Source organism: Phaeovulum veldkampii DSM 11550 (genome assembly GCF_003034995.1).
In the GTDB taxonomy this organism is placed as follows: Bacteria; Pseudomonadota; Alphaproteobacteria; order Rhodobacterales; family Rhodobacteraceae; genus Phaeovulum; species Phaeovulum veldkampii.
In genome coordinates this window covers 1-46,827 of sequence record NZ_PZKF01000023.1, presented here as the reverse complement: position 1 = coordinate 46,827, position 46,827 = coordinate 1, and the positions used below count along the sequence as shown (strand labels likewise).

Sequence of the window (46,827 nt, the reverse complement as noted above, 5' to 3'; positions counted from 1 at the left end):
GCGACGCCACATTTTTCACTCATACCTCTGTTTATAAAAGACAATTAAATCCGCCCAGCCAACCGGAGGGACGCTCGCGATCACCGTTGCGCAAGAATGTTTCGCAAATCACCTCGCCTGATTTCCGAAGATTTCCACCGCTCGCCTTTTGCCGGCTTGCTGACGCTGCGGAACCTGTGTCAGCGTCGCAGTCGCAGCGCCAACAGCCCCAGAATCGCCGCCAGCCAGATCAGCGGCTCGGTCACATCGGCTTTGGTCTGCCACAGATAATGCACCCCCGCCGCGATGGCGGCCGGATAGGCCAGACGATGCAGCTTCCGCCAGCCCTGCCCCAGCCAACGCACCGAGGCGTCGTTTGAGGTCAGCGCCAGCGGCAAAAGCAGTGCCAGCGCGGCCATACCCGCGGTCAGATAGGGGCGCTTGAGGATGTCTTTGGCCGCCTGTTCCCACAGCAACCGCATATCCAGCCCCAGCCAGACTGCCGCATGAAGCGCCACATAAAAAAATGCCAGCAGCCCCAGCGCCCGGCGCTGCCGCAGCAGGCTGAGGCCGGTCTGGCGCCGCAGCGGCGTGATCGCCAAACCCGCCACCAGAAACCACAGCCCGATCTTGCCCAGACGATGCTCGATCTCTTTGACAGGGTCGATACCCAGCCCGCCGGTCGCCCCCAGCCAGACCACCCAGGCCAGCGGCAGCGCCCCCGCCAGATAAACCGCCCAAGGCGGAACCCCGCGCAGGACGCAGTTCATCTTTGCGATCTGCATCAATAAAACTTTGCCAGATCCATCCCGGCATAGAGGCTGGCCACCTCTGCGGCGTAGCCATTAAACATCTGAGTCGGCTCGCGCGGCGCAAAGATGCCGCCGCCGATTCGGCGCTCGGTCGCCTGGCTCCAGCGGGGGTGGTCCACCTCGGGGTTCACATTGGCGTAAAACCCGTATTCCTGTGACTGCATTGCATTCCATGTGCAGACCGGCTCGCGCTCGGTCAGGGTGATCCGCACAATGCTTTTGATGCTTTTGAACCCGTATTTCCACGGCACCACCAGCCGGATCGGGGCGCCGTTCTGGGCGGGCATCTCTTCGCCGTAAAGCCCGGTGGCCAGAATCGTCAGCGGGTGCATCGCCTCATCCAGCCGCAGCCCCTCGCGATAGGGCCAATCCAGAATCGCGCGGCGCTGGCCAGGCATTTCGTCGGGGCGCACGAGCGTTTCAAAACCCACATATTTCGCGCCGGGCTGCACCCCCACACGCGCCAGCAACTGGTTCAGTTCGAACCCGACCCACGGGACCACCATCGACCACGCCTCGACGCAGCGCAGTCGGTAGATGCGCTCTTCCATCTGCGCCCCCGACAGGATGTCTTCCAACCCGTAACTGCCGGGCCGGTCAACCAGACCGTCGATCTGCACGGCCCAGGGCTTCAGCGTCAGCAGGCGCGCGTTCTTGCGCGGGTCGGCCTTGTCGGTGCCCAGTTCGTAGAAGTTGTTATAGCCGGTGATTTCCTCACGCGTGTTCGGCGTCTGGGCAGTGGAATAGCGCGAGGGCGCGGCCACGATCTGCCCCAGCGCCGGGCCTGCCAGCCCTGCGGCGGCGGCCGAGGCGATCAGCGCGCGCCGGGTCATGTAATCAGCCCGCGGCGTCACATCCGACCAGCCCAGTGTTTTGCCCCTGCTCATCTTCGCCTCCATTTGATTGAATTACTATAGCCCCGCCCCCGCAGACGCCCTCTCACAAGTGCTTGACTTGGCTGTGCGAAGCCCCTTCCCCAACGGCATTTTCCGCGCCACAGTTGTGGTGCCGAAGGGCAGCAAGGGAGAGATCATGCGCAGATTGTTCATCGCGGCGCTTGCCGCAGGGTTGGCTGGCCCAGTCGCGGCGGCAGCCGAGGCAATTACCTACGAAGTCGAAGACAGCTTTGAAAACGTCGCCTTCGCGCTGGAAAGCGCGATCATCGGGCGCGGGCTGGTGGTTGATCACCTCAGCCATGTCGGCGAGATGCTGGAACGCACCAAGGCCGATGTGGGCGCCACCAAAACCGTGTTCACCGGCGCCGATGTGTTCAGCTTCTGCTCGGCCACCACCTCGCGCAGCGTGATGGAGGTTGATCCGGCCAATGTGCAATTCTGCCCTTATGGCATCTTTGCCTACGAAACCCCCGAAAAGCCCGGCGTCGTCATCGTAGGCCACCGCGATTACCCCGACGGCGCGATGCAAGAGGTCGAAGATCTGCTGGCAGGCATCGTGGCCGAAGCATTGATGCTGGAGGAATAGGCTCTCCGCGCTCTCGCTGCTTCACATTGGATCACAAGATTTTCAGTAGAAACCCCCAAGCCCCGCGGCTTGGGGCAAGACCCGTCAGGGTCAAGCCCGGTTCACGGCAATTTGGCGTGCATCCGGTTGGCCACCCCAGCCGTAACCCTTGCGATGCCACAGGGACGGCATCCATACCCAAGGGAGACAACCGATGATCCGCAGAACCTTTCTCGCGCTGACCACCGCCGCCGCCACCGCGCTGGCCGCCCCTGCCTTCGCCGCCGACATGGACATTGTCGATACCGCGGTGGGTGCGGGCAACTTCACCACGCTGGTTGCCGCCGTTCAGGCCGCCGGTCTGGTCGAAACGCTGAAAGGCGAAGGCCCCTTCACCGTCTTTGCCCCCACGGACGCCGCCTTTGCCGCGCTGCCCGCGGGCACCGTCGAAGACCTGTTGAAACCTGAGAACAAAGACAAGCTGACCGCGATCCTGACCTATCACGTCGTGCCGGGCAAGGTGATGTCGGGCGATCTGTCCGACGGCATGAAGGCTGCCACCGTGCAGGGCGGCGAGGTGACGATTACCACGATGGGCGGCGCCAAGGTCGATGGCGCCACGATCAGCACTGCCGATATCGAGGCTACCAACGGCGTGATCCATGTGATCGACGCGGTGATCCTGCCCGCGATGTAAGCGAACCAGCGCAACGCCGGCCTGGCCTGGCGTTGCGCTTGCCGCACCGAATGCCTATGGAAAGGAAGGCGCAGCGCGTGCCATCCAAACATGAGGTTTCCGGTGACGGTTCATCTGCACAGACACGATCTGCCCGACGGGCTGACGCTTGGCCCGGTGGTTGCGGTCGATACCGAAACGATGGGTCTTGACCCGCGCCGCGACCGACTGTGTCTGGTGCAGCTTTCGTCCGGCAATGGCGATGCCCATCTGGTGCAGATTGCCCGTGGCCAGACCCAGGCGCCGAACCTTTGCGCGATGCTGGCCGATCCGGGCACCATCAAACTGTTCCATTTCGCCCGCTTTGACATTGCTGCGATCTACGCGGCGTTTGGCGTGGTCACGCAGCCCGTCTGGTGCACCAAGATCGCCTCCAGAATGGTGCGCACCTTTACCGACCGGCACGGGCTGAAATACCTGTTGCAAGACATGGTTGGTGTCGATGTGTCCAAGCAGCAGCAAACATCGGACTGGGGCGCACCTGACCTGACCCCGGCGCAGATGGATTATGCCGCCTCTGACGTGCTGTATCTGCACCGGCTGAAGGCGGAACTGGAAAAGCGGCTGGCGCGCGAAGGCCGCACCGATCTGGCGCAGGCCTGTTTCGATTTCCTGCCCACCCGCGCCCGGCTGGACCTGATGGGATGGGAAGAACCCAATGACATCTTCCACCACTGACTTTCTGGAAACCGCCCGCCGCGTGATCGGGATCGAGGCCGCGGGGCTGGTGGCCTTGGCCGACAGCCTTGACGGCAGCTTTGGCGAAGCCGTGGGCCTGATCCTGAAGGCCCGGGGGCGGGTGATCGTCTCGGGCATGGGCAAGTCGGGCCATATCGGGCGCAAGATCGTGGCGACGCTGGCCAGCACCGGCACGCCCGCGCAATTCGTCCACCCCGCCGAGGCGAGCCATGGCGACCTGGGCATGGTCACGCCTGATGACGTGGCGCTGGTGCTGTCGAACTCGGGCGAAACACCCGAACTGTCAGACATCATCGCCCATACCCGGCGCTTTTCCATTCCGCTGATCGGCGTGGCCTCCCGCCCCGGCTCGACGCTTTTGCGCCAGTCTGATGTGGCCATCGTGCTGCCGCAGGCGGCCGAGGCCTGCGGGTCGGGCATCGTGCCCACCACCTCCACCACCATGACGCTTGCGCTGGGTGATGCGCTGGCGGTGGCCCTGATGGAACATCGTCGCTTTACCCCCGACCATTTCCGCACCTTCCACCCCGGTGGCAAGCTGGGCGCGCGGCTGGCGCGCGTGGCCGACCTGATGCACACCGACATGCCGCTGGTGCCCGAGGCCGCGCCGATGAGCGAGGCGATCCTGACCATCAGCCAAAAGGGCTTTGGCGTGGTGGGCGTCACCGATGCGGCAGGGCGGCTCGCGGGCATCGTCACCGACGGCGACCTGCGGCGGCACATGGAGGGTCTTTTGACCCATACCGCCGCCGAGGTGATGACACGCGCCCCCCGCACCATCGACCCCGAGGCGCTGGCCGAACGCGCGGTGGCGGTGATGAACGACAAAAAGATCACCTGCCTCTTTGCGGTCTCTCCCGAGGGCGACGGCCGCCCCGCAGGCATCTTGCACATTCACGACTGCCTGCGCGCCGGGGTGGTGTGATGGGGCGGGCCTATGACAACGCCCATTCCCGGCTTGTCGCGGGCCTGAAAATCGCGCTGCCGCTGGCGGCTCTGGTGCTACTGTCCACGCTGTTTCTGTTTTCGGGCCGGATCGACCCTTCAGACCCCATTCCCTATGCCGAGGTCGATGTCGAGGAGCTGGCGCGCGAGCCGCGCCTGACAGCCCCCGACTATGCCGGAATGACCGAAGATGGCGGCAGCCTGACCGTCACCGCACAAACCGCCCGCCCCAACCCGGCGGGCGGCGGCGCCAGCGCCACCGACTTGCACGCCCGGCTGGACACCGCCGGGGGCCTTGGCACCGACATTCGCGCAGGCACCGGGCGGATCGACCCGACGGCGGGGCTGCTGGCGCTATCGGGTGGGGTCGATGTCGCCACCACCACCGGCTACACCTTGCACACCGACCTGCTGGAGGCCGCCACCGACCGCTCGCGCCTGGCAGCCCCCGGCCCGGTTGCGGGCAGCGCACCCTTTGGCGCGATCAGCGCAGGCGCCATGTTGCTGGAGGCCACCGGCACCGCCAAAGACCATGTTCTGGTTTTCAACGGCGGCGTGAAGCTGATATACCGGCCTCAGGATTGAGGACATCATGCATTCGCTTTGCCGCCCGCTTGCCCTATGCGCCCTGCTTGCCCTGCCCATCGCGGCGTCGGCCCAGACGGTCGCCTTCGGCGGCATCCGCACCGATGCCTCGGCCCCGGTCGAGGTGACGGCCGACAGCCTGTCGGTCAACCAGACCGATGGCTCTGCCGTCTTCACCGGCAATGTCGTGATCATTCAGGGCCAGATGCGGCTGGCCGCAGCCGAGGTGCGGGTGGACTATGCCGAGGGCGACCAGACCCGGATCGAGCGGCTGCACGCCACCGGCGGCGTCACGCTGGTTTCTGCCACCGAGGCCGCCGAGGCGCGCGAGGCGGTCTATAGCATCGACGCGGGCAATGTCGTGCTGACCGGCGACGTGGTGCTGACGCAGGGCAGCAACGTGCTGTCGGGGCAAAAGCTGACGGTCGATCTGAAATCGGGCACCGGCTCGATGGAGGGGCGCGTACGCACCCTGCTGCAGCCGGGGGGCAATTGATGTCTGCACCCGACCCGGCGACCGGGCTGCATGTCACCGGCCTGCGCAAAAGCTACAAGCGCCGCCCGGTGTTGCGCGATGTCTCGCTTGATCTGGGCCGCGGCGAGGTCGTGGCGCTGCTGGGTCCGAACGGCTCGGGCAAGACCACCTGCTTTTACAACATCGCGGGCCTGATCACCCCCGACGCGGGCGCGGTGGTGATCGATGGGCGCGATGTCACCGCGCTGCCGATGTATCGGCGCGCACGGCTGGGTATCGGCTATCTGCCGCAGGAAGCCTCGATCTTTCGCGGCCTGTCGGTCGAGGACAACATCCTTGCCGTGCTGGAGATCGTGGAGCGCGACCCGCACCGCCGCCGGGAGCGGCTGGAGGAGCTTTTGGGCGATTTCTCGATCGGGCATCTGCGCGGCGCGCCCGCGCTGGCGCTGTCGGGCGGCGAACGGCGCCGGGTCGAGATTGCCCGCTGCCTTGCCGCCGACCCGAAATACCTGCTGCTTGACGAACCCTTCGCCGGGGTGGACCCGATCGCGGTGGGCGAAATCAGAACCCTTGTGCAAGAGCTGAGGGCCCGTGGTATCGGCGTGCTGATCACAGATCACAACGTGCGCGAAACGCTGGAAATCGTTGACCGCGCCTATATCCTGCACGATGGCCGTGTTCTGATGAGCGGCACCGCCGCCGAGGTCGTGCGCGATGAAAACGTCCGCCGCGTCTATCTGGGCGAAAGTTTCCGCATCTCGTAACCTCTTGCAGGGCGCCCTCGCGGCCCCCACGTCACATAGTAAGGCGTTGACATCGCCGATCAGAGAGGCGCCAATTGTATCAAATGAGTGACCATCGCCCCCCCGCTCGCGCCCCGTCGCCGGAAGCCTTCCGATCTGTTCCGGCTTGCACAGGGCCAGCGCCGCGCGAAGTTCCCCCTTCCCGAAATTCAACCGCACCGAACCCCGCAAAGCATAATGACGGGCAAGGTCAAGACACCTGAAGGAGAAGCCATGCGGTACCAGATCAGCGGCAAACAGATCGACGTTGGCGATGCGCTGCAGACCCATGTGAAAACCGAGCTGGGCGAGACCGTCGAGAAATATTCGCAAAGTCCGACCGACGCCACCGTCGTGTTCTCGCGCAACAACGCCTATGAATACATCTGCGAAGCAACGGTCCACCTCTCGACCGGGCTGACCGCCGCCGCCGCGGGACACGCGACCGAGATCTATGCCGCATTCGAAGCCTGCCGCGAAAAGATGGACAAGCAGCTGCGCCGCTACAAGCGCCGCCTGAAAGACCATCACCGCGACCGCCCGGCCCCGGTTGAATTCGCTGATGCCGGCGTGTATGTGCTCGCTTCGGATGAGCATACGGCGGAAGCCGAACCCGATACGCTCAACCCGATCATCGTGGCCGAGATGGAAACCAAGGTTCCCACGCTTTCGGTTGGCGAGGCGGTGATGCAGATGGAACTTGCCGGCGCGCCGCTTTTGGTGTTCCGCAACGAAAAACATGGCGGTGTGAACGTCGTTCATCGCCGCGAAGATGGCAATGTGGGCTGGATCGACCCGCGTAACAGCAAGTAAGACGACCCGGATGGGGCGCGAAACAGAGGGAACGATGCAGCTTTCGAACCTGCTTCAACCGGGTGCCGTAAAAGTATTGGCTCATGTCACCTCGAAAAAGCGCCTGTTTCAGGATCTCGGTGAAATCGCGCATTCAGCCTACGGGCTGAATGCGGCCCAAACGGTCGATGCGTTGCAGGAACGCGAAAGTCTGGGCCCCACGGGCGTGGGCCATGGCGTGGCGCTGCCGCATGCCCGGTTGCACGGGCTTGACCATGTGGTCGGCGTGTTTCTGCGCCTTGAACGGCCGCTGGAATTCGACGCGGTAGACCGGCAGCCGGTCGATCTGATCTTTGCGCTGTTTGCGCCCAAGGATTCCGGGGTGGAACATCTCAAGGCGCTGGCGCTGGTGTCGCGGACGATGCGCAACACCGAAGTCTGCGCCAAGCTGCGTGCCAACACCGCCCCCGCCGCGCTGCATGCCGTGCTGACCGAAGCGCATGGCGCCCAGGCCGCCTAACCCCGCGCCGACCAGCCCCCGAACCCAAAGTTGACCATGTCGCGCGCATAGGCGACCTGCGCGGCCTCCTCCAGTTCGGCATCGTGAATTTCGGCCAGCGGCACCGGGCCAGGGTCGGCAGGGGGCGCGGGCAATGACGGCATCGGCTGGCCAACGGCGGCGGCCAGACAGGCCAGATCTTCGTCCAGCCGCTCCTCGCGGCAGATCATGTCGGGCGGTGCAAACTGGCAAAAGCCCTGAATCACCGCGCTCTGACTGGCCCAAAGCGGGTCAACCCGGATCGGGGTCTGGCCATCGAGGTTGGCCTTCACAAAGCGCAAAAAGCCCAGAAACGCCGCCCGCACATCGGCCGGGGTCATCGCGCCCACCCCTTCAACCGGGGGCAGGGAAAGGCCGTGGCGTTTGCACAGCGCGGCGCGAATTTCGGCATAGCGGCCGGGCAGGATCGCCTCGCAAAACGCGGCCCAGGCGCGCGGCAGGGGGTGACGCAGCACGGTGAAACTGCGGTGGCCGGGATGGGTGCGTTTCCACTGGCGCAGGGTTTTCTGCGTGAAGGCCTCGGTCAGGCCGCCGCCGAAGCCCGCAAGCCAGCCGCGCAACTGCGCCTCGGGCCCGCCACGGATCGGCAGCAACACCAGCGGCGCCCCCCCGGCGACCACGAACCCCGGCACATTCGGCCCCCGCCGCGGTTCAAAATTCGGCGTGCGCGCCAGGGCGAAACTGTCAATCCGCGCCAGCGCCTCCGCCATCTCGGCCGGGTTGGACAGCTTGTCGGCCAGATCGCCGGGGTTTTGCGGCAAAAGCCCCCCCGGCAGGGACGCAAGCCGCCCCTCCAGCCCCAGAAACGCAGCCAGCCCGTTCAGCACATCCAGCTCGCGAACATCGTCATAATCCAGATAGAATGCGGTCTGCCCACCGGTCTGCAACCCATGCAGCAACTGCCGCTGAAACGCCTGCAAATCGGCCAGATGCGTGTCGAATTCGGCGGCATCAAAGGCCACCTGCGCCGTCTTGCGCTGACGCAGATCGCCCAGCTTCCACTGCCCCGTGGCGCGCGCAATCTTGAGGCTGACATAACTGTGCAGAGGGTTACGGGTCAGAATGATCTTGGCGCAGCGCGGATCGGCCAGAACCGGCGCAAGAACGCGCGGATCATGGTCATGAAAATACCGAAATCCGTTCAACCCCGGCGCAGCCTTGATCCGGGCCAACAGCGGCATCGGGTCAGCGCAGCGGTCGGCAAGGGTTACGCCCAGCACCGTCTCGCGGTCAGGAAAGCCGATCAGATGCGGATTGAAAGCCTCGCCGTGGCAGGTAATGCCCTCGATCCCGTTCAGCGCCGCCTCCAGCAGGTTCGAGCCGGTGCGCATTTCCGCAAAGATCACAAAACTGTCAAAGCGCGAGACCATCGGGCGGCTGCCTTACGTCGTCAGACGGATATGGTCTTGCCGCGGATCGGTGCGGTGCGGATGATCCCCTACCGGAAATTCACCCATCAGGCGGGGTTGCATCCCCTCGTTCCGCAACCGTTGCAGGAACGCGCCAAACCCGGTCAGATCGACCATCCGCGGCGTCTCGATCAGCCGGTTAGGCCGACGCGGGCCGATCTGCTCGACCAGCGATTGCAGCGGCTCTACCGGGTTTTCGATGAAATCGGCGATCGTCCAGATCCGCACCCGCGCCTTGACATACATCGAGCGCAGAATGCCCAGATGCGCCAGTTCGATCTTTTGCAGTCGAGCCCCTCGCGCCGCAGATCGGCAAAATCGCGGTTGGAACGAAACAGCGGCACCGCCCACGCCCCTGTGATAACCGCAATCTGCGCATTCGGGTCAGTTGCCATGAACCAGTTGCAGGCCTGCGTGTCGCGTGGGCCGAACTGAAACGCCTGCGTCTCGCCGCGCGCGTTCCACAGAAGATTGGTCAGGAAGGCCTGCGGGTTGTAATCGCGCAGTGCAGCGCTGTCAGACAAACAGCCGGGCTGAAGCACCGCACCGCCCGCAAACTCGACCCGTTCGGGGGCAAACAGATGGCCATGCACACGCGCCGCCAGATGTTTGGTGGCCCAAGGCTCGAATTCCTCGATCACCTCGGCAAATCCGTGAAACACCGCGTAGGGCGCCGGGGTCTTGCCATTTTCATGGTCACGCCGGGGAAACCGGCTTTGCATGTAAAGCCCGGCGCGCCCCTTGGTGCGCCGCTCTGTTGCGGCGGCAAACAGGCGATCAACCCGCACCGGATCGGGGTCTGCACCCGCGGCGGCGGGGATCTTTTGATCCAGAAATCTGCGGTAGAGCAGATTGGCCCGCGGCCAGACCTTGCGCGCCACAAAACAATCCGACTGGCGCAACAGGTCCAGATGATCATCGTAAAAGACATGCGGCTTGCCGTACACATCAAATTTCGACAGCGTCAGCGACCGGCTTTCGATGCTGCGGGAATGACGCCGCACCAGCGTCTGGAAATAGCTTTCATCAGGGATCCAGACGCCGCGGAAATAGCGTTCCTGCCGCGCGCGGTCGGGGTCTTGCAGGATCGCGGTCAGCGTTCGGCGGGTCAGGCACCACCACTGGCTGCCCAGATGCGGCTCCAGCCCCGCGGGCACCGGACGGCGATAGTTCAGGCGGCGCTGCAGGCGCACATACCGGTCAAACAACCAGCGTTGCCTGCGCCACGAAAACGGGAAATGCAGCGTAAAGCGTTCGTCATGCAGCCCGCCTGCCGTCCAGTCGACATCGGCGGCGGTCACGCTTTCGATAAAATCGGTCTGCGGTCTGGCAGCCAGATAGGCGGTCAATTCGGCCAGTGGCCGCAGCGGCAGACAGGCGCCGGAGGCCAGAAAAACATGGCCGACCTGGGGGTGGCGGTCCAGCATCTGCTGCGCGCCCGCCTGAGCCGCGGCCACCAGCGACCAGGTGCCCCATTCACAGTTGAAACGGCGCGAAAAGCTGACGTTGTCCAGATCGGACAGCCCATGGGCAAAGGCGTCGAACGCAGGCTGGCCCACCTTGCCATCGACATGCACCACCACCGGCGCCCCCGCCTTGGCCCAGAACCGCGCAACCTGCGCCGCGCGCCCCAGCTCGGTGTGGCACATCATCACAAAACCGGCTGTCACTACCGCCTCACGCCCAATTACCCTTTGACATCAGCCCCAGATCTTCAAGCTGACGCCAATTCCTGTAGTCTACAGAGTGTTTGCACCACATATCTGGGCCGGTTTCCAGCGCTTCCGAATAAGCGATATATTCGCGGCTTCCGATGTAGTGCTCCCGCCGGACAAGTTCTTCCTGAACCTTTGATGTCATTGTGGACAGAAACTTGGCATGAAGAAGGCAGCCAGAAATCTTTTCGCCGCCCTGCGCGTCATACACCCGGTTCAGGCCGCGCGGCAGCAGCATATGGGTCGAGCTGGCATAAACATAGCCGCGGCGCCACTTCACCAGCGGGATCTTGTTCAGCGCCGGGGCATTCCGGGGCGCGTCGGCAAACATCAGCCGCGCCCTTGGCCCGCCCTGAATCCACAGGTTCTGAAGGTCGTCGTTCTTGGTGATGGTGTAGTTGCCACTGTCGAACCAGCGCGCAATCTCAAACGGGTTCTGCCCCTCTTGGTAGGGTACGGCATCGACCGGGCCCTTGGGATACATGTCAAGGAGCATCGCCGGAAAGCTGCGCGCCTCGCAACTGTCAAGCCAGTCGGTCAGGGCGCGGATCGGGCGGGTATCGTAGAACGGATAGACGAGAAACTCATCCAGATCGACCGTCAGCGTCCAGTGCCCCCGACCGTAGCGCCGCAAGAGCCAGTTGATCCAGTCCATGCCGAACCGCGCGCGTTTGTAGCTGGCCGTCGTGGTCCAGACCGAGACGTCGGGCTGCGCGGCCAGATAGTCGCGGCTGCCATCGTCCGAGCCATTGTCAACGAACAGGAAATGCCCAATGCCCAGATCGCGGTAGTATTGCAGGAAATAGGGCAGCCGGATACGTTCGTTGCGCAGGGTGGCAAACAGCAAGACATCGCGCCGCCGGATCTGCCCGGTGCGGTTCGCAACCGGTTTCAGCGCAAGCGCCTTGCGCAAAGCCCGGATCAACAGGCGCTTGCGCCGCAGCCGCAGGCGATATTGTTCCCAAAGACCCAAAGGCTGACCTTTCACCACGCGCGGCTGCCGATACCGACCGTGTCAGACAAGCCTTAAGACGATGTTGAAATGATCTGTCCACGACGGAATGGCGGGGCCTTGAAAATACCCCACCACCGACGCCATCGCGCCACGCTCCGCGCCGGCCAGCGCCATGATCGCCTCGGCCCAGGCCCCAGGGTCGTCGGGCGGCAGAAACCGGGCCGCCTGCCCCATCACCTCGTGCGCGGCGGGGGTGGGGGTGGCCAACACCGGCACGCCCAGCGCCGCAGCCTCCAGCATCGGCAGGCCAAATCCCTCGGCATGCGAGGGCATCAACAGGCCCCGCGCTCCGGCCAGAAGTGCCGCCACCGCGCCATCGGGCAGGCCCGGCAATTCCACCACGCCCTGCGGTCGGACATCCAGCCGCGCAAAGGTTTCCGCATTGCGCCAGCCACGGCGCCCGACAATCATCAGTTGCGGCACCTGCGCCTCGGGCCAGCGCCGCGCGATATGGTCCCACGCATCCAGCAGCAGCGCGTGGTTCTTGCGCGGCTCGATCGTGCCGAGGCAGACAAACCACGGCCGTGTCAGATCAAGCCACGGCGGCAAGGCGGCCGGGTCGGGCTGCGGCAGATCGATTCCCAGATGCGCAACCGCGCAGGCTGGCCGGCGCCCCGCCCCGGCATGGCGAAAGACATCGGCACGCGTGGCCGCCGAATTGCACAAAATCAGATTGGCATGGGCAAATACCGCCGCCAGCTTCGCGGCAAAGCGGACAGACCCGCCCTCGCGGCAAAACTCGGGGTGGTCCAGCGGAATGGTGTCGTGGATCATGACTGCAACCGTCAACCCCGGCACCCCGGCCAGCGCGCCAAGGGTTGCCCCGGTCAAATTCGAATGCCCAAGGTTCAGATAGCTGCCCCCCGTCGGCAGCGCCTGCGCCACCATGCGGCCAAGGCTGCGATGCGGGCCACGCGCCTCGGCCAGCCGCCGCAGCCCGGCCTCGGCGCGGGCCTGCGGCCCGGTGCGGCGGCGCAGCCGGTCCAGCAGATCGGGCGATGGCAGGGTTTCGGGTGCGGTCAGCCAATGCCGCAGCGCCCCCCCCGCCGCGCCGGGCAACAGCAAGAACCCATAGGGCGTTCGGCACAACAGGCGCGTATCGGGCCTGGGGCCAAGCCACGCCAGATAGGCCGCCTCGACCCGGTCCACCCCGGTCAGGGGGCCACGGCCGATACGCGACACCAGCCGTGTCACATCCAGCAGCCGCGGCCTATCGTTCATAATTCCCGGTCTGATGCCAGCGCCAGGCATCGCCGATCATCTGCGCCATGGTCGAACGCGTGGGCCGCCAGCCCAGTTCGGCCACCGCCCGATCAGACCCCGACACCAGCGCCACCGCATCGCCCGCCCGGCGCGGCCCCTCGACGATCGGCACCGCCCGGTTCGTGACCGAACCGGAGGCCGCCACCACCTCGCGCACCGAAAAGCCGGTACCGGTGCCCAGACAAAACACCGTGCTGCCCCGCCCCGCCTCCAGCCATTTCAGGCCCAGAACATGCGCCTCGACCAGATCCATCACATGCACATAGTCGCGAATGCAGGTGCCGTCAGGCGTGGGGTAATCGGTGCCAAACAGCGTCAGCGCCGGGCGCTTGCCGTCGATCGCATCCAGCATCAGCGGGATCAGATGCGTCTCGGGGCGGTGAAACTCGCCCACCTCGCCCTCCGGGTCGGCACCGGCCACGTTGAAATAGCGAAAGATCACGCTGCGCAGGCCATGCGCGGCGCCGAAATCGCGCAGCATGTCCTCGATCGCGCGTTTGCTGGCGCCATAGGAATTGATCGGCGCCTGCGGGCTGTCCTCATTCAGCACCACCCCATCCTGATCGCCATAGGTCGCACAGGTGGAGGAAAAGACGAAATCGAGACAGCCGGCCGCCACCGCCGCCTCGATCAGGTTGAGCGAGGCGCAGACATTGCCGCGCCAGTATTTGCCCGGCTGCGCCATCGCTTCACCAACCTGGCTGAGGGCGGCAAAATGCATCACCGCCGCCGGGCGCCATTTGGCAAACACCTCATCCAGCCGCGCCCGGTCCATCAGGCAGCCCTGTTCCAGCGGCCCGAACTTGACCGCGTCGCGCCAGCCGGTCACCAGGCTGTCGAAGGTCACGGGCAGATAGCCCGCCCGTACCAGCGCCTTGCAGGCATGCGACCCGATATAGCCCGCCCCCCCGGTGACCAGAACCGGCGTCATCGCTTACTCGGCCGCCTTGCGCATCGCCATGACATCGCCCAGGTAGCAGCCGAATTCGTCGCGCAGATCGTCGCGCGCAAGGCCAAAGGCCACGGTCGCCTGCAAGAACCCCGCCTTGGAGCCGCAATCATAGCGCTGCCCCTTGAAGCGGTAGCCGTAAACCGGATTACCCGCCGCAATCTCCTCGGCAATTGCATCGGTCAACTGAATCTCGCCGCCCGCGCCGGCCTTTTGCCGGTTCAGGTTCACCATCACCTGCGGCGTCAGAATATAGCGACCGATCACCGCAAGGTTTGACGGCGCCTCTTCGGCCTTCGGCTTTTCGACCATGCCCTTGACGCGGACCAGATCGCCCATATCCTTGGCCACATCCAGCACGCCATAGGCCGAGGCCTTTTCGGGCGCCACCTCCATCGTCGCCACCATGCAGCCGCCGGTTTCGGCATAGGCTTCTATCATCTGTTTGAGGCAGGGCGTGTCGGCGGCGATCACGTCATCGGTCAGGATCACCGCGAAGGGATCATCCCCCACCATCCGCCGCCCGCACCAGACCGCATGACCCAGCCCCATCGGCCGGTTCTGCCGCACATAGGCAATCGCCCCCGAGGGCATATTGGTGGTCTGAAGCATTTCCAGCAGCGCGGTCTTGCCGGAATTGCGCAGCGAGCTTTCCAGTTCGGGCGCATCGTCAAAGTAATCTTCCAGCGCAGACTTGCCCCGCGAGGTGACAAAGATGAATTCTTCGATCCCGGCGGCGCGGGCCTCGTCGATCGCGTATTGGATCAGCGGGCGGTCCACCAGCGTCATGATTTCCTTGGGAATGGATTTGGTGGCGGGCAAAAACCGCGTCCCCAGACCTGCTACCGGAAAAATCGCCTTCGTTACCTTACGCTTCATGATGCCTGTTCCTGTCTTCGCTGCGCACCGCCCGGCCTGCCCGAGTCTGGCGTTTGTCAGCCGCTATATCGCTTTTAATGATGAATTTGAAAAGAAAGCGTTTATTTCGACCTGGGGCAGAGCGGCGGAAAACAGCCTGCCGCAAGGGTCGGAAGGGGGCCGTGGTGTTCTTTCTGGGGGTGGACGGGGGCGGCAGCGGCTGCCGCGCGGTGCTGACCGATGCCGAGGGCCTTGTGCTGGGCCGCGGGCAGGCGGGGCCAGCCAATATCGTCTCGGCGCCCGAGGTGGCCTTGGCCAACATTCTGGCTGCGGCCACGCAGGCAATGGCGGGGCAATGCGCCCCCGATCAGGTCTGGGCGGGGCTGGGGCTTGCCGGGGCAAACCTGCCCGAGGCGGTGGCCCGCATCGCGCCGCACCTGCCCTTTGCCCGCGCGCGGGTGGAAAGCGATGGGCTGACCACGCTGAAAGGCGCGCTGGGCGCGGCTGACGGGATCGTCGCCGCAATCGGCACAGGGTCGGTGTTCATAAGCCAGCGCGGCGGCGTGCTGCGCCAGATCGGCGGCTGGGGTCTGACGCTGGGCGATGAAGGCTCCGGCGCCTGGATCGGGCGGGCGTTCTGCGCGCGGGCACTGCGGGCGCTTGACGGCTTTGTGCCGCAATCGGCGTTGACGCAGGCGCTTCTGGCCGAACAGAGCGGAGGGCCGGGTCTGGTGGCCTTCGCGCAACGCGCGCAGCCTGCCGATTTCGCAGCCCTCGTGCCGCGCCTGCTGGCCATGCCTGACGACAGCGCCGCCGCCGCCGTTCTGGCCGCCGCCAGGGCCGAGGTGGGGGCTGCCATTGCCCTGCTGCAACAGGGCGGTCCGGCGCTGCCGGTTGTTTGCCTTGGCGGGCTGGGCCCGGCCTTTGCGCCCGCACTGGCCGAACTGTGGGCGGTCATCCCCGCGCAGGGCACGGCGCTTGACGGGGCGCTGTGGCTGGCCCGGCACGCCGGATAGGGCGCGCGTCAGCCCGCTGCTGCCATCTCGCGCAGGCGGTTGCGGATGATCTTGCCGGTGGTGGTCATCGGCATAGCGTCGATGAAATAAACCCGGCGCGGGTATTCATGCGCCGCCAGCCGCGCCTTGACATGCTGCGCGATCTCATCGGCCAGCGCATCCGAGGGCGCAAAGCCCTCGGCCAGCGTGACAAAGGCCACCACCACCGCGCCCCGGATCGGGTCCGGCGCGCCGACCACGCCTGCCAGCCGCACGGCGGGGTGGCGCAGCAGGCAATCCTCGACCTCGGCGGGGCCGATCCGGTAGCCGGCCGAGCCGATCACATCATCATCGCGCCCGATAAAGCGCAGCCGCCCGTCAGGTTCCATCTGCCCACGGTCGCCGGTCAACAGCCAGCGCCCCTCGGGGCCGGTGACAAATTTCGCCTCGGTCGCCACGGGGTCGTTCAGATAGCCCAGAAACATCACCGGATCGGGGGCCAGCACGGCAATCGTTCCCTCTTGCCCCGACGCCAGCACTGCGCCCGTGGCAGGCTCGATCACCGCAACCCGATGCCCCGGCACCGGGCGACCCATCACGCCGGGGGCCGGCTCCTCCAGCGCGGCGCAGGCCGAAACGATCATGTTGCATTCGGTCTGGCCGTAAAACTCGTTGATCGTGGCGCCCAGCACGCGGCGGCCCCAGTCGATCAACTCGCCCCCCTGCGTCTCGCCCCCCGATCCGACCGAGCGCAGGTTCAGTGGCCCCAGGTCGGCGTCGGCACGCATGATCTTCAGCGCAGTGGGCGGCAGAAACACGTTGCGGATACCCTCAGCCCGGATCAGATCGGCGGCGGCGCGACCGGTGAATTTGGCAAAGCGACAGGCCACGACCGGCACGCCATGGTGCAGCGCGGGCATCAGCACATCCAGCAGCCCGCCGATCCAGGCCCAGTCGGCGGGCGTCCAGATCCGGTCGCCGGGCTGGGGCAGGAAATCGTGGCTGATCTCGACCCCCGGCAGATGTCCCGGCAGCACCCGGTGCGCATGCAGCGCGCCCTTGGGGTTGCCGGTGGTGCCCGAGGTGTAGATCAGGATCGCCGGGTCTTCGGCCAAGGTATCGGCGGCGGTGAAATCGGCGCTGGCCGCCGCGCACAGATCGGCCAGGCCCAGCACCCCCAGCCCCGCCCCCTCGACCGAAATCACATGCGCCAAATCGGGCAGCCCCGCCCGCAGCGGCGCCAGCTTTGCCGCGCCCGCAGCATCGGTGATGACGACCCTTGCCCCCGAATTGCCCAGCCGATGCGCCAGCGCCTCGGGGCCGAAGAGCGTGAACAGCGGGATCGAGATGCAGCCCATCTTGGTCACCGCGATATGGGCCAGCGCCGTTTCCACCCGCTGCGGCAGCAGCACCCCCACCCGGTCGGGCAAGCCCCCGCCACCGCGCGACACCCCCAATGCGGCCAGTGCATTGGCCAGCCGGTCAGACGCCTCCTTCAGCGCGCCAAAGGTGTATTCGGCCCGCGTGCCCGCGTTCCCCGCCCCCTCGGTCACGTCGATCAGTGCCAGCCGGTCGGGGTCTGCCGCAGCCCAGCGGTCGCAGATATCCACCCCGATGTTGTAGCGCGCGGGAATATCCCAGCGAAACCCCGCCACTGTGCTTGTGTAATCCTGCCCCTTGGTCAGCATCCATCCCTCCTCGGCCCGCGGCGCGATGGTGCCTGATCGCCGCGCGCCGCGCTAGCCAAGATAGGCCGCCAGCGCCGGCGGCGGGTTGGCCAGAAGCGGCGCGGTGGGCTGCGGCGGATGCGCCCGACCGTCCGCCACCAGCACCGACAGCGGCGCGAAGGCCAGCGCATCAGCCGGGTCGTGGCTGACCATCAGGACCGTGGTGCCCTGTTCTCCGGCAATCTCGGACAGCACCTCCAGCATCTCGGCCTTCAGCGCGGGGCCCAGCGCCGCGAACGGCTCATCCAGCAACAGCAGGGGCCTTGCCCGCAACAGCGCGCGGGCCAGCGCCACCCGGCTTTGCTGCCCGCCCGAAAGCTGCGCGGGCTTGCGCGCGCCCAGCCCCTCCAGCCCCATCCGGTCCAGCGCCTCGGCAATCCGCGCGCGGTCGGCCGCGGTCAGTCGCAGCGACGGCGAGATGCCAAGGCCAAGGTTCTGGTCCACCGTCAGGTGCGGAAACAGGTTCTGGTCCTGAAACAGGATCGACAGTGGCCGCTGCCCCGGCGGCAGCGGTGCCAGATCGGCGCCTTCCCACAGAACCCGGCCCGAGGTCAGCGGCACAAAGCCCGCAATCGCGCCCAGAAGCGTGGACTTGCCCGACCCCGATGGCCCGATCACCGCCACCCGCGCCCCGCGCGGCAGGCTGAAATCGGCCTCCAGCCGGAAATCGTCTTGCACGATGGTCAGCGCCTCAAGCGTCAGCATGGCGGCTTGCCCGGTCAAAGGCCCAGAAGAGCGCAAAGGAAAGGATCATCAAAAGACTGGCCACCGCAGCCGCATCGGCCATGCGATAGGAACCCATCAGATTGTAAAGGTAAAGCGGCAAGGTCGCCGTGCCGGGGGCGGAAAACAACGCGATCACTCCCAGATCGCCCATCGAGAAGGCCGCCGAAAGCCCGGCCGAAAAACCCAGCGGGCGCGCCAGCCGCGGCAGCGTCACAAACCGCAGACGCGCAAGGCCCGACAGGCCCAGCGACGCGGCCAGCCGGTCATAATCGGCCGCCAGCGTGCGCGCCTCGGGCAACAGCGCGCGCAGCGCGAAGGGCAGGCTGAGGGCGGCGTTGACAGCCACCGTCACCGGCAGCGCCAGCCCCCCCGGCAAGGCCCAGGGCCGCAAGATCAGATACAGCCCGGTGCCCAGCACCAGCGACGATGCGACCGTGGGCAGCATCCCCGCCACCTCGACCCAGCCCCCGCGCGGGCGGACCGCCGCCAGCGCCATCGGCAGCGCAAGGCCCAGCACCAGCACGCTCGAGGCCAGCGCCACGGCCAACGACCGGCCCGCCGCGGCCCAGGCCTCGGGCGGCAGCGCGGCCAGCCCCGGCACCCCGCGCCACAGCACCGCCGCAATCGGCGTCAGCAAGAACACCGCCGCCAGCGCGATCACCACGGCATCCTGCACCCGCAACCAGCCCGCAGGCCCCGGCAGATGCGCGCCCCGGTCAAGCCCCGCACCAAAGGCCGCGGGCAGCGAAACCAGCCCGGCCAGCGCCAGCGCGACAAGGCACAGCGCCACCTGCACCAGCCCCAGCGCCGCCGCCCGCCCCAGATCGACATCGAAGCGGAACGCCTGATAGATTGCCAGTTCCACCGTCGTGGCCCGCGGCCCGCCGCCCAGCGTCAGCGCCACGACAAACGAGGTGAGACAGACCAGAAAGATCGCCACCCACGCCCCCGGCAGCACCTCGCGCAGCATCGGCCATTCCAGATGACGCAGACTGTCGGCCGGGGCAAAGCCCAGCGCGGCCGCCAGCCGCAACCGCTCGGCCGGGATCGCCTGCCAGCCTTGCAGGATCAGCCGCGTGGCCAGCGGCAGATTGAAGAACACATGCGCCAGGATCACGCCCTGCGGCCCGTAAATGCGCACCCCCGGCAACCCCAGCATCGACAGCAGATCGTTCACCACCCCTGCCCGGCCAAAAATGGCGATGATCCCCATGACCGCCACGATCACGGGCAACAGGAACGGCGCCCCCAGCGCCGTGATCAGCGCCCCCCGGCCCGCAAAGCGCCGTCGATGCAGCGCGCGCGCCACCGGCACCGCCAAAATCACCGACAGCGTGGCCGACACCACGGCCTGCGCCAGGGTAAAGCGCACCGCCAGCCAGTCACCGGGGCCAAGCGCCGACAGGCCACCGGCAAAGCCCGCCACCGCCGCCAGAGTGCCCAGAACAAGCGCGGCGACGATCAGCGCCGCCGCGCCGCCCCAGACGGTTACCGGAACGCCGCGAGCCATTCGTCCAGCGCGGGCTGGCGCAACGCCTCGGCCTCATCCTCGGTGTAAAACAGGGTCCTGGCCGGGCGCGGCAGGGCCGCAAAACCCTCGGGCAGGTCTTCGGGTGCAAATCGCGCCGGGTAAGACCAGTTTGCGGTTGCGATCATGTCCTGAAACGCATCCGACAGAACATAATCCATGAACGCCTGCCCCAGTTCGGGCTGATCCGACCCGGCCAGCCGCGCCGCGGTTTCGGTCAGGAAATAATGCCCCTCGGGAAAGATCGCCGCTTTCTTGGTCGTGTCGCCCTCGGCGATGATGTGATAGGCGGGCGAGGTGGTGAAGGACAGCACCATATCGGCCTCGCCATCGGTGAACAGCCCATAAGCCTCGGACCAGCCCTTGGTCACGGTCAACACCTTGGGCGCCAGCCTGGCCCATGCCTCGCCCGCCTTGTCACCGTAAACCGCCTTGACCCACAGCATCAGCGCCAACCCCGAGATCGAGCTGCGCGGGTCTTGAATGACGATCTTCAGATCATCAGGGGCATTCAGCAGGTCATCAAAACTGGCCGGGGGCACAGGCAGGCGGGTTTCATCATAGATGAAGGCGGTTTCCGACCAGTTGAAGGGCAGAAACGTGGCGTCCGACCACACCACCGGCAGCGTCAGGCGCGCCGTGTCCTGCCCATGGGGCGCAAAAAGGCCGGTGGCGCGGGCGCGAGCCAGAACGTCGGTGTTCAGCCCGATCACCGCATCGGCCTCGGTCGCGGCACCTTCCAGCAGGATGCGCGGCAACACATCGCCGGTGACAAAGCGCAGATCGCAGCCGCAGGTTTCCTCGAACCCCTTTTCGATTGCCGGGCCGGGGCCCCAGTCAGAGGCAAAATAATCGGGGGCATAGACAGTAAAGACAGGCTTCTCATCGGCCGCCGCAGCGGTGGCGATCACAAGACCCGCAAGCAGAGAGGCGTATTTCATCGCATCCTCCAAAGGCTGACGGGCGGGGTCAGGCCGGGATGCCCGGATACCTTCCCTCCGCCGGTTCTAACCGGTTCAGGTTCAACGGGTTCGCTTGCGCATCTCAGCCCGCAGCCGGGCACCCCGAGGTGGCTTTGAACATAAGCCGGCGCCGCGCCCATGCAAGTGGAATACGCCCGTGGTCCCGGCCCAAGATTTTTCGGTCGAAAAATCCGGTGCAGGTTGCCCCAGCAGGTGCTTTGGCCTAAGCCGGAACCGGATCAGCAAAGGGGCCCACCATGAGCCTGAACACCTTCGGCCACGTCTTCCGCGTCACCACTTGGGGCGAAAGCCACGGGCCGGCGCTGGGGGCCACGGTGGATGGCTGCCCGCCGGGTGTGACGCTGGACGAAACCATGATCCAGCCCTGGCTTGATCTGCGCCGCCCCGGCCTTAACGCCATGACGACCCAGCGGCAGGAGGCCGATCAGGTGCGTATCCTGTCAGGCACCTTCGAGGGGCGCACAACCGGCACCCCGATCCAGTTGATGATCGAGAATACCGACCAGCGCAGCAAGGATTACGGCAACATCGCCCAGGCCTTCCGGCCCGGCCATGCCGACATCGCCTATCATCTGAAATACGGGCTGCGCGACCACCGCGGCGGCGGCCGATCCAGCGCGCGGGAAACCGCGGCGCGGGTGGCCGCCGGGGGCGTGGCGCGCGCGGTGCTGCGCGATCTGCTGCCCGATCTGACGATCCTGGGCTACATGGTGCAGATGGGCGAAAAGACCATCGACCGCACCCGCTTTGACGCAGCCGAGATCCTGCGCAACGACTTTTTCATGCCCGACGTCGGCGCGGTGGCCGAATGGACCGATTACCTCGCCGCGATCCGCAAGGCGCAGAACTCGGTCGGTGCGGTGGTCGAAGTGGTGGCGCGCGGCGTGCCGGCGGGGCTGGGCGCGCCGGTCTATGGCAAGCTGGATGCAGATCTGGCCGCCGCGATGATGTCGATCAACGCCGTCAAGGGGGTTGAGATCGGCGAGGGCATGGCGGCGGCCATGCTGACCGGCGTAGACAATGCCGACGAGATTCGCATGGGGCCGAACGGGCCGGAGTTTTTGTCAAACCACGCAGGCGGTATTCTGGGCGGCATTTCCACCGGGCAGGATGTGGTGGTGCGGTTTTCAGTCAAGCCCACCTCGTCGATCCTGACGCCGCGGCGGTCGATCAACACCGCAGGCGAAGAGGTCGAGGTGGTGACCAAGGGGCGGCACGACCCCTGCGTGGGCATCCGCGCCGTGCCGGTGGCCGAGGCGATGATGGCCTGCGTCCTGCTGGATCATCTGCTGCTGGACCGGGCGCAGACCGGCGGCCTGCGCGGTGTGATCGGCTAGCCCTGCCGCACCTGCCGCGAAATCTGCACCGCCAGAATACCCCCGGCAATGATCGCCACGCCGATCAGGTCCATCGGGCGCACCGCCTCGTTCAGCATGACCGAGGCGACAGCGACCCCGAAGAACGGGTTGAGAAAGTGGAAGGTCGCAGCCTTGACCGCGCCGATCCGCCCCACCAGCCAGAACCAGACCCAGGTCGCCAGCACACCGGGCACGAGCGTGGTATAGGCAAAGGCACCGATCAGGCGCGGGGTCCAGTTCACTGTGAAATCTTCCAAGATCAGCGCGGCGATGCCCAGCGCGGCGGCACCCACGAACATCTGAAGGCCCACGATCATCATCACATTGCCACCAGAGGCCGCCCCGCGCACGCTAAGCGTGGCCGCCGTCAGCGCCAGCGCCGCTACCAGGCACAGCACAACCCCCACAAGATCGACCCCGCCGTTCAGCCGCGCACCCATGATCAGCCCCACGCCAACCACACCGGCCACCAGCCCCGCCAGCCCCAGCGGGCGCACCTTGTCGCCAAAGACCACCCAGCCAAAAAACGCCACCATCAGCGGCATGCTGGAGGCGATGATCGCCGCCAGCGACGCCTCGACCCATTGCATCGCGACAAAGTTCAGCCCCAGATACAGCGCGTTCTGCGACAGCCCGAAAATCACGATGGTCCGCCATTGCGCGCGGTTCAGCCGAAAGCTTTGCCCCAACGCCAGCGCCACGCCAACCCCGATCAATCCAGAGATGAAAAAACGCACCGCGAGTGCCGTCAGCGGCGGCGCATCGGCCACGATCATCCGCGCCGAGGTGAAGGCCGAGGACCACATGAAGGCGAAGGCCAGCCCCGCCAGGATTGCGCGCAGATCCATCCCCACCTCATGAAAAAAGGGCCGCCAGAACGGCGACCCTACAGGCTTGGCGCGGCCCCGCAAGGGGCGCGGCGCAGATCAGCCGTTGACGCTGTCTTTCAGCGATTTGGCGATGGTGACTTTCACCTGCTTGTCGGCAGCTTTGGTCATCGTCTCGCCGGTGGCGGGGTTGCGGACCTGACGCTCGGGGCGGGCGCGGCACGACACCTTGCCGATGCCCGGCAGGGTCACGGCGCCGCCCGCGGCGACTTCCTTGGTGACCAGCGCAGCCAGCGCGTCGATCGCAGCCGAAGCGGTTTTCTTGTCGGAGCCCATTTCCTCGGCCAGGGCGGCAACGAGCTGGGTCTTGGTCATCGGTTTCGACATCTCTCTGTCTCCTCTCATCGGCCCCGTTTGGCGGGGTCATGGGCCGTTTTACCGGCGTGATGACCTGTAACACACGCTTTTGATCCGTGAATCAAGCTGTTTTCGCCGATTTTCACGGTTTTCCACACGTCACAGGAAGGCGGTTTCGTCGAAACTGCGCAGCTTGCGGCTGTGGATGCGTTCCAGTGGCATATCGCGCAGCTTTTCCATCGCGCGCAGGCCGATCCGCAGATGACTGGCCACCTGCGTGCGATAAAACTCTGACGCCATGCCGGGCAGTTTCAACTCGCCATGCAGCGGCTTGTCGGACACGCACAGCAGCGTGCCATAAGGCACTCGAAAGCGGAACCCGTTGGCGGCGATGGTGGCGCTTTCCATATCCAGCGCGACGGCGCGGCTCTGGCTCAGGCGCTGCACCGGGCCGGACTGATCGCGCAACTCCCAGTTGCGGTTGTCGATCGTGGCCACGGTGCCGGTGCGCATGATCTGCTTCAGATCGTAGCCGTCAAGCTGCGTGACCTCGGCCACCGCCTCTTGCAGGGCAATCTGGATCTCGGCCAGCGCCGGGATCGGCACCCAGATCGGCAGGTCATCATCCAGCACATGATCTTCGCGCAGGTAGGCATGGGCCAGCACGAAATCGCCCAGCCGCTGCGAATTGCGCAGCCCCGCGCAATGGCCCACCATCAGCCAGGCATGGGGGCGCAGCACGGCAATATGGTCGGTCGCCGTCTTGGCGTTCGAGGGCCCGACGCCGATGTTGACAAGGCTGACCCCCTGCCCGTCGGGGCGTTTCAGGTGATAACTGGGCATCTGCGGCAGCTTGGCCGGTGTTGCCATCGGCTGATCGGGTGCGGTGATGCGCTGGTTGCCCGGCCCCACGAATTCGCAATAGCCCCGCGCCGGATCGGCAAGAGCCATACGCGCCAGCGCCTCGAACTCGTCCACATAAAACTGATAGTTGGTGAACAGGACGTGGTTTTGAAAATGCTCCGCCGCGGTCGCGGTGTAATGCGACAGCCGGGCCAGCGAATAATCCACCCGTTGCGCGGTGAAGGGCGCCAGATGGCCCGACCCGTCGGGGTTTGGCCCTGCGGTGCCGTTGACGATATCGTCGTTCATCGTGGCCAGATCGGGCACGTCAAAGGCATCGCGCAGCGGAAAATCAAGCGCGCCTTCCTGCGGCACCGCCAGATCAGAGGCCGCAGCCACCGCGAAATGCACCGGAATGGGCGTGGTGGACGGCCCCACCTCGACCGGCACGCCATGGCTGCGGATCAGAAGGCCAAGCTGCTGCGTCAGGTAGTTGCGGAACAGATCGGGCCTTGTGATCGTAGCGGCATAGGTGCCCGGCTCGGCCACATGGCCAAAGGCTAGCCGACTGTCGGCCTTGGCGTGGCTGGCGGTGGTGATCCGCACCTCGGGGTAAAAGGCGCGATAGCGCGCCCCGGCCCGGCCTGCGGCCAGCGTCGCGCTGAAATGCTGCACCAGAAAGCCTGTCGCCTGGGCATAGAGCGTTTCCAGCCGGGCCACGGCCTCGGCAGGATCGGTGAACAGCGCGGTTGGCGGCGCGGGCGGGGTTTCGATGGGCAGATGTTCCGGCGTGATCATGCGAACAGGTCCGTCAGTTGGAATGTCGTCACATCCACCAGCCCCAGATCGGAAATCCGCAACTCGGGGATCACCACAAGGGCCAGCAGGCTGTGCTGCATGTAGGCGTTGTTCAGCCGACAGCCACATGCGGCCATCGCGGCAACCATGCGCGCGGCGGCGTCGGCCACTTCGGCGGCGGGCGCATCACTCATCAGGCCAGCGATGGGCAGAGGCACCAAGGCGATTTCCTGCCCGTCCTTCCAGACAGTGACGCCGCCCCCCACCTGCCCCAGCCGGTTGGCCGCAGCGGCCATCAGCGCCCGGTCGGTGCCCACCACGATCATATGGTGGCTGTCATGCGCAACGGTCGAGGCCATGGCCATGCGGCCCGTATAGCCAAAGCCCGAGACAAAGGCGTTGACCACGCCCCCGGTGCCGCGGTGGCGTTCCACCAGCGCAATCTGGGCGATATCGCGGGCGGGGTCGGGGTCAACCCGGCCCTCGGCCACCGTCATTTCTGCGCTCAGCGCCTTTGTCGGCGCCTGATTTTCCACCACGCCGATCACCCGCGCGGTGACGCTATCGGCCCCTTCGGGCGCGCGGATCACAAAGTCATCGGGGCTGAGCCGCTTGCCCAGTTTCACCGTCGCCCGCGCGGCGACGGGCCAGGGATAGTGCGGGCAATCGACCGTCAGCCTGCCGCTCATGGCCACTGTGCGCCCCCGCGCGATCACATGTTCGATCGGCAGCGCGCGCAGATCCGAGGTCAAGATCAGATCGGCCCGGCGCCCCGGCGCGATGCTGCCCAATTCGCGTTCCAGCCCGAAATGGGTGGCGGTGTTGATCGTGCACATCTGCAACGCCACCAGCGGGTCCGCCCCGCAGGCGATGGCATGGCGCAGCACGCGGTTCATATGCCCCTCGTTCACCAGCGTGCCGGAGTGGCAATCGTCGGTGCACAGGATGAAGTTGCGCGGATCAAGGCCCTTTTCCGTGACCGCTGTGATCTGGCTTGCCACGTCATACCACGCAGAACCCAGCCGCATCATCGCGGCCATGCCCAGCCGAACGCGGGCAATCGCGTCGGCCTCGCAGGTGCCCTCGTGGTCGTCGGCCGGTCCGCCCGCCGCATAGGCGGCAAGGCCCCGGCCCAGATCGGGGCTGGCGTAATGGCCGCCCACGGTCTTTCCCGCCGCCTGCGTCGCAGCGATTTCGGCCAGCATCTTGGGGTCGGCGTTGATCACACCGGGGAAGTTCATCATCTCGCCCAGCCCGATGATGCCGGGCCAGGCCATAGCCTGCGCGACGTCCTGAGGCGTGATCTCGTGCCCCGTGGTTTCCAGCCCCGGCGCAGAGGGCGCGCAACTGGGCATCTGGGTAAAGATGTTGACGGGCTGCATCAGCGCCTCGTCATGCATCATCCGCACGCCCTCCAGCCCCAGCACATTGGCGATTTCATGCGGGTCGGTGAACATCGTGGTGGTGCCATGCGGGATCACGGCCGCGGCGAATTCGGCCGGTGTCAGCATACCGGACTCGATGTGCATATGCCCGTCACACAGGCCCGGAATCATATAGCGCCCGGCGGCGTCGATCACTTCGGTCTGTGGGCCAATGCAATGGCTGGCATCCGGCCCGATAAAGGCAAAGCGCCCGGCAGCCACGGCCACGTCATGGCAGGCCAGCACCTCGCGCGTGTGGACGTTGACCCATTGGCCATTGCGGATCACAAGATCGGCAGGCGAGCGGCCCGAGGCGACGGCGATCAGGCGCGGCGCGGCCTCTGGCCAGGTTTGAAGGGTGTTTGTCTGTTCCATGCCGAACGGTGCCATCGCCCCCGCGGGCTTGCAAGTGACGTTGTGATGACCCTTGCGCAGCCCCCGGCGCGCCCCGATAGTCGGCGGCATGAAAACGCTTCTGTCCCTTGGCCACGGCTATTCCGCGGCAGCACTTGCCCGCCGCCTGATTCCGCAGGGCTGGCGCGTGATCGGCACCACCCGCAGCGCCGCAAAGGCCCAGCGCCTGCGCGCCGAAGGGGTGGAGCCGCTGATCTGGCCCGGCGCCGACATTGGCCCCGCGCTGGCGCAGGCCACGCATCTGCTGACCTCGGTCGCCCCCGATGCCACCGACGACCCGGTGCTGCGCGCGCTGGCGCCACAACTGGCCGCCGCCCGGCATCTGGAGTGGGTGGGGTATCTTTCGACCACCGGGGTTTATGGTGACCATCAGGGCGGCTGGGTCGATGAGGCCACACCGCTGACGCCCGGCACAGAACGCGGCGTGGCGCGGGTGCGGGCCGAGGCGGGCTGGCAGGCGCTGGGGCTGCCGCTGCACATCTTTCGCCTTGCCGGGATCTACGGCCCCGGTCGCGGCCCGTTCGAAAAGGTGCGCGACGGCAGCGCACGGCGGATCATCAAGCCCGGTCAGGTGTTTTCGCGCATCCATGTGGAGGATATCGGCGCTGTTCTGGAAGCCTCGATCACCCGGCCCAACCCCGGCGCGGTCTATAACGTCTGCGACGACGACCCCGCCCCGCCCGAAGATGTGCTGGCCCATGCCGCAACGCTGCTGGGCCTGCCCCCGCCACCCGAGATCCCGTGGGATCAGGCGCGGATGACGCCGATGGCTCTCAGCTTCTATGCCGAGTCAAAGCGCGTGCGGAACGACCGGATCAAGAATGAACTCGGTGTGCGCCTGACCTACCCGGATTATCGCAGCGGGCTGGCGGCGGTGCTGGCGACCGAGGGGTGACCCCGGCCGCCCGATTGGTCAGGCCGCCTCGATCGGGTGCGACCAGTCGGCGCCCGAAGGCCCCATCAGGAAGCCATCCGAGAACCGCCCTCCCGGCGCCTCGGGCAGCAGTTGCGCCACCAGATCGCCTGCACTGATCTGGCCCGCGATCCGGTCGGCATAACCTTGGCACAGGTCGGCAAAATGCCCGGTCTGCGGCGACAGCCGCAGCGAGGCCACGCCCGCCGCCGCCAGTGCCTCGGTATGCCAGGCCATGCAGGCGGTGCTGGCCGAGAGCGTCTGCACCCCGTTCACCGCAAGAAATGGCTGACCGTCCAGCGTATCCACCTCGCGCCCATCGGCATCTTCGCCGCAGACGAACTGGCAATTATCCTTGGCGCGGTCGTGCAGACGGGCGTGATAGCAGCGCCCCGAAATCGCCAGCGGCAGTCGGCCATGGCCCCAGACCTCGACGGCAACGCCCACCTCGGCCCCGGCCTTGACCATCGTGGCGATCGAGGCCAGGGGCATTTCCGGCGGCAGGCAGATGCGGGTGGCGCCGCGTTTGGCCAGCCAGCGCAACGTGCCCTCGTTATAGACATTGACGAGGGGTCCAACCCAGAACGGCGTGCCTGCCGGGATCTGTTGCAGCGCCGAGATGTCGTTCACCTCGATCGGCAGCCCCATGTCCAGCAGGTCGGCGGTCTGCTTGCGCTCGCGTTTCAGGGTGATCAGCGCCAGCGTGCTGATCGCCACATCCTTGCCCGCCCGTTGCAGCACCTCGACCGCGCCGGGGATCTGATCGGTCCAGAACGACATCCGCTTGGAACAGATCAATTCGCCCAGAACGACACGGGCCACCGGCGCCTTGGCGACGGATTCATAAAAATCGCGCACCTGCGCGGCGGTCCAGAAGAACTGGTTGGGGCCAACGGTCAGGTCCATCGTCATCTCCAGGTCTTGGCATAGGCCCCGGCGGTGGCCGCCTGGCCTTCGGACAGGCGCGCCAGCGCGCCCTCGGGCATCGGGCGCCCGGCCGCCACGGCCTCGACCGCGGCGCGGAAGGTGCGCACCACCTCGCCCACATAGGCGCGCGAACGTTGGCGCCCCTCGATCTTCAGCGCGGTAACGCCCGCCTTGGCCAGCGCCGGGATCAGGTGCTTGGCATCCAGGCTGACAGGGTCTTCGAACACATGGCCGGTCTGATCACCCGAACTGAAGCAACCCTTGCACAGCGTGGGGTAAGGCGCGGGCTGGTTCTTTGGCGTGCGGTGGATCGTAAAGCCCCCCAGACGCGCGGCCAGATCCTGACCTTCCTCGGCATAGGCCACATGGCTGGCCGGCGAACAGACGCCGTTCATGTTGGGCGACTTGCCGGTGGCGTAAGACGACAGCGAACAGCGCCCCTCGGCCATCACGCACAGGCCACCGAACACGAAAACCTCGGTTTCCACGTCGATCTCGCGGTTGATCGCGGCGATCTCGTCCACCGTCAGCACGCGCGGCAGCACCACGCGCTGCACCCCGAACGCCTCGGCATAGAAGTTGATCGCATCGGGGTTGGCAGCCGCGGCCTGCACCGACAGGTGACGGCGCATCCTGGGGTGATGTTCGGCGGCATGGGCCAGCAGGCCCATATCGGCCAGAATGACCGCATCGGCGCCCGCCGCCTCGGCATCGGCCAGACGGCGGTGCCACAACTCTTCGCCGCCCGCGCGGGGAAAGGTGTTCAGCGCGACCAGCACCTTGGCGCCGCGGGCGTGGGCGCCCGCGATGCCCGAGGCCATTTCCTCGGTCGAAAAGTTCAGGCCCGGAAAGTTCCGCGCGTTGGTTTCATCGGCAAAGCCGCAATAGACCGCATGGGCCCCCGCCTCGACCGCGGCCCGCATTGCTGCGGGCGTGCCCGCCGGGCAAACCAGTTCCATCATGCCCAGCCTCCCGCCAGGGTATCGACGCGGTGCAGCACCACACCGCTTTGTTTTTCAGCCTGCGCCACCGCCGCGCGCAGGAAACCAGCCATCGGCCCGGCAAGGTCTGCCAGTTCCTCGGTCAGGTCCAGTTCGGCATCGTCAATGGCGTTGCGCAGCGCCAGCACGGCAGAGGTATCACCTTCCACCACCAGATCGCGCGAAAAGAACAGCGCGTCGCCGTCATAGGCGCCATGCATCATGCCCAGAAATGCCGCAATCGGCCCGGCAATGCGCGCCTCGGCGGCGGGTGCCTTGCGATGCGCGCTCAACCGCACCCGACCGCCGCGCAGGTCCATCAGAAAGACCATCGGCAGATCGGTCGGGTCCAGCGCAAAGCGTTTGTTGCCATGTTCGCCCAAACGGCGAAACATGCCCGGATGACGCTTTGCCAGACGCCGCGACAGGGCCGACAGCGTCACGGTCAGCGGCAGTAGCGGCAGCGGGCGCATCGCCTGGCCCAGAAGGGGGGGCAGGCGCGGAATGGTCGGGGCATGATCGGTCATGGGCGGTCCTTTCCACGGGCGAGCCGCGCACGGCGCAGGGCACCGGGCGGGATCGACCTCAATTGGCCTTGCTTAGCCCCAATGCCAATGCGGCAACTTGATCAGTGTCAAATCCCCACCATGGGCTTATTGCTATCCGCTTACCCAGACCATCGGAGAGAACCATGCGCAAACTGCCCGTCTTTTCCAGCCTGCGCAGCTTTCTGGACTGGTCAAAAGACCGGGGCGATCTGACCGCGATCCCTGACCCGGTGCGCGTGGTGCATCAGATGACCGCCGTTCACGATGCCGTGTTGCGCGCTGGCGGGCCGGTGCTGCGGTTCGATGCGCCGGTTCTGGCCGACGGCAAGCGCAGCGCGATCCCGGTGGTGACCAACCTCTTTGGCACCACCGCACGGGTGGCCGCAGGGCTGGGCATGACGCTGGACGATGTGCCGGGCTTTGGCGAGTTTCTGGCCTCGCTGCGCAGCCCCGCCCCGGTCGAGGGGATGCGCGATGCGATGTCGCGCTGGCCGATGCTGAAGGCGGCACTGGCCACCCGGCCTCGCATTTCCAAACGCGGCCCGGTGCAGGACGAGGTGCAGGACGGCGAGGCGGTAGACCTGACGCGGATTCCGGTGCAGACGCCCTGGCCCGGCGATGGCGGCCCGCTGATCACCTGGACCACGGTGATCACCCGCCCCCACGGGTCGGAACCCGAGGCTGCGGCGCGGTATAATCTGGGTGTCTATCGCGCGCAGGTGCTGGACCGCAACCGCCTGATCATGCGCTGGCTGGCGCATCGCGGGGGCGCCGCGCATCACCGCACCTGGGATCAGGCGGGCGAACCGATGCCGGTGGCCGTGGTGTTGGGGGCCGATCCGGCCACGCTGCTGGCCGCCGCCCTGCCGCTGCCCGAAACCGTGTCGGAGCTGACCTTCTCGGGCGTGCTGCGGGGCGAGCGGGCGCATCTGGTGCCCGCCCGCACCGTGCCGCTGCTGGTGCCCGCCGATGCCGAAATGGTGCTGGAGGGCTGGATTCACCCGGGCGACACCGCGCTGGAAGGCCCGTTTGGCGACCATACCGGCTATTACAACTCGGTCGAGCCGTTCCCGGTGATGCGGGTTTCCGCGATCACCCACCGGCGCGACCCGATTTATCTATCGACCTACACCGGCCGCCCCCCCGATGAACCCGCGATCATCGGCGAGGTGTTCAACCAGTTGGCGCTGCCGGTCATCCGCCAGCAGATCCCCGAGGTGGTTGATCTGTGGCTGCCGCCCGCGGCCTGTTCCTACCGCATCGCGGTGGTGGCGATCAAAAAACGCTATCCGGGGCAGGCGCGGCGGGTGATGATGTCGCTCTGGGGGATGCTGGCGCAGTTTTCCTATACCAAGATGGTGATCGTGGTGGATGACGATATCGACCCGCGCAACTGGGACGACATCGCCTGGGCGCTGGCCACCCGGATGGACCCGGCGCGCGATACGCTGGTGCTGGACCGCACGCCGATGGATTACCTCGACTTTGCCTCGCCCATCGAAGGGCTGGCCGGCAAGATCGGGATTGATGCCACTACCAAGATCGGCACCGAAACCACCCGTGAATGGGGCAAGGTCATGAAGTTGGCGCCCGACGACACGGCCTTTGCCGATGCGCTTCTGGCGCGCCGGCTGCCGGGGCTGGCACGATGAGCGCACGGGTCATTCTGGGCGTTTCGGGCGCCTCGGGCGCGGTGCTGGCGATGGCCACGGCCCGCGCCCTGCGCGCGGCGGGGGCAGAGGTGGACCTGGTGATCTCGCCCGCGGGAGAGCGCACCCTGGCCGAGGAAATCGGCCCCGGTGCGCGGGCCGAATTGGCCGCGCTGTGCACCCGGCAGCATCCGGTGCGCGATGTGGGGGCTACCATCGCCTCGGGGTCAAACCCGGTGGCGGGGATGATTGTCGCGCCCTGTTCGATGCGTAGCCTTGCCGCTATTGCCCACGGGCTGGACGACAACCTGCTGACCCGCGCGGCCTCGGTGCAACTGAAGGAACGCCGCGCGCTGGTGCTGATCGCGCGCGAGGCGCCACTGACGCTCGCGCATCTGCGCAACATGACGGCGGTAACGGAAATGGGCGGCATCGTGCTGCCTCCGGTGCCCGCCTTTTACCTGCGCCCGGCAGGGGTCGATGACATCGCGGCACAGATCGCCGCGCGCGCGGTGGACCTGCTGCGCATCGCCGCGCCGCAAGCCCGCGGCTGGACGCCCGAGGATTAATGCCCCAAGGGCCGTGCGCCGGGGCTGCCCGGGCGCAGCTTTGGCCCAAGGAAAGCGGGCCAGAGCGCGGCGACATAGGCTGCAAACCCCGCTGCGAAGAGAAAGGCTGCGCCAAGCTGCGGCGCCAGCGCCTCGCCCCCCGCCCAGCGCAGCGTGGCGGACAATGCCACCGCGGCATAGGCAAAGACCAGAAACGGCGGCGCCATCGGCGCCCGTCCGGTCTGGCCCAGCACGCCCCGCGCCATGACGGCAAGCGACATACCCGCAACCGCGCCGATCGCCAGCAGATGCAGCGCCGCCAGCCGCCCGCCCAGGCCAAACTCGGCCAGCCCCATCGCAAGCAACCCCACAGACAGAAACGCAAAGGCCAGATGGAACGAGGCCAGCAGCGGCTGCCGCCCGGCCCAAAGCCCACGCCAACCCGCGAGCCGCAGGCTTTGCACCGCACCGGCAGCCAGATACACGGCGCCCAGCACCATGGGCGGCGCCCCCGTCAGCGCCAGACCAGCCGCCGCCAGAACGCTGCCCGCGCCGAGCGCATCCAGCCAGGGCCGGTCGGCGGGCAGCGGCCGCGCCCCGGCGCGCACCATTGCGTTGCGGGTCAGGCCGCTGGTCATTCGCCCGCCGAACACGGCATTCATCACCGCGCAGACCAGAAGCCCCGCCAGCACCCCCCTGCCCGCCACACCGGGGGCAAGGCCCATCCAGTCCAGATGCACCGCAAGGTTCGCAACCCAGTGCAACGTCAGCACGGCAAGAAACATCCCCGTCTGCCAGCGCGGGCGGCGCGCGAACTGACCCGCCATGCGCGCCCAGACCGGGATCAGGAACGCCAGATCGACCGCCGCAACCGCTATCGCCGGCATATAAGCCGACCCCCAGATGGCCAGCCGCCCAGCCAGCCACAACACCCCCAGAACCGGGAAAAACAGATGCGGCAGCCGGCCCGAGGGTGCGGTCAGAAAGAGGCCCGCCAGCACCGCACCGCCATAGCCAAAGACCATTTCATGCGCGTGCCACAAGGGTGGCGTTGCCGCCGTGGGCAGCGCGCCGGGCGCCTGCCCCACCGCCAGCCACAGGCCCCAGACCGCCACGGCGAGCACCGCAAAAAGCCCCGCCGCCAGATGAAACAGGCGGAACCCTTCGCCGAAGAGGCGCACAAGGGCGGGGGGCATGGCGGCTCCTTTCGCTACCGCCCTCTTCTGCCAAGCCCGGCGTGGCGGGGCAAGGCCCTAGCCGTAGCTGCGCAGATCCTCGATCACCTTGCCGTCGTTGGGCAGGCTTCCGGGCGCCACCACCTCGATCCGGCCCTTCATCTTCAGCGCCTCGACGACCGAGCCTTCATAGCGCGCGCCGTCGGGTGCCGGGGTTTCGACCCGCACCGTCATCACGTCCATTTCGCCCTCGCGGCTAGCCACCACGCGGGCGCGTGTGACCTCGGGGTGGCGGGCGACAAAGGCCGCGACCTGTTCGGGGCGCACGAACATGCCCTTGATCTTGGTGGTCTGGTCGGCCCGGCCCATCCAGCCCTTGATGCGGAGGTTGGTGCGCCCGCAGGGCGACATCCCCGGCAGCACCGCCGACAAATCGCCGGTGGCAAAGCGGATCAGCGGATAGTCGGGATTCAGCGTCGTTACCACGACCTCGCCCACCTCGCCGGGGGCGACCGGAGCGCCGGTGCCGGGACGGACGATTTCCACGATCACGCCCTCGTCCACAATCATCCCCTCCATCGCCGGGGATTCGTAGGCGATGTTGCCCAGATCGGCGGTGGCATAACATTGCAGGGTCTGAATACCCCGATCAGCGTATTCCTTGCGCAGGCTGGGGAACAGCGCGCCCCCGCCCACCGCGGCGCGGGTGATGGTCAGCCGTTCGCCCATCTCTTCGGCCTTGTCGAGGATGATCTTCAGGTAATCGGGCGTGCCGGCATAGACAGTGCTGCCGACATCGACGGCGGCGCGCACCTGCAACTCGGTCTGGCCGGTGCCCGCGGGCAGGACGGCCGCGCCCACGGCACGGGCGCCGGATTCAAAGATCATGCCCGCGGGCGTCAGGTGATAGCCAAAGCAGTTCTGCACGATGTCGCCGCGCCCCACCCCGCAGGCGTGCAGGAAGCGGCCCATCCGCCACCAGTCATGTTCGGCTCCGCCGGGTTCATAGATCGGGCCGGGGCTTTGGAAGACATGGGCAAACGCATGGGCGGGTTTCGTGGTCAACCCGCCAAACGGCGCCGCCCCCTTTTGCGCCCCCCCCAGATCGGATTTTCGCAGCACCGGCAGGCGCGCCAGCGCCGTCATGTCGGCCACCGCCGCGGCCTCGACCGCGCCCAGATGCGCGGCCATTCCTGGGGCTGCCAGCGCGCGGGCGATCTGGGCGGGCAGGTCACGCGCCAGATCGGCGGCGCGGCGGTCGGGGCTGCGAGTTTCGAGAGTGTCGAAATGGCTCATGTGCCGATGGGGTCGCCCCCCTCCCTCTCCCACGCCGATCAGGCGGGAAGTTGTTGAAATTATGGTCGCTCCGGTCTCAGGCCAGCCAGCGTTTGCGGCGCCGATAGCTGCGCACGTCACGAAACGACTTGCGCCCCTCATCCGACATGCCGAGATAGAATTCCTTGACATCGGGGTTTTCGCGCAGCGCCTGCGCAGGCCCGTCCATCACCACCCGGCCGCTTTCCAGAATGTAGCCATAATGGGCATAGCGCAGGGCCACGTTGGTGTTCTGCTCGGCCAGAAGGAAGGTTAGCCCCTCGCGTTCGTTCACGGCCTTCACGATTTCAAAGATCTGTTCCACCAACTGCGGCGCAAGGCCCATCGAGGGTTCATCCAGAAGGATCGTCTCAGGTCGGCTCATGAGCGCACGGCCGATGGCGACCATCTGCTGTTCGCCGCCCGAGGTATAGCCCGCCTGGCTTTTGCGCCGCTCGCGCAGTCGCGGGAAATAGGTGTAGACCATCTCCAGATCGGCAGCGACGGCGCCGCGGCCATCGGTGCGGGTATAGGCGCCGGTCAGCAGGTTTTCCTCGACCGTCAGATGCTCAAAGCAGTGCCGCCCCTCCATCACCTGGATCACCCCCTTCTTCACAAGATCGGCGGGCGACATGTCTTGCACCCGTTCGCCGCGATAGTGGATGGTGCCCTTGGTGACCTCGCCGCGTTCCGAATGCAGCAGGTTCGAGATGGCCTTCAGCGTGGTGGTCTTGCCCGCGCCATTGCCCCCCAGAAGTGCGGTGATGCCGCCCTTCGGGACCGAAAGGCTGACGCCCTTCAGAACCAGGATCACATGGTTATAGATCACCTCGATGTTGTTGACCTCAAGCAGCGCCTGCTCGGTCTTGACGGCATCCAGCATCGGCAAACCCTTTCTGTCAAAGGCGCCCCCGGCCCGAAGGCCGGGGGCATGTGGTCAGTTGCAGCGCGGGGTGATCTTGTTTTCGGCAGCAAAGGCCGCCGAATCCTCGGCCACCAGCGGGTCGAGCACCTCGTCATCGGGCGCGATGAAGCCGGTGACCAGGTTCCACTCCTTCGCCGCCGCGTCCCATTGCTGGATCATCGCAGCCCCCGGCCCGCCGTGGTCGGTGCAGGATGCCGCAAAGGGCTGGCCAAAGTTCGGCAAGCCGATTTCGGCCATCCGCTCTTCGGTGATCTCCAGCGCCTCAAAGCCGTCACGCACCTGAGCGGCATTCACCGCCGAGGTGCCCGCCAGTTCCTGCGCCTTGCGCACCGCCTCGGAGATGACCATCGCCGCATACATGCCGCGCGAATACAGCACCGAGCCGACCTGATCGCCCGCGCCCGATGCCTTGCCGGCATCGACGACATATTTCTGCATGTCGGCGTAAACCGGATAATCCATCCCGGTGCCGTGCATCGCAAGGCTCTTGTAGCCATTGGCGCCGTCCCCAGCGGGCAGCACGTCGTTTTCTGAACCCGACCACCAGACACCGATGAAGTTTTCCATCGGAAACTTGATGTTCACCGCTTCCTGGATAGCAACCTGGTTCATCACGCCCCAGCCCCAGAATATGACATAATCGGGCTTTTCGCGGCGCACCTGAAGCCACTGCGACTTCTGTTCCTGCCCTGGGGTGTCGATTGGCATCTGGGTCAGTTCATAACCGTGCTTGGCCGCGAGGCTTTCCAGCGTGCGGATCGGTTCCTTGCCATAGGCCGAGTTGTGGTAAAGCAGCGCGATCTTCTTGCCTTTCAGATCACCGCCGTTCTGCTCCAGCAGGTATTTTACCGCCACCGAGGCACCATCCCAGTAGTTGGCCGGATAGTTGAACACCCATTCAAAGATCGCGCCATTGGCCGCTGAAGTGCGGCCATAGCCGGGGGTGTAAAGCGTGATCCCGTCTTGCGACACTTTCGGGATCAGCTGATAGGTGATCCCGGTCGAGAGCGGGTTATAGACCAGCGCGCCAAGGCCCTTTGTGGCCTCATAGCATTCAACGCCCTTTTCGGTGTTATAGGCGGTTTCGCATTCAGGCACCTGCACCTTTTCGCCGCCGATACCACCGTCACGCTCGTTCAGCAGCGTGAAGTAATCGTTGAACCCGTCGGCATAGGGAATGCCACCCGCCGCAAACGGCCCGGTGCGATAGCTGAGGTTCGGGATGACCAGATCGGCCATCGCAGGCGCGGCCAGCGACATCGCAGCGGCCACGGCGGTTGCAAATTTCATCTTCATTCGGGTCTCCTCCCAGAGATGTTGAAGAATGCCGGTTTTCCGGTTCTTGGATGTTGGGCAGCCCGTCCCTAGTGCGGGAAGGGCCAAAGCCGCAGTTTTTCCTTGGCCAGCCGCCACAGTTGCGCCAGCCCGTGCGGTTCTGCGATCAGGAACACCACGATCAGCCCGCCCACGATCATCAGTTCGATATGCGCGGCCAGATCGGTCGGCCAGCCCAGCGTGCCCACCAGCAGGTTTTTCAGCAGCACCGGCAGCAGCACAAGGAACGCCGCCCCCGCAAAGCTGCCGAAGATAGAGCCAAGCCCCCCGATGATGACCATGAACAAGATCAGAAACGACTTCTGGATGCCGAACGCCTCGCCCACCTCGGCCGCGCCCAGATAGACCGCAAAGAACAGCGCGCCCGCGATGCCAATGAAGAACGACGACACCGCAAAGGCCGTCAGCTTGGTGGTCAGCGGGTTCACCCCGATGATCTCGGCGGCAATGTCCATGTCGCGGATCGCCATCCATTTGCGCCCCACGGTGCCCCGCGTCAGGTTGCGCGCGATCAGTGCCACCAGCACCAGGAACACCAGGCAAACCAGATATTTTGCCGTTGCCGAGGTTTGGGCGCCGGTGACGAAATAGCCCAGAACGGTGCGGTCAGGCGCCGTGATCTGGCCCGAGGCGGAAAAGTTGTAGAACCACGGCACCTTGTTGAAGAGCCAGACCAGAAAAAACTGCGCCGCCAGCGTTGCAACCGCCAGATAGAACCCCTTGATCCGCAAGCTGGGCAGGCCGAACAGAACCCCCACCGCCGCCGTGACGCCACCCGCCAGCAACACATGGATCAGAATCGAAACTTCGGGAAAACTGGTCATCAGCTTGTAGCAGGCATAGGCGCCCACCGCCATGAAGCCGCCGGTGCCAAGGCTGACCTGGCCTGCATAGCCGGTCAGGATATTCAGCCCGATCGCCGCGATTGCATAGATCAGGAACGGCACGAACACCGAATTGGCCCAGTAATCGTTGATGACAAAGGGGATAACCCCGAAGGCCAGCGCCAGCACGGCGTAAAAGCGCCAGCGGTCAAACCGGATCGGAAAGGTCTGGCTATCCTGGCGGTAGGAGGTCTTGAAGTCGCCCGCTTCACGGTAAAACATCTGTCATTCCCCCCGTTTCAGACCCGCTCGATGATCTTTTCGCCGAACAGACCCTGCGGCCGGAACACGAGAAAGATCAGCGCCAGCATGTAGGCAAACCAGTTTTCGGTCGCCCCCCCGATCATCGGGCCCACGCTGAATTCAAACAGCTTTTCACCGACGCCGATGATCAACCCGCCCACGATTGCGCCGGGGATCGAGGTAAAGCCGCCCAGCATCAGCACTGGAAGCGCCTTCAGCGCGATCAACGACAGGCTGAACTGCACCCCCGACTTGGTGCCCCACATGATGCCCGCAACCAGCGCCACAAAACCCGCAATCGACCAGACCAGAACCCAGATGAAGCGCAGCGAAATGCCCACTGACAGCGCGGCCTGATGGTCGTCGGCCACCGCGCGCAGGGCGCGGCCCTGTTTGGAATACTGACTGAAGATCGTCAGCGATGCGACAAGCAGCACTGCAACCACGGTCGCCACAATATCAAGGTTGTCGATGAAGAAGCCGTAGCCGAAAATGCTGTCGGTCACGCTTTCGACGGTTTCAGAAATGCCCTGCGGCAGGCCCACATCCAGCTTTTTGATGTCGGCACCCCACATCACGTCGCCCAGCCCTTCCAGGAAATAGGCAAGCCCGATCGTGGCCATGAACAGGATGATCGGCGCTTGGTTCACCAGATGCTTGAGCACCAGCTTTTCGATCAGGATCGCAAGGCCCACCATCACCAGCGCCGTCAGCGCGATTGCCACCAGCACAGGCAGTTTCCAGCCAAAGCTGTGCAGGTTGGTGCCCAGCGCCGCGTTGATCAGATGGGCGAACGGGATCTGCCCGTTCTGCAACCCCACCAGGGTCAGCGCGGCAAACAGCGCCAGCACCCCCTGAGCATAGTTGAAGATGCCCGACGCCTTGAAGATCAGCACGAAACCCAGCGCGACCAGCGAATACATCACCCCAGCCATCAGGCCGTTCAGGGTCACTTCCATCGCATAGAGAAGTTGTTCCGGCATGGTTCCCCCCCTTATTCGTGCGCCACGCCAAGATAGGCGTTGATGACATCGGGATTGTTGCGCACCTCGTCGGGCGTGCCGTCGCCGATCTTCTTGCCGTAGTCCATCACGACCACCCGGTCGGACAGGTCCATCACCACGCCCATGTCATGTTCGATCAGCGCGATGGTGGTGCCGAATTCGTCGTTCACGTCGAGGATAAATCGGCACATGTCCTCTTTCTCTTCGACGTTCATGCCGGCCATCGGCTCGTCCAGCAGCAGGATCTTCGGCTCTGCCGCCAGCGCCCGCGCCAGCTCCACCCGCTTCTTCAGACCGTAGGGAAGGCGCCCGACGGGTGTTTTTCGGATATTCTGAATCTCAAGAAAGTCGATGATCTTTTCAACCTTGGCGCGGTTTTCATTTTCCTCGCGCTCGGCCGATCCGAACCACAGCGCCTGCGACAGCAGGCCTGATTTCATCATCGTCAGCCGCCCGGTCATGATATTGTCCAGCACCGACATGCCATCAAACAGCGCAATGTTCTGGAATGTGCGGGCGATGCCCAGGCGGGCAACCTCATAGGGTTTCATCGGGCCGCGTTTCTGCCCGCGAAACCAGACCTCGCCCTCGCTTGGCACATAGAACCCCGAGATCACGTTCAGCATCGACGATTTACCCGCGCCATTGGGGCCGATGATCGCGCGGATCTCGCCTTCGCGGATGTCAAAGCTGATGTCCTTGATCGCCACCACGCCGCCGAAACGCAGGGTGATATTCTTCATTTCCATCAGCACCGGGCCGATCTGGCGGCCATCGGGGGTAACATAGCCTTCGGTCATGGCATTCATTCCGCGGCCATCCTCTGCTCGGGCGCGACCACCGCATCGGCAAGGCGCAACGTCGCGGTGATCTTGCCCTTGCGCCCATCTTCGTAGGTCACTTCGGTTTCGGTGTAGATGCTGTCGCGTCCGTCGTAGAGGGCGGCGATCAGATCGGCATATTTGGTTTCAATGACATTGCGGCGCACCTTGCGGGTGCGGGTCATCTCGCCGTCGTCGGCATCGAGTTCCTTGTGCAGGATAAGGAAGCGGTGGATCTGGCAGCCCGACAGCATCGGGTCTTGCGCCAGCGAGCGGTTCACCTCGGCCACCTCGTTGCCGATCATCTCGTAGACCTTCGGATGCCCGGCCAGTTCCTGATACGAGGCATAGGCGATATTGTTGCGCTCGGCCCAGTTGCCCACCGCCGTCAGGTCGATGTTGATAAAGGCAGTGCAGCGGTCACGGCGACCACCAAAGACAACGGCCTCAAGGATGTTGGGGTAGAACTTCAGCTTGTTTTCAACATATTTCGGCGCGAACAGGCGACCGTCAACCATCTTGCCCACATCCTTGGCGCGGTCGATAATTCGCAGATGGCCGGTGCCGGGCTCAAAGAAGCCCGCATCACCGGTAGCCACCCAACCCTCGGGGTCTTTGGTGCTGGCCGTGCTTTCGGGGTTCTTGAAATATTCAACAAAGGTGCCGGGGCTGCGATAGTAGACCTCGCCGTTCTCGCCGATCTTCACCTCGACGCCGGGGCTGGGAACGCCCACCGTATCGGGGCGCACCTGCCCGTCGGGCTGCTGGGTGATGAACACGCTGGCCTCGGTCTGGCCATAGAGTTGTTTCAGATTGATCCCCAGCGAGCGATAGAAATCGAAAATCTCGGGCCCGATCGCTTCGCCAGCGGTATAGGCCACGCGAATGCGCGACAGGCCCAGTGTGTTTTTCAGCGGCGCGTAGATCAGCACCTCGCCGGTGCGATAGCTGAAGTAATCCCGCCATGGCTGCGGATACAGGTTCAGCAACGGCCCCCGTGCCTTGAAGTATTTGCGTGCCTCGATCGGGTGGCGCAGCCGGACGAAAAAGCCCCGCACCGCATTTTCAACGATGGTCTCGACGGCAAAGCCGACCCCCATCGCAAAGCGGTAGGCCCAGCGCAGCCTGCGCCGCAAGGTGGGGCGGGACCGCTGCGTCCGATAGCGCGGCATCCCGTATTGCTCCCCCGTGGTCTTGGCGAATTCCATGAAATGCTTGAACAGCGCGTATTTCAGGTCGCCTGCATCTTCCATGCGGATCATCACATTGGTCAGCATGGTTTCAAAGATGCGCGGCGGCGCAAAGAAATAGGTCGGCCCGATCTCGCGCAGATCGGTCATCATCGTGGCCGGGCTTTCGGGGCAGTTCACGGTAAAGCCCGCCCACATCGCCTGCCCGATCGAAAAGATGAAATCCCCCACCCATGCCATCGGCAGATAGGCCAACACGTCTTCGTCCGGGCCCAGATGGTCGAAGGTGCAGGAATTCTTGGCGGTTTCGATGATGTTGCGGTTCGACAGAACCACGCCCTTGGGCTTGCCCGTGGTGCCCGAGGTATAGAGCATCACGCAGGTTGAATCATAGTCCAGTTCAGCGATGCGCCGATCCAGCTCTGCCTCATAGCGGAAATGCCCGGCCCGACCCTCGGCCTGCACGTCCGACAGCGCGTTCATGCGGCTGTGGTCGTATTTCCGCATCCCGCGCTTGTCGGTATACATCACATGCTGAATGTGGTGGATGCGGTCCTCCACCTCGACGACCTTGTCGACCTGTTCCTGATCGCCGCAAACAACAAACCGCGCGCCGCAGTTTTCCAGCACATAGGCCATCTCGTCGGCGACCGCGTCCTGATACAGCGGAACCGGGATCGCGCCGCACATCTGCGCGGCAACCATCGCCCAGTAATGCGCAGGCCGGTTGCGACCGATGATCGCCACATAATCGCCGCGCTCGACCCCAAGCGACAGCATCCCCAGCGCCAGCGCCCGGATTTCCTGTTCCGCTTCGGCCCAGGTCCAGCTTTGCCAGATGCCGAATTCCTTTTCTCGATAGGCCGGGCGGTTGCCGTAGCGCGCCACGTTGCGCGCCAAAAGCGCCGGAATCGACCGGGGCGCGGCCTCTGTCGCTGTCGCGTCTGCCAAATTGTCCTCCCTCGCGCCGGCGGGCCGGCGTCCCTTTCGCGGTGTGGGCGATTCCTCCTCTCGCCCATTGCGGCATGATGGCACGCTCGCCGTCAAAGGTTTCGTGACTTTTGCCCAATTGTTACGAATTCTTTCCGCCCGCACTGCCCCCCTTTCGCGCCCCCGGTCCGGGGTGCTAGCCAAGGGCAGGGAGGATGCGGCATGACAGGTGACGATGCACACGGGCGGCTGACGCAGGCGGGGCTGAACCTGATCCAGCAGGCGCTGTCGATCTTTGACGCCGACCTGCGGCTAGCGGTCTGCAACAGGCAATATCAGATCATGTTCGACCTGCCCGAGGTCTTTACCCGACCCGGCACCACCTTCGAGGAGACGATTCGCCTGCTGGTGCAACGCGGCGAATACGGGCACCAGCCCGATATCGAAGCCGCCGTGCGCCTGCGCGTCGATCAGGCACGCGCATTTGCCCCGCATTACATGGAACGCACCCGCGCCAATGGCCGGACCATCTCGGTCGAAGGCTCGCCTTTGCCGCAGGGGGGCTGGGTGACCGTCTATACCGACATCACCGAGATCAAGCGCCAAGAGGCGCTGCTGCGCGCCAGGTCCGAGGAATTGTCGGGGCAGGTGCTGGCCAATGCCGAACGGCTGGCGCAGGCCAACCGGGAACTGGCCGCCACCAACGCCGCGCTGGAGGAAGCCAAGCGCGAACTGACCGAGATCGAGGCGCGCACCCGGCAAGTGACCGAGATGATGCCCGCCCATATCGCCCACATGGACCGTGACTTTCACTATACCTTTTCCAACCGCCGACTGTCGGCGGTGATGCCCGGCAGCCTGTCCGACATTGTCGGCCGCCCCGCCGCCGAGGCGCTGGGCGAAGACACGCTGGCCCGGATAGCGCCGGGGCTGAACCGCGCGCTGGCGGGCGAGGCCAATGTGCTTGAGATCACCCACGCCCCCTCGGGTCGCCGCATCCGCATAGCCCTGACCCCCGACCGCGGGCGCGACGGGGCGGTGAACGGCGTCTATATCCTTTCGACCGATGTCACGCATGAGGCACAGGCCCGCGCCGCACTGGCGCAAAGCGCCAAGCGCGAACTCGCCGCACAGCTCACCTCGGGGCTGGCGCATGACTTTGCCAATCTGCTGACCATAATCCTCGGGCTGCAAGGCCGACTGCAGCGGATGAGCCCGCCACCAGAGGCGGGCGATCTGGTGCGCGCCACGCTGGCCGCAGCGCGGCGCGGCGGCACGCTGCTGGATCGGATCGCCGCCATTTCGGGCCCACGCGCGCTGCGCCCGCAACCGCTGGAGCTGGCCCCCTTCCTCGCCGACCTGGCAGCGATGGCGCGGCCCACGCTGGGCGATGCGCTGACGCTGACCATCACCGTCACCGGGCTTGACGCCCCGATGATGCTTGACCCCGGCCCCCTGCAAGACAGCCTGCTGAATCTGATCCTGAACGCACGCGATGCGATCGGGCCGCGGCCCGGCCAGATCGGCATTACCGCCCGGCCGGTGCGCGATACCTGGGTCGAGATCGCCGTCACCGACACCGGCCGCGGTTTTGCCGCCGAGGCGCTGGAGCGCGCGCTAGATCCGTTTTTCACCACCAAGGGCGGCGAAGGCTCGGGCCTTGGCCTGTCGATGGTCTATGACCAGACCAAACTGGCGGGCGGAACCCTGCGGCTGGAAAACCGTCCCACCGGCGGCGCGCAGGTCACATTGCGGCTGCCGCTGCGCCCGGCAACCGAGGCGCCCGAACCGATGCTGGTGCTGCTCGTCGAGGACAGCAGCGAAATCCGCGCCTCGGTGCGTGAAATGCTGCGCGCCCTGGGGCATAATGTGATCGAGGCCTCCACCGCGCCCGAGGCGCTGGAATTGGCCGACCTGCCGGGACTGGGGATGATCCTGTCTGATATCTATCTGGCGGGTCACATGACCGGCGTTGATCTGATGGTGCGTCTGGCGACCCAAGGCCATGCGGCACGTCAGGTGTTGATGACCTCGCTTCCCGCAGCCCATCCGCTGCGCGCGGTTGCCCCCTGCCCGGTGCTGACCAAACCTTTCACCCAAACCGATCTGGCAGCCTTTCTGGCCGCAAAGGCAACAGCATGAAGCCCCCCGCAACCGCCCCCCATGTCGCCATTCTGGACGACGAGCCCGAGATTCGCCGGATGCTGTCGGACGCGCTGGAAGAGGCAGGCTTTCGCACCACCTCCTTTGGCCGCGCCACCGAATTCGAGGCCGCTTTGAAACGCGCGGCGCCCGATGTCTGCCTGGTCGATCTGGGCCTGCCCGACCGCGACGGACTGGCGCTGGTGCATCGGCTGGCGCTGGAATCGGGGGCGGCAATCATCATCATTTCGGGCCGCGCGCAGGTGCAGGACCGGGTGACAGGGCTCGAACTGGGGGCCGACGACTATATCATAAAACCCTTCGATCCGGCCGAAGTCGTGGCCCGCATCCGCGCCCGCCTGCGCAAGGGCCGCGCCGATACCGGCCAGACCGCCCAGAGCGCCCGCTTCGCGGGCTGGACAGCGCATTTCGATCGCTACCTGCTGGTCGATGCCACCGGCGTTGAAACCCCGTTTTCACATGCCGAGGGCGAGGTTTTGCGGCTGTTTCTGGACAGTCCCAAACGGCTGATCTCACGCGCGCAGATGCAAGAGGCGCTGGGTGGCGCCGCAGGTGAAAGTTTTGACCGGGCGATGGATGTGCGGATCTCGCGGTTGCGCACGAAGCTGGGCGAAGACCCGAAGAACCCACGCCTGATCAAGACGATCTACGGCGCGGGCTATATCTTTCTGGGCGATGTGATCTGGGGCTGACGAGGCCCCTTCATCTTGGTCGAAATATCCCCGCCGGAGGCTCCGGTTCTTTTCGTGGAAGCCTCCGGCGGGGATATTTGTGCCAAGATGAAGGGGCGCGTGTCAGACCCGTTCGATGGCCAGCGCGATGCCCTGCCCACCGCCGATGCACATGGTGATCAGCGCGCGACGCTCGCCGGTGCGTTCCAGCGCGTGCAGCGCCTTCACGACCAGGATTGCCCCGGTGGCGCCCACCGGATGGCCCAGCGCGATGGCGCCCCCGTCGGGGTTCACGCGCGCAGGGTCAAGCCCCAGCTTGCGGCTGACGGCCAGCGCCTGCGCCGCAAAGGCCTCGTTCGATTCGATACGGTCGAAATCCTCCAGCCGCAGGCCGGTGCGCTTGAGCAGCGCCTGCACTGCGGGAATCGGCCCGATGCCCATCCTGTCGGGCCGCACCCCGGCATGGGAATAACCCAGGATGCGCGCGCGTGGAGCAAGGCCTGCGCCCTGCACCGCATCAGCGCGCCCCAACACCAGCGCCGCCGCCCCGTCGTTGATGCCCGAGGCATTGCCCGCGGTGACCGTTCCACCCTTCTGGAAGGCGGGCTTCAGGGCCGCCAGCGCCTCAAGGCTGGTGGCCTTGGGGTGTTCGTCAACCTCGAACAAGGCCATGCCCTTGCGGGTCTGAACCTCGACCGGCACGATTTCCGCCTTGAAATGCCCAGCGCCAATCGCCATCGCCGCGCGGGTCTGGCTTTGTAGCGCGAAGGCGTCCTGCGCCTCCCGGCTGATGCCGTATTCAGCGGCCACGTTTTCGGCGGTGATCCCCATATGGCCCGCGCCGAACGGGCAACTGAGCGCGCCGATCATCATGTCGATGGCGCGCACGTCGCCCATCTTCTGGCCAAAGCGCGCGGCGGGAAGGATATGGGGGGCGCGGCTCATGCAGTCGGCACCTCCGGCCAGCGCGAAATCGGCATCATGCAGCATCAGCGCCTGCATCGCCGATACCACCGCCTGCGCGCCCGACCCGCACAGCCGGTTGACGTTCATCGCCGGAACCGTCTCGGGTAGCCCCGCCTGAATAGCGGCGACGCGGCTGAGATACATGTCGCGCGGTTCGGTGTTCAGGATATGACCAAAGACCACATGGCCGATCTGCCCCGCCGCCACACCCGCGCGATCCAGCGCCGCGCGGGCAGCGACGGTGGCCAGATCAATCGGCGCTACCCCCGCGAGGCTGCCGCCGAAGGTGCCGATCGCGGTGCGCGCGCCGGAAAGGATAACGATGTCGTTTGCCGTCTGGCTCATGGGGCCTCCTGTCACTTTGGACCGAGCCTAGCGCCGGGGGCACCGCCGCGCCAGAACGGTGGCGCGGTGACGGCGCGTCATTTGCCCGGAGGAAGCAGCGGCTCGCGCCCCGCGGCGGTCAGCAAGAACACCTCCCGCCCCTCGATCACCACGGCCGAAACCGGGCCGCCGTAGCCTGCCGAACTGTCGATGTTCAACCGGTTGCCATAGTGGGTGGGCGTGTTGATGGCGGTGTGCCCGTGCACCACCAGAGCGCCATGATCACGCGCATCGTCAAGAAAC

General features: G+C 65.8%; 43 protein-coding genes, 2 pseudogenes and 1 riboswitch. Of the genes and pseudogenes, 16 read left to right on the top strand and 29 right to left on the bottom strand.

Annotated elements, in window-relative coordinates; all coding sequences use genetic code 11:
• Positions 1-179: 179 nt before the first annotated feature.
• Both msrQ and msrP read right to left on the bottom strand, forming a co-directional pair.
• Positions 180-764: a protein-methionine-sulfoxide reductase heme-binding subunit MsrQ gene (msrQ, locus tag C5F46_RS10825; RefSeq protein WP_107325363.1), complete on the bottom strand. Its 585-nt coding sequence runs from the start codon at positions 762-764 to the stop codon at positions 180-182.
• Positions 764-1,678, bottom strand: a complete 915-nt coding sequence (gene msrP / locus C5F46_RS10820) for a protein-methionine-sulfoxide reductase catalytic subunit MsrP (RefSeq protein WP_107325370.1) — start codon at positions 1,676-1,678, stop codon at positions 764-766. Before msrP ends, msrQ begins: the two co-directional genes overlap by 1 nt.
• A gap of 145 nt (positions 1,679-1,823) precedes the next feature.
• Here msrP and C5F46_RS10815 point away from each other — a divergent pair, with 145 nt between their 5' ends.
• From C5F46_RS10815 to C5F46_RS10775, 9 genes are all read left to right on the top strand, one after another.
• Positions 1,824-2,273: a DUF302 domain-containing protein gene (locus C5F46_RS10815; protein WP_107325369.1), complete on the top strand. Its 450-nt coding sequence runs from the start codon at positions 1,824-1,826 to the stop codon at positions 2,271-2,273.
• A 193-nt stretch (positions 2,274-2,466) separates the two neighbouring features.
• On the top strand, positions 2,467-2,949 hold the full coding sequence (locus C5F46_RS10810; protein WP_107325362.1) for a fasciclin domain-containing protein: 483 nt from the start codon (positions 2,467-2,469) through the stop codon (positions 2,947-2,949).
• Positions 2,950-3,051: 102 nt separating this feature from the next.
• Positions 3,052-3,666: a ribonuclease D gene (locus C5F46_RS10805; protein WP_107325368.1), complete on the top strand. Its 615-nt coding sequence runs from the start codon at positions 3,052-3,054 to the stop codon at positions 3,664-3,666.
• On the top strand, positions 3,647-4,612 hold the full coding sequence (locus C5F46_RS10800; protein ID WP_107325361.1) for a KpsF/GutQ family sugar-phosphate isomerase: 966 nt from the start codon (positions 3,647-3,649) through the stop codon (positions 4,610-4,612). The genes C5F46_RS10805 and C5F46_RS10800 overlap by 20 nt, the downstream gene beginning before the upstream one ends.
• Positions 4,612-5,217, top strand: coding sequence for a hypothetical protein (locus C5F46_RS10795; RefSeq protein WP_107325360.1), 606 nt, complete (start codon positions 4,612-4,614; stop codon positions 5,215-5,217). The genes C5F46_RS10800 and C5F46_RS10795 overlap by 1 nt, the downstream gene beginning before the upstream one ends.
• A 7-nt stretch (positions 5,218-5,224) precedes the next feature.
• Positions 5,225-5,713 carry a lipopolysaccharide transport periplasmic protein LptA gene (lptA, locus tag C5F46_RS10790; protein ID WP_107325359.1) on the top strand — a complete coding sequence of 163 codons (489 nt, stop codon included), beginning with the start codon at positions 5,225-5,227 and terminating at the stop codon, positions 5,711-5,713.
• Positions 5,713-6,456, top strand: a complete 744-nt coding sequence (gene lptB / locus C5F46_RS10785) for an LPS export ABC transporter ATP-binding protein (protein WP_107325358.1) — start codon at positions 5,713-5,715, stop codon at positions 6,454-6,456. The genes lptA and lptB overlap by 1 nt, the downstream gene beginning before the upstream one ends.
• Positions 6,457-6,708: 252 nt before the next feature.
• Positions 6,709-7,287, top strand: a complete 579-nt coding sequence (hpf, locus tag C5F46_RS10780) for a ribosome hibernation-promoting factor, HPF/YfiA family (RefSeq protein WP_107325367.1) — start codon at positions 6,709-6,711, stop codon at positions 7,285-7,287.
• A 34-nt stretch (positions 7,288-7,321) separates the two neighbouring features.
• Positions 7,322-7,786: a PTS sugar transporter subunit IIA gene (locus C5F46_RS10775; RefSeq protein ID WP_107325366.1), complete on the top strand. Its 465-nt coding sequence runs from the start codon at positions 7,322-7,324 to the stop codon at positions 7,784-7,786.
• Here the strand turns inward: C5F46_RS10775 and C5F46_RS10770 are convergent.
• From C5F46_RS10770 to galU, 6 genes and pseudogenes are all read right to left on the bottom strand, one after another.
• Entirely contained in the window at positions 7,783-9,195 is a 1,413-nt protein-coding gene (locus tag C5F46_RS10770) for a nodulation protein NodH (RefSeq protein ID WP_107325357.1), read from the bottom strand. The genes C5F46_RS10775 and C5F46_RS10770 overlap by 4 nt on opposite strands.
• Before the next feature lie 12 nt (positions 9,196-9,207).
• A pseudogene (locus C5F46_RS10765) lies at positions 9,208-10,904 on the bottom strand (DUF5927 domain-containing protein).
• Between the two features lie 7 nt (positions 10,905-10,911).
• A complete protein-coding gene (locus C5F46_RS10760) occupies positions 10,912-11,922 on the bottom strand; it encodes a glycosyltransferase family 2 protein (protein WP_107325365.1) in 1,011 nt (336 codons plus the stop codon).
• 42 nt (positions 11,923-11,964) lie between these two features.
• The gene (locus tag C5F46_RS10755) at positions 11,965-13,185 is read right to left on the bottom strand and encodes a glycosyltransferase family 4 protein (RefSeq protein WP_168796877.1); all 1,221 of its coding nucleotides are present in this window, start codon (positions 13,183-13,185) and stop codon (positions 11,965-11,967) included.
• Positions 13,175-14,158 carry a UDP-glucose 4-epimerase GalE gene (gene galE / locus C5F46_RS10750; RefSeq protein WP_107325355.1) on the bottom strand — a complete coding sequence of 328 codons (984 nt, stop codon included), beginning with the start codon at positions 14,156-14,158 and terminating at the stop codon, positions 13,175-13,177. The genes C5F46_RS10755 and galE overlap by 11 nt, the downstream gene beginning before the upstream one ends.
• Positions 14,159-14,161: 3 nt before the next feature.
• Positions 14,162-15,055, bottom strand: a complete 894-nt coding sequence (galU, locus tag C5F46_RS10745) for a UTP--glucose-1-phosphate uridylyltransferase GalU (protein ID WP_181317745.1) — start codon at positions 15,053-15,055, stop codon at positions 14,162-14,164.
• Between the two features lie 161 nt (positions 15,056-15,216).
• On the opposite strand from galU, the gene C5F46_RS10740 reads away from it, so the two are divergent.
• Positions 15,217-16,050 (top strand): glucosamine kinase nucleotide-binding domain-containing protein, encoded by an 834-nt coding sequence (locus C5F46_RS10740; protein WP_107325353.1) that lies wholly within the window; start codon positions 15,217-15,219, stop codon positions 16,048-16,050.
• Positions 16,051-16,058: 8 nt separating this feature from the next.
• On the opposite strand, the gene C5F46_RS10735 is transcribed toward C5F46_RS10740, so the two are convergent.
• The 4 genes from C5F46_RS10735 to C5F46_RS10720 are packed head-to-tail and all read right to left on the bottom strand — an operon-like array spanning position 16,059 to position 20,951.
• Positions 16,059-17,717: an AMP-binding protein gene (locus C5F46_RS10735; RefSeq protein WP_107325352.1), complete on the bottom strand. Its 1,659-nt coding sequence runs from the start codon at positions 17,715-17,717 to the stop codon at positions 16,059-16,061.
• Between the two features lie 51 nt (positions 17,718-17,768).
• Entirely contained in the window at positions 17,769-18,461 is a 693-nt protein-coding gene (locus tag C5F46_RS10730; RefSeq protein ID WP_107325351.1) for a thiamine ABC transporter ATP-binding protein, read from the bottom strand.
• Positions 18,448-19,992, bottom strand: a complete 1,545-nt coding sequence (locus C5F46_RS10725) for a thiamine/thiamine pyrophosphate ABC transporter permease ThiP (RefSeq protein WP_107325350.1) — start codon at positions 19,990-19,992, stop codon at positions 18,448-18,450. The genes C5F46_RS10730 and C5F46_RS10725 overlap by 14 nt, the downstream gene beginning before the upstream one ends.
• The gene (locus C5F46_RS10720) at positions 19,971-20,951 is read right to left on the bottom strand and encodes a thiamine ABC transporter substrate-binding protein (RefSeq protein ID WP_107325349.1); all 981 of its coding nucleotides are present in this window, start codon (positions 20,949-20,951) and stop codon (positions 19,971-19,973) included. The genes C5F46_RS10725 and C5F46_RS10720 overlap by 22 nt, the downstream gene beginning before the upstream one ends.
• Before the next feature lie 35 nt (positions 20,952-20,986).
• Positions 20,987-21,087: riboswitch (TPP riboswitch) on the bottom strand.
• A 142-nt stretch (positions 21,088-21,229) separates the two neighbouring features.
• Between C5F46_RS10720 and aroC the strand changes: the two genes are divergently transcribed.
• The gene (aroC, locus tag C5F46_RS10715) at positions 21,230-22,330 is read left to right on the top strand and encodes a chorismate synthase (RefSeq protein ID WP_107325348.1); all 1,101 of its coding nucleotides are present in this window, start codon (positions 21,230-21,232) and stop codon (positions 22,328-22,330) included.
• Here the strand turns inward: aroC and C5F46_RS10710 are convergent.
• From C5F46_RS10710 to ade, 4 genes are all read right to left on the bottom strand, one after another.
• Positions 22,327-23,199 carry a DMT family transporter gene (locus tag C5F46_RS10710; protein WP_107325347.1) on the bottom strand — a complete coding sequence of 291 codons (873 nt, stop codon included), beginning with the start codon at positions 23,197-23,199 and terminating at the stop codon, positions 22,327-22,329. The genes aroC and C5F46_RS10710 overlap by 4 nt on opposite strands.
• A 78-nt stretch (positions 23,200-23,277) precedes the next feature.
• Positions 23,278-23,565, bottom strand: coding sequence for an HU family DNA-binding protein (locus C5F46_RS10705; protein WP_107325346.1), 288 nt, complete (start codon positions 23,563-23,565; stop codon positions 23,278-23,280).
• A 129-nt stretch (positions 23,566-23,694) separates the two neighbouring features.
• Complete coding sequence (locus C5F46_RS10700; RefSeq protein WP_107325345.1) at positions 23,695-25,176, bottom strand: AMP nucleosidase; 1,482 nt, start codon at positions 25,174-25,176, stop codon at positions 23,695-23,697.
• Positions 25,173-26,975, bottom strand: coding sequence for an adenine deaminase (gene ade, locus C5F46_RS10695; protein WP_107325364.1), 1,803 nt, complete (start codon positions 26,973-26,975; stop codon positions 25,173-25,175). Before ade ends, C5F46_RS10700 begins: the two co-directional genes overlap by 4 nt.
• 88 nt (positions 26,976-27,063) lie before the next feature.
• On the opposite strand from ade, the gene C5F46_RS10690 reads away from it, so the two are divergent.
• Positions 27,064-27,909 (top strand): SDR family oxidoreductase, encoded by an 846-nt coding sequence (locus C5F46_RS10690; protein WP_107325344.1) that lies wholly within the window; start codon positions 27,064-27,066, stop codon positions 27,907-27,909.
• Between the two features lie 18 nt (positions 27,910-27,927).
• Here C5F46_RS10690 and ubiV read toward each other — a convergent pair whose 3' ends face one another.
• The 3 genes from ubiV to ubiT are packed head-to-tail and all read right to left on the bottom strand — an operon-like array spanning position 27,928 to position 30,361.
• Positions 27,928-28,833 (bottom strand): ubiquinone anaerobic biosynthesis protein UbiV, encoded by a 906-nt coding sequence (gene ubiV, locus C5F46_RS10685; RefSeq protein WP_107325343.1) that lies wholly within the window; start codon positions 28,831-28,833, stop codon positions 27,928-27,930.
• Positions 28,834-28,835: 2 nt separating this feature from the next.
• Complete coding sequence (ubiU, locus tag C5F46_RS10680; RefSeq protein WP_107325342.1) at positions 28,836-29,813, bottom strand: ubiquinone anaerobic biosynthesis protein UbiU; 978 nt, start codon at positions 29,811-29,813, stop codon at positions 28,836-28,838.
• Positions 29,813-30,361 (bottom strand): ubiquinone anaerobic biosynthesis accessory factor UbiT, encoded by a 549-nt coding sequence (ubiT, locus tag C5F46_RS10675; protein WP_107325341.1) that lies wholly within the window; start codon positions 30,359-30,361, stop codon positions 29,813-29,815. The genes ubiU and ubiT overlap by 1 nt, the downstream gene beginning before the upstream one ends.
• Positions 30,362-30,525: 164 nt before the next feature.
• Between ubiT and C5F46_RS10670 the strand changes: the two genes are divergently transcribed.
• Together C5F46_RS10670 and C5F46_RS10665 are read left to right on the top strand one after the other, a co-directional pair.
• A complete protein-coding gene (locus tag C5F46_RS10670; protein WP_107325340.1) occupies positions 30,526-32,034 on the top strand; it encodes a UbiD family decarboxylase in 1,509 nt (502 codons plus the stop codon).
• Positions 32,031-32,600 (top strand): UbiX family flavin prenyltransferase, encoded by a 570-nt coding sequence (locus C5F46_RS10665; RefSeq protein WP_107325339.1) that lies wholly within the window; start codon positions 32,031-32,033, stop codon positions 32,598-32,600. The genes C5F46_RS10670 and C5F46_RS10665 overlap by 4 nt, the downstream gene beginning before the upstream one ends.
• Here the strand turns inward: C5F46_RS10665 and C5F46_RS10660 are convergent.
• The 8 genes from C5F46_RS10660 to C5F46_RS10625 all read right to left on the bottom strand — a co-directional run bounded on the left by C5F46_RS10660 (position 32,597) and on the right by C5F46_RS10625 (position 42,421).
• Complete coding sequence (locus C5F46_RS10660; RefSeq protein ID WP_107325338.1) at positions 32,597-33,775, bottom strand: NnrS family protein; 1,179 nt, start codon at positions 33,773-33,775, stop codon at positions 32,597-32,599. The two genes, C5F46_RS10665 and C5F46_RS10660, sit on opposite strands and share 4 nt — an antisense overlap.
• 57 nt (positions 33,776-33,832) lie before the next feature.
• A complete protein-coding gene (locus C5F46_RS10655; RefSeq protein ID WP_107325337.1) occupies positions 33,833-35,050 on the bottom strand; it encodes a phenylacetate--CoA ligase family protein in 1,218 nt (405 codons plus the stop codon).
• A gap of 76 nt (positions 35,051-35,126) precedes the next feature.
• Positions 35,127-35,951, bottom strand: a complete 825-nt coding sequence (locus tag C5F46_RS10650; protein WP_107325336.1) for an ABC transporter ATP-binding protein — start codon at positions 35,949-35,951, stop codon at positions 35,127-35,129.
• A gap of 54 nt (positions 35,952-36,005) precedes the next feature.
• Positions 36,006-37,289 carry an ABC transporter substrate-binding protein gene (locus C5F46_RS10645; protein ID WP_107325335.1) on the bottom strand — a complete coding sequence of 428 codons (1,284 nt, stop codon included), beginning with the start codon at positions 37,287-37,289 and terminating at the stop codon, positions 36,006-36,008.
• A gap of 68 nt (positions 37,290-37,357) precedes the next feature.
• A complete protein-coding gene (locus C5F46_RS10640) occupies positions 37,358-38,434 on the bottom strand; it encodes a branched-chain amino acid ABC transporter permease (protein ID WP_107325334.1) in 1,077 nt (358 codons plus the stop codon).
• Between the two features lie 17 nt (positions 38,435-38,451).
• Positions 38,452-39,438 carry a branched-chain amino acid ABC transporter permease gene (locus tag C5F46_RS10635; RefSeq protein ID WP_107325333.1) on the bottom strand — a complete coding sequence of 329 codons (987 nt, stop codon included), beginning with the start codon at positions 39,436-39,438 and terminating at the stop codon, positions 38,452-38,454.
• Between the two features lie 11 nt (positions 39,439-39,449).
• Positions 39,450-40,268: an ABC transporter ATP-binding protein gene (locus C5F46_RS10630; protein WP_107325332.1), complete on the bottom strand. Its 819-nt coding sequence runs from the start codon at positions 40,266-40,268 to the stop codon at positions 39,450-39,452.
• The gene (locus C5F46_RS10625) at positions 40,265-42,421 is read right to left on the bottom strand and encodes an AMP-binding protein (RefSeq protein WP_107325331.1); all 2,157 of its coding nucleotides are present in this window, start codon (positions 42,419-42,421) and stop codon (positions 40,265-40,267) included. Before C5F46_RS10625 ends, C5F46_RS10630 begins: the two co-directional genes overlap by 4 nt.
• A gap of 201 nt (positions 42,422-42,622) precedes the next feature.
• Here C5F46_RS10625 and C5F46_RS10620 point away from each other — a divergent pair, with 201 nt between their 5' ends.
• Both C5F46_RS10620 and C5F46_RS10615 read left to right on the top strand, forming a co-directional pair.
• A complete protein-coding gene (locus C5F46_RS10620; RefSeq protein ID WP_107325330.1) occupies positions 42,623-44,542 on the top strand; it encodes a PAS-domain containing protein in 1,920 nt (639 codons plus the stop codon).
• The gene (locus C5F46_RS10615; protein WP_107325329.1) at positions 44,539-45,255 is read left to right on the top strand and encodes a response regulator transcription factor; all 717 of its coding nucleotides are present in this window, start codon (positions 44,539-44,541) and stop codon (positions 45,253-45,255) included. The genes C5F46_RS10620 and C5F46_RS10615 overlap by 4 nt, the downstream gene beginning before the upstream one ends.
• Positions 45,256-45,357: 102 nt before the next feature.
• On the opposite strand, the gene C5F46_RS10610 is transcribed toward C5F46_RS10615, so the two are convergent.
• Complete coding sequence (locus C5F46_RS10610) at positions 45,358-46,545, bottom strand: acetyl-CoA C-acyltransferase family protein (protein WP_107325328.1); 1,188 nt, start codon at positions 46,543-46,545, stop codon at positions 45,358-45,360.
• 77 nt (positions 46,546-46,622) lie between these two features.
• Positions 46,623-46,827 (bottom strand): annotated as a pseudogene (locus tag C5F46_RS10605) (serine/threonine protein phosphatase); the annotation flags it as partial.

Bases quoted from the DNA above. Each gene is read 5' to 3' on its own strand.
- C5F46_RS10630 (WP_107325332.1), bottom strand. From the start codon at position 40,268: ATGAATGCCATGACCGAAGGCTATGTTACCCCCGATGGCCGCCAGATC.
- msrQ (WP_107325363.1), bottom strand. From the start codon at position 764: ATGCAGATCGCAAAGATGAACTGCGTCCTGCGCGGGGTTCCGCCTTGG.
- lptA (WP_107325359.1), top strand. From the start codon at position 5,225: ATGCATTCGCTTTGCCGCCCGCTTGCCCTATGCGCCCTGCTTGCCCTG.
- C5F46_RS10620 (WP_107325330.1), top strand. From the start codon at position 42,623: ATGACAGGTGACGATGCACACGGGCGGCTGACGCAGGCGGGGCTGAAC.
- C5F46_RS10795 (WP_107325360.1), top strand. From the start codon at position 4,612: ATGGGGCGGGCCTATGACAACGCCCATTCCCGGCTTGTCGCGGGCCTG.
- C5F46_RS10800 (WP_107325361.1), top strand. From the start codon at position 3,647: ATGACATCTTCCACCACTGACTTTCTGGAAACCGCCCGCCGCGTGATC.
- C5F46_RS10655 (WP_107325337.1), bottom strand. From the start codon at position 35,050: ATGAGCCATTTCGACACTCTCGAAACTCGCAGCCCCGACCGCCGCGCC.
- C5F46_RS10660 (WP_107325338.1), bottom strand. From the start codon at position 33,775: ATGCCCCCCGCCCTTGTGCGCCTCTTCGGCGAAGGGTTCCGCCTGTTT.
- C5F46_RS10810 (WP_107325362.1), top strand. From the start codon at position 2,467: ATGATCCGCAGAACCTTTCTCGCGCTGACCACCGCCGCCGCCACCGCG.
- C5F46_RS10650 (WP_107325336.1), bottom strand. From the start codon at position 35,951: ATGCTGGATGCCGTCAAGACCGAGCAGGCGCTGCTTGAGGTCAACAAC.
- C5F46_RS10775 (WP_107325366.1), top strand. From the start codon at position 7,322: ATGCAGCTTTCGAACCTGCTTCAACCGGGTGCCGTAAAAGTATTGGCT.
- C5F46_RS10755 (WP_168796877.1), bottom strand. From the start codon at position 13,185: ATGAACGATAGGCCGCGGCTGCTGGATGTGACACGGCTGGTGTCGCGT.
- C5F46_RS10710 (WP_107325347.1), bottom strand. From the start codon at position 23,199: ATGGATCTGCGCGCAATCCTGGCGGGGCTGGCCTTCGCCTTCATGTGG.
- C5F46_RS10700 (WP_107325345.1), bottom strand. From the start codon at position 25,176: ATGATCACGCCGGAACATCTGCCCATCGAAACCCCGCCCGCGCCGCCA.
- aroC (WP_107325348.1), top strand. From the start codon at position 21,230: ATGAGCCTGAACACCTTCGGCCACGTCTTCCGCGTCACCACTTGGGGC.
- galE (WP_107325355.1), bottom strand. From the start codon at position 14,158: ATGACGCCGGTTCTGGTCACCGGGGGGGCGGGCTATATCGGGTCGCAT.
- C5F46_RS10615 (WP_107325329.1), top strand. From the start codon at position 44,539: ATGAAGCCCCCCGCAACCGCCCCCCATGTCGCCATTCTGGACGACGAG.
- C5F46_RS10645 (WP_107325335.1), bottom strand. From the start codon at position 37,289: ATGAAGATGAAATTTGCAACCGCCGTGGCCGCTGCGATGTCGCTGGCC.
- C5F46_RS10610 (WP_107325328.1), bottom strand. From the start codon at position 46,545: ATGAGCCAGACGGCAAACGACATCGTTATCCTTTCCGGCGCGCGCACC.
- C5F46_RS10735 (WP_107325352.1), bottom strand. From the start codon at position 17,717: ATGCTGACCAAGGGGCAGGATTACACAAGCACAGTGGCGGGGTTTCGC.
- C5F46_RS10640 (WP_107325334.1), bottom strand. From the start codon at position 38,434: ATGTTTTACCGTGAAGCGGGCGACTTCAAGACCTCCTACCGCCAGGAT.
- galU (WP_181317745.1), bottom strand. From the start codon at position 15,055: ATGAAGCGTAAGGTAACGAAGGCGATTTTTCCGGTAGCAGGTCTGGGG.
- lptB (WP_107325358.1), top strand. From the start codon at position 5,713: ATGTCTGCACCCGACCCGGCGACCGGGCTGCATGTCACCGGCCTGCGC.
- C5F46_RS10665 (WP_107325339.1), top strand. From the start codon at position 32,031: ATGAGCGCACGGGTCATTCTGGGCGTTTCGGGCGCCTCGGGCGCGGTG.
- C5F46_RS10720 (WP_107325349.1), bottom strand. From the start codon at position 20,951: ATGAAATACGCCTCTCTGCTTGCGGGTCTTGTGATCGCCACCGCTGCG.
- C5F46_RS10670 (WP_107325340.1), top strand. From the start codon at position 30,526: ATGCGCAAACTGCCCGTCTTTTCCAGCCTGCGCAGCTTTCTGGACTGG.
- C5F46_RS10725 (WP_107325350.1), bottom strand. From the start codon at position 19,992: ATGGCTCGCGGCGTTCCGGTAACCGTCTGGGGCGGCGCGGCGGCGCTG.
- msrP (WP_107325370.1), bottom strand. From the start codon at position 1,678: ATGAGCAGGGGCAAAACACTGGGCTGGTCGGATGTGACGCCGCGGGCT.
- C5F46_RS10690 (WP_107325344.1), top strand. From the start codon at position 27,064: ATGAAAACGCTTCTGTCCCTTGGCCACGGCTATTCCGCGGCAGCACTT.
- ubiV (WP_107325343.1), bottom strand. From the start codon at position 28,833: ATGGACCTGACCGTTGGCCCCAACCAGTTCTTCTGGACCGCCGCGCAG.
- C5F46_RS10705 (WP_107325346.1), bottom strand. From the start codon at position 23,565: ATGTCGAAACCGATGACCAAGACCCAGCTCGTTGCCGCCCTGGCCGAG.
- C5F46_RS10770 (WP_107325357.1), bottom strand. From the start codon at position 9,195: ATGGTCTCGCGCTTTGACAGTTTTGTGATCTTTGCGGAAATGCGCACC.
- C5F46_RS10730 (WP_107325351.1), bottom strand. From the start codon at position 18,461: ATGCTGACGCTTGAGGCGCTGACCATCGTGCAAGACGATTTCCGGCTG.
- C5F46_RS10635 (WP_107325333.1), bottom strand. From the start codon at position 39,438: ATGCCGGAACAACTTCTCTATGCGATGGAAGTGACCCTGAACGGCCTG.
- ubiT (WP_107325341.1), bottom strand. From the start codon at position 30,361: ATGACCGATCATGCCCCGACCATTCCGCGCCTGCCCCCCCTTCTGGGC.
- ubiU (WP_107325342.1), bottom strand. From the start codon at position 29,813: ATGGAACTGGTTTGCCCGGCGGGCACGCCCGCAGCAATGCGGGCCGCG.
- hpf (WP_107325367.1), top strand. From the start codon at position 6,709: ATGCGGTACCAGATCAGCGGCAAACAGATCGACGTTGGCGATGCGCTG.
- ade (WP_107325364.1), bottom strand. From the start codon at position 26,975: ATGGAACAGACAAACACCCTTCAAACCTGGCCAGAGGCCGCGCCGCGC.
- C5F46_RS10815 (WP_107325369.1), top strand. From the start codon at position 1,824: ATGCGCAGATTGTTCATCGCGGCGCTTGCCGCAGGGTTGGCTGGCCCA.